The sequence below is a fragment of the Hyphomonas sp. genome (assembly GCF_965284475.1).
In the GTDB taxonomy this organism is placed as follows: Bacteria; Pseudomonadota; Alphaproteobacteria; order Caulobacterales; family Hyphomonadaceae; genus Hyphomonas.
Window position 1 is genome coordinate 1 of the sequence record NZ_OZ260087.1, and the last position, 57,671, is coordinate 57,671.

The 57,671-nt window shown below is 60.4% G+C and carries 54 protein-coding genes; 9 read left to right on the top strand and 45 right to left on the bottom strand.

Features of this window, described 5'->3' with window-relative positions; translation table 11 throughout:
* Positions 1 to 486, bottom strand: a 486-nt coding sequence (locus ACQ66M_RS00005) for a triose-phosphate isomerase family protein (protein ID WP_430401217.1), incomplete at its 3' end; no start/stop codon positions are given.
* A gap of 86 nt (positions 487 to 572) precedes the next feature.
* On the opposite strand from ACQ66M_RS00005, the gene ACQ66M_RS00010 reads away from it, so the two are divergent.
* The 9 genes from ACQ66M_RS00010 to gltA all read left to right on the top strand — a co-directional run bounded on the left by ACQ66M_RS00010 (position 573) and on the right by gltA (position 11,228).
* Positions 573 to 2,486: a SurA N-terminal domain-containing protein gene (locus ACQ66M_RS00010; protein WP_430401219.1), complete on the top strand. Its 1,914-nt coding sequence runs from the start codon at positions 573 to 575 to the stop codon at positions 2,484 to 2,486.
* Complete coding sequence (trpE, locus tag ACQ66M_RS00015; protein WP_430401221.1) at positions 2,483 to 3,910, top strand: anthranilate synthase component I; 1,428 nt, start codon at positions 2,483 to 2,485, stop codon at positions 3,908 to 3,910. Before ACQ66M_RS00010 ends, trpE begins: the two co-directional genes overlap by 4 nt.
* Positions 3,907 to 4,473 (top strand): anthranilate synthase component II, encoded by a 567-nt coding sequence (locus tag ACQ66M_RS00020; RefSeq protein ID WP_350172440.1) that lies wholly within the window; start codon positions 3,907 to 3,909, stop codon positions 4,471 to 4,473. Before trpE ends, ACQ66M_RS00020 begins: the two co-directional genes overlap by 4 nt.
* 17 nt (positions 4,474 to 4,490) lie before the next feature.
* Positions 4,491 to 5,249 (top strand): alpha/beta fold hydrolase, encoded by a 759-nt coding sequence (locus ACQ66M_RS00025; protein ID WP_350172442.1) that lies wholly within the window; start codon positions 4,491 to 4,493, stop codon positions 5,247 to 5,249.
* Between the two features lie 71 nt (positions 5,250 to 5,320).
* Positions 5,321 to 6,352: an anthranilate phosphoribosyltransferase gene (trpD, locus tag ACQ66M_RS00030; protein WP_350172444.1), complete on the top strand. Its 1,032-nt coding sequence runs from the start codon at positions 5,321 to 5,323 to the stop codon at positions 6,350 to 6,352.
* Positions 6,349 to 7,152, top strand: a complete 804-nt coding sequence (trpC, locus tag ACQ66M_RS00035; RefSeq protein WP_430401223.1) for an indole-3-glycerol phosphate synthase TrpC — start codon at positions 6,349 to 6,351, stop codon at positions 7,150 to 7,152. Before trpD ends, trpC begins: the two co-directional genes overlap by 4 nt.
* A 61-nt stretch (positions 7,153 to 7,213) precedes the next feature.
* Positions 7,214 to 7,897 carry a transcriptional repressor LexA gene (gene lexA, locus ACQ66M_RS00040; RefSeq protein ID WP_350172448.1) on the top strand — a complete coding sequence of 228 codons (684 nt, stop codon included), beginning with the start codon at positions 7,214 to 7,216 and terminating at the stop codon, positions 7,895 to 7,897.
* A gap of 517 nt (positions 7,898 to 8,414) precedes the next feature.
* On the top strand, positions 8,415 to 9,884 hold the full coding sequence (gltX, locus tag ACQ66M_RS00045) for a glutamate--tRNA ligase (protein ID WP_430401225.1): 1,470 nt from the start codon (positions 8,415 to 8,417) through the stop codon (positions 9,882 to 9,884).
* Positions 9,885 to 9,923: 39 nt separating this feature from the next.
* Positions 9,924 to 11,228: a citrate synthase gene (gene gltA / locus ACQ66M_RS00050; protein ID WP_350172452.1), complete on the top strand. Its 1,305-nt coding sequence runs from the start codon at positions 9,924 to 9,926 to the stop codon at positions 11,226 to 11,228.
* On the opposite strand, the gene ACQ66M_RS00055 is transcribed toward gltA, so the two are convergent.
* The 44 genes from ACQ66M_RS00055 to zwf form a co-directional block, all read right to left on the bottom strand.
* Positions 11,225 to 12,382 carry a lipid-A-disaccharide synthase gene (locus tag ACQ66M_RS00055; protein ID WP_350172454.1) on the bottom strand — a complete coding sequence of 386 codons (1,158 nt, stop codon included), beginning with the start codon at positions 12,380 to 12,382 and terminating at the stop codon, positions 11,225 to 11,227. The two genes, gltA and ACQ66M_RS00055, sit on opposite strands and share 4 nt — an antisense overlap.
* On the bottom strand, positions 12,379 to 13,224 hold the full coding sequence (locus ACQ66M_RS00060) for an LpxI family protein (protein WP_350172456.1): 846 nt from the start codon (positions 13,222 to 13,224) through the stop codon (positions 12,379 to 12,381). Before ACQ66M_RS00060 ends, ACQ66M_RS00055 begins: the two co-directional genes overlap by 4 nt.
* 7 nt (positions 13,225 to 13,231) lie before the next feature.
* Positions 13,232 to 14,023 (bottom strand): acyl-ACP--UDP-N-acetylglucosamine O-acyltransferase, encoded by a 792-nt coding sequence (gene lpxA / locus ACQ66M_RS00065; RefSeq protein ID WP_430401227.1) that lies wholly within the window; start codon positions 14,021 to 14,023, stop codon positions 13,232 to 13,234.
* Positions 14,024 to 14,074: 51 nt separating this feature from the next.
* Complete coding sequence (gene lpxD, locus ACQ66M_RS00070; RefSeq protein WP_350172460.1) at positions 14,075 to 15,091, bottom strand: UDP-3-O-(3-hydroxymyristoyl)glucosamine N-acyltransferase; 1,017 nt, start codon at positions 15,089 to 15,091, stop codon at positions 14,075 to 14,077.
* A gap of 12 nt (positions 15,092 to 15,103) precedes the next feature.
* Positions 15,104 to 15,694: an OmpH family outer membrane protein gene (locus ACQ66M_RS00075; RefSeq protein ID WP_430401229.1), complete on the bottom strand. Its 591-nt coding sequence runs from the start codon at positions 15,692 to 15,694 to the stop codon at positions 15,104 to 15,106.
* Positions 15,695 to 15,722: 28 nt separating this feature from the next.
* Entirely contained in the window at positions 15,723 to 18,257 is a 2,535-nt protein-coding gene (gene bamA, locus ACQ66M_RS00080) for an outer membrane protein assembly factor BamA (RefSeq protein WP_430401231.1), read from the bottom strand.
* Between the two features lie 65 nt (positions 18,258 to 18,322).
* Positions 18,323 to 19,441, bottom strand: coding sequence for a M50 family metallopeptidase (locus ACQ66M_RS00085; protein ID WP_430401233.1), 1,119 nt, complete (start codon positions 19,439 to 19,441; stop codon positions 18,323 to 18,325).
* Positions 19,442 to 19,497: 56 nt separating this feature from the next.
* Positions 19,498 to 20,694 (bottom strand): 1-deoxy-D-xylulose-5-phosphate reductoisomerase, encoded by a 1,197-nt coding sequence (gene dxr, locus ACQ66M_RS00090; protein WP_350172468.1) that lies wholly within the window; start codon positions 20,692 to 20,694, stop codon positions 19,498 to 19,500.
* Positions 20,695 to 20,697: 3 nt separating this feature from the next.
* Entirely contained in the window at positions 20,698 to 21,516 is an 819-nt protein-coding gene (locus tag ACQ66M_RS00095; protein ID WP_350172470.1) for a phosphatidate cytidylyltransferase, read from the bottom strand.
* Positions 21,516 to 22,277 carry an isoprenyl transferase gene (locus ACQ66M_RS00100; RefSeq protein ID WP_350172472.1) on the bottom strand — a complete coding sequence of 254 codons (762 nt, stop codon included), beginning with the start codon at positions 22,275 to 22,277 and terminating at the stop codon, positions 21,516 to 21,518. Before ACQ66M_RS00100 ends, ACQ66M_RS00095 begins: the two co-directional genes overlap by 1 nt.
* The gene (frr, locus tag ACQ66M_RS00105; RefSeq protein WP_350172474.1) at positions 22,277 to 22,831 is read right to left on the bottom strand and encodes a ribosome recycling factor; all 555 of its coding nucleotides are present in this window, start codon (positions 22,829 to 22,831) and stop codon (positions 22,277 to 22,279) included. The genes ACQ66M_RS00100 and frr overlap by 1 nt, the downstream gene beginning before the upstream one ends.
* A complete protein-coding gene (gene pyrH / locus ACQ66M_RS00110; RefSeq protein WP_350172476.1) occupies positions 22,828 to 23,583 on the bottom strand; it encodes a UMP kinase in 756 nt (251 codons plus the stop codon). Before pyrH ends, frr begins: the two co-directional genes overlap by 4 nt.
* 111 nt (positions 23,584 to 23,694) lie before the next feature.
* Positions 23,695 to 24,597: a translation elongation factor Ts gene (gene tsf, locus ACQ66M_RS00115; protein WP_350172478.1), complete on the bottom strand. Its 903-nt coding sequence runs from the start codon at positions 24,595 to 24,597 to the stop codon at positions 23,695 to 23,697.
* 40 nt (positions 24,598 to 24,637) lie between these two features.
* Positions 24,638 to 25,438, bottom strand: coding sequence for a 30S ribosomal protein S2 (gene rpsB / locus ACQ66M_RS00120; protein ID WP_350172480.1), 801 nt, complete (start codon positions 25,436 to 25,438; stop codon positions 24,638 to 24,640).
* A gap of 144 nt (positions 25,439 to 25,582) precedes the next feature.
* A complete protein-coding gene (dnaE, locus tag ACQ66M_RS00125) occupies positions 25,583 to 29,005 on the bottom strand; it encodes a DNA polymerase III subunit alpha (RefSeq protein WP_430401235.1) in 3,423 nt (1,140 codons plus the stop codon).
* 78 nt (positions 29,006 to 29,083) lie between these two features.
* Positions 29,084 to 29,773 (bottom strand): ABC transporter ATP-binding protein, encoded by a 690-nt coding sequence (locus tag ACQ66M_RS00130; protein ID WP_350172484.1) that lies wholly within the window; start codon positions 29,771 to 29,773, stop codon positions 29,084 to 29,086.
* On the bottom strand, positions 29,773 to 31,065 hold the full coding sequence (locus ACQ66M_RS00135; RefSeq protein WP_350172486.1) for an ABC transporter permease: 1,293 nt from the start codon (positions 31,063 to 31,065) through the stop codon (positions 29,773 to 29,775). Before ACQ66M_RS00135 ends, ACQ66M_RS00130 begins: the two co-directional genes overlap by 1 nt.
* Positions 31,062 to 32,381 carry a proline--tRNA ligase gene (gene proS, locus ACQ66M_RS00140; RefSeq protein ID WP_350172488.1) on the bottom strand — a complete coding sequence of 440 codons (1,320 nt, stop codon included), beginning with the start codon at positions 32,379 to 32,381 and terminating at the stop codon, positions 31,062 to 31,064. Before proS ends, ACQ66M_RS00135 begins: the two co-directional genes overlap by 4 nt.
* A 49-nt stretch (positions 32,382 to 32,430) precedes the next feature.
* Positions 32,431 to 32,664 carry a DUF1467 family protein gene (locus ACQ66M_RS00145; RefSeq protein WP_350172490.1) on the bottom strand — a complete coding sequence of 78 codons (234 nt, stop codon included), beginning with the start codon at positions 32,662 to 32,664 and terminating at the stop codon, positions 32,431 to 32,433.
* Positions 32,664 to 33,092 (bottom strand): methylmalonyl-CoA epimerase, encoded by a 429-nt coding sequence (mce, locus tag ACQ66M_RS00150; protein WP_350172492.1) that lies wholly within the window; start codon positions 33,090 to 33,092, stop codon positions 32,664 to 32,666. Before mce ends, ACQ66M_RS00145 begins: the two co-directional genes overlap by 1 nt.
* A 6-nt stretch (positions 33,093 to 33,098) precedes the next feature.
* Positions 33,099 to 34,784, bottom strand: coding sequence for a ribonuclease J (locus tag ACQ66M_RS00155; protein ID WP_350172494.1), 1,686 nt, complete (start codon positions 34,782 to 34,784; stop codon positions 33,099 to 33,101).
* 6 nt (positions 34,785 to 34,790) lie between these two features.
* The gene (locus ACQ66M_RS00160; protein WP_350172496.1) at positions 34,791 to 35,558 is read right to left on the bottom strand and encodes a type III pantothenate kinase; all 768 of its coding nucleotides are present in this window, start codon (positions 35,556 to 35,558) and stop codon (positions 34,791 to 34,793) included.
* Positions 35,559 to 35,563: 5 nt separating this feature from the next.
* The gene (locus ACQ66M_RS00165; RefSeq protein ID WP_430401237.1) at positions 35,564 to 36,301 is read right to left on the bottom strand and encodes a biotin--[acetyl-CoA-carboxylase] ligase; all 738 of its coding nucleotides are present in this window, start codon (positions 36,299 to 36,301) and stop codon (positions 35,564 to 35,566) included.
* Positions 36,298 to 37,725, bottom strand: coding sequence for an NADH-quinone oxidoreductase subunit NuoN (gene nuoN, locus ACQ66M_RS00170; protein ID WP_350172500.1), 1,428 nt, complete (start codon positions 37,723 to 37,725; stop codon positions 36,298 to 36,300). The genes ACQ66M_RS00165 and nuoN overlap by 4 nt, the downstream gene beginning before the upstream one ends.
* Before the next feature lie 6 nt (positions 37,726 to 37,731).
* Positions 37,732 to 39,231 (bottom strand): NADH-quinone oxidoreductase subunit M, encoded by a 1,500-nt coding sequence (locus tag ACQ66M_RS00175; protein ID WP_430401239.1) that lies wholly within the window; start codon positions 39,229 to 39,231, stop codon positions 37,732 to 37,734.
* Positions 39,231 to 41,363: an NADH-quinone oxidoreductase subunit L gene (gene nuoL, locus ACQ66M_RS00180; protein ID WP_430401241.1), complete on the bottom strand. Its 2,133-nt coding sequence runs from the start codon at positions 41,361 to 41,363 to the stop codon at positions 39,231 to 39,233. The genes ACQ66M_RS00175 and nuoL overlap by 1 nt, the downstream gene beginning before the upstream one ends.
* A gap of 6 nt (positions 41,364 to 41,369) precedes the next feature.
* Positions 41,370 to 41,678, bottom strand: a complete 309-nt coding sequence (gene nuoK, locus ACQ66M_RS00185; RefSeq protein WP_350172506.1) for an NADH-quinone oxidoreductase subunit NuoK — start codon at positions 41,676 to 41,678, stop codon at positions 41,370 to 41,372.
* A 4-nt stretch (positions 41,679 to 41,682) separates the two neighbouring features.
* Positions 41,683 to 42,222 carry an NADH-quinone oxidoreductase subunit J gene (locus ACQ66M_RS00190; protein WP_430405102.1) on the bottom strand — a complete coding sequence of 180 codons (540 nt, stop codon included), beginning with the start codon at positions 42,220 to 42,222 and terminating at the stop codon, positions 41,683 to 41,685.
* 134 nt (positions 42,223 to 42,356) lie between these two features.
* Positions 42,357 to 42,842, bottom strand: coding sequence for an NADH-quinone oxidoreductase subunit NuoI (gene nuoI, locus ACQ66M_RS00195; protein ID WP_045695645.1), 486 nt, complete (start codon positions 42,840 to 42,842; stop codon positions 42,357 to 42,359).
* Positions 42,839 to 43,930, bottom strand: coding sequence for an NADH-quinone oxidoreductase subunit NuoH (gene nuoH, locus ACQ66M_RS00200; RefSeq protein WP_350172510.1), 1,092 nt, complete (start codon positions 43,928 to 43,930; stop codon positions 42,839 to 42,841). The genes nuoI and nuoH overlap by 4 nt, the downstream gene beginning before the upstream one ends.
* A gap of 9 nt (positions 43,931 to 43,939) precedes the next feature.
* Positions 43,940 to 46,039, bottom strand: a complete 2,100-nt coding sequence (nuoG, locus tag ACQ66M_RS00205; protein WP_430401243.1) for an NADH-quinone oxidoreductase subunit NuoG — start codon at positions 46,037 to 46,039, stop codon at positions 43,940 to 43,942.
* Between the two features lie 6 nt (positions 46,040 to 46,045).
* Positions 46,046 to 47,350, bottom strand: coding sequence for an NADH-quinone oxidoreductase subunit NuoF (nuoF, locus tag ACQ66M_RS00210; RefSeq protein ID WP_430401245.1), 1,305 nt, complete (start codon positions 47,348 to 47,350; stop codon positions 46,046 to 46,048).
* Between the two features lie 3 nt (positions 47,351 to 47,353).
* Entirely contained in the window at positions 47,354 to 48,160 is an 807-nt protein-coding gene (gene nuoE / locus ACQ66M_RS00215) for an NADH-quinone oxidoreductase subunit NuoE (protein WP_350172516.1), read from the bottom strand.
* Complete coding sequence (locus ACQ66M_RS00220; RefSeq protein ID WP_350172519.1) at positions 48,161 to 48,610, bottom strand: VOC family protein; 450 nt, start codon at positions 48,608 to 48,610, stop codon at positions 48,161 to 48,163.
* A 3-nt stretch (positions 48,611 to 48,613) separates the two neighbouring features.
* On the bottom strand, positions 48,614 to 48,955 hold the full coding sequence (locus tag ACQ66M_RS00225) for an SgcJ/EcaC family oxidoreductase (protein ID WP_350172521.1): 342 nt from the start codon (positions 48,953 to 48,955) through the stop codon (positions 48,614 to 48,616).
* Positions 48,952 to 50,157, bottom strand: a complete 1,206-nt coding sequence (locus ACQ66M_RS00230) for an NADH-quinone oxidoreductase subunit D (protein WP_430401246.1) — start codon at positions 50,155 to 50,157, stop codon at positions 48,952 to 48,954. The genes ACQ66M_RS00225 and ACQ66M_RS00230 overlap by 4 nt, the downstream gene beginning before the upstream one ends.
* Positions 50,157 to 50,777, bottom strand: coding sequence for an NADH-quinone oxidoreductase subunit C (locus ACQ66M_RS00235; RefSeq protein WP_350172525.1), 621 nt, complete (start codon positions 50,775 to 50,777; stop codon positions 50,157 to 50,159). Before ACQ66M_RS00235 ends, ACQ66M_RS00230 begins: the two co-directional genes overlap by 1 nt.
* 10 nt (positions 50,778 to 50,787) lie before the next feature.
* Entirely contained in the window at positions 50,788 to 51,390 is a 603-nt protein-coding gene (locus ACQ66M_RS00240; RefSeq protein WP_430401247.1) for a NuoB/complex I 20 kDa subunit family protein, read from the bottom strand.
* A complete protein-coding gene (locus ACQ66M_RS00245) occupies positions 51,360 to 51,734 on the bottom strand; it encodes an NADH-quinone oxidoreductase subunit A (protein WP_350172529.1) in 375 nt (124 codons plus the stop codon). The genes ACQ66M_RS00240 and ACQ66M_RS00245 overlap by 31 nt, the downstream gene beginning before the upstream one ends.
* A gap of 245 nt (positions 51,735 to 51,979) precedes the next feature.
* The gene (locus ACQ66M_RS00250; protein WP_350172531.1) at positions 51,980 to 52,615 is read right to left on the bottom strand and encodes a bifunctional 4-hydroxy-2-oxoglutarate aldolase/2-dehydro-3-deoxy-phosphogluconate aldolase; all 636 of its coding nucleotides are present in this window, start codon (positions 52,613 to 52,615) and stop codon (positions 51,980 to 51,982) included.
* Complete coding sequence (locus tag ACQ66M_RS00255; RefSeq protein ID WP_350172533.1) at positions 52,612 to 53,580, bottom strand: glucokinase; 969 nt, start codon at positions 53,578 to 53,580, stop codon at positions 52,612 to 52,614. Before ACQ66M_RS00255 ends, ACQ66M_RS00250 begins: the two co-directional genes overlap by 4 nt.
* Positions 53,581 to 55,413 (bottom strand): phosphogluconate dehydratase, encoded by a 1,833-nt coding sequence (gene edd / locus ACQ66M_RS00260; RefSeq protein WP_350172599.1) that lies wholly within the window; start codon positions 55,411 to 55,413, stop codon positions 53,581 to 53,583.
* Positions 55,413 to 56,123: a 6-phosphogluconolactonase gene (gene pgl / locus ACQ66M_RS00265; RefSeq protein ID WP_430401248.1), complete on the bottom strand. Its 711-nt coding sequence runs from the start codon at positions 56,121 to 56,123 to the stop codon at positions 55,413 to 55,415. Before pgl ends, edd begins: the two co-directional genes overlap by 1 nt.
* Positions 56,120 to 57,598, bottom strand: coding sequence for a glucose-6-phosphate dehydrogenase (gene zwf / locus ACQ66M_RS00270; protein WP_350172537.1), 1,479 nt, complete (start codon positions 57,596 to 57,598; stop codon positions 56,120 to 56,122). Before zwf ends, pgl begins: the two co-directional genes overlap by 4 nt.
* Between the last annotated feature and the right edge of the window lie 73 nt (positions 57,599 to 57,671).

The following is a 57,671-nucleotide window of genomic DNA, read 5'->3' on the forward strand; positions in this document are numbered from 1 at the left end:
GATCACGAAATCAGCGGCGCCGGCGCTCTCGGGCACCGATCCGGCCAGCTGGCTTTCAATCCGCTCCAGCGTCCGCCCGGCCTCGCGCTCTGCCAGGCTCTCGCCGACACAGATGATCGGAACCAGAGATGCCGCGAGGGCAGCCGTGGCCTGCGCCGAAACCACGGCATCGCTCTCGCCATGATCGGCTCGGCGCTCCGAATGACCGACAATAACGTGGCTTGCACCGGCATCGGCCAGCATTTCGGCCGAAATATCGCCCGTATGGGCGCCTTTGGCATTGTGATGACAGGTTTCGCCGCCGATTCGCAGTGAAGATCCCTCCGCGCTTTCGCTACCCAGCGCGACCAGTGTCGCAGGCAGGCAAAGCAGCGCAGTCACATCATCGTTTCCGCTGCCAATCGCAGTAGCCACGGCCTCAACCTGCGAAAGACCTGCTTTCAGCCCGTTCATTTTCCAGTTTCCGGCGATCAGTGTGCGTGACATGCAGCCATCCCTATCTTGCAAGACTTGACCGTGTCGCCTAGCAAGCACTGAGCCATCCCGCAATTCGCCAGAAAGATCGCATTACAATGCTAGCCTTGATGAAAAGCCTGATGAATTCGATCTTCGGCAAGATCATCGTCATGATTATCATTGCCGGAATGGCGTTCTGGGGCGCGGATTCGGCCTGGACCACCATGAGTACGGGCCTGGGCAGCAATCTGGCTGCTGCGGGCCCGCGCGGCATCGACCTGACGACGCTCGATCGCCGCGTCGAAAACCTGCTGCGCAATCTCAATGCCAATTCGGAAAAGCCCATCACCAAGGCCGAAGCGGCCGATCAGGGCATTGTCGATCAGGTTTTCGAGCTCGAAAAGGCGAAAATCGTCAATCTGGGCTATGCCGGAGCCATCGGCGTCAAGCCATCGACCAATGCTGTTGTCGAACAATTGAAGACGGTCGATGCCTTCAAGAATCCGCTCACAGGCGAACTTGATCTCAACACCTATCGTGAAGTCCTCTACCAGAACCGCTTCACCAAGGAAGAATACGAGCAGCAGGTCTCCGATGACCTCACCTTGAAGACGCTTGGCGAAGCCGCCTCTGCCGCGATCTACCCACCCCAGATCCTGGCCAGCATCCAGGCGCTTTATATTGGCGAAACGCGGGATGTGTCCTGGTTCATCCTCGATGCATCTGAAGCGCCGGAACCGGATGCCCCCACGGACGAGGAAATTCGCGCCTTTTACGACGAGAACCTGACCGCTCTGGAACAGCCAGAGCGCCGCGCCATCGACATGCTGCGCGTCTCTGCCGACGATTTCCTGGCCGACGTGACGGTGACCGAGCAGGAAATTGCGACCATCTATGAAGCGACGAAATCCGAGCGTTTCTCCGAGCCGGACCAGCGCACATATATCGAACTCTATTTTGCCGACCGTGATACGGCCCGCGCCGCATTCGGCCTGCTCGCAGGTGGTGCCGACCCGGCCGGCCTGCCCGGCGTCCTGTCAAGCGAGACAAAAACCGGCTATCGGGAAAGCGTGTCCGACACGGCGCTCGCTGACGCCATGTTCGGCCCCGGCAAGCAAAGCGGTGCCCTGTTCGGTCCCCGCGAAGTGGATGACAGGTGGCTGGTCGCCCGGCTCGTCTCGGTCCAGCGCGGCGCCGTGTTCCCGATCGAGACTGTCTCCGAGGAGATCCGCGATGAACTCGCCCGCGAGCGCGCGCAGGTCCTGTTCTTCGAAAAGCTCGATACGCTCGACCGCTCGATCGGAGCAGGCTACCCGCTTGCCCAGATTGCGTCCGAACTGCCTGTTCCGGTGATGAGCTTTGCGCCTGTCGACCAGACCGGCATGACCGAAGACGGCGTCACGATCACGGGCCTCACGCAAGCGCGGGATGCGTTCAGCGATGCCTTCCGAATTAATGCCGGTGACGTTTCTGCTCGCTTTGATGGCGAGGAGGCCGTTTACCTCACGTCTCCGCGCGCCATCATCGCGCCCAGCACGCCTGAGTTCGACACGATCAAAAACGACATTCGGCAGACGCTGGTTGCCCAGCGCGAAGCCAATGCCATGCAGTCCTATGCCGACAGCGTGGTCGAAAAGCTGAAATCCGGTGAAACCACACTGACCGCTGCGGCAACCGCCGCTGACACGGTCGTTGAATCGCCGAGCGTGCCTGTCACGCGCATCACGGCAGAGGAAAGCGGCCTGCCTTCGCCTGCCATCAACGCGATTTTTTCTGGCAGCGAAGGTGACGTGTACAGCTATCCAAACCGGTCAGGCGACATGTTCATGATCGTCCAGCTCAACACGATAGCGCCACCATCGGATGCCGCGCTCGAAGTGCTCGGCACGCAGGCCACCGCGTCGCTGAACCAGTCCCTGCGCGATGACATCCGGTTTGCGACCGACGCCGAGATCCGCAATGCGATCAAGCTGAACGTCAATGACAATGCCATCGTGGCCTACAAGAAATCGATTGCCACCGAGCAATGAAACCAGCCCGTCTGATCGTTCGCAGGCGCATCGGGGATATTGAAACGCCCGTCGGTGCGATGCTGAAACTCGGCGCGGACGCGCCCGGCAGCTTCCTGTTCGAATCCATTGCAGGCGGCGAGCGCCTCGGCCGCTATTCCTTTATCGGCCTTGAGCCCGACCACTGGTTTCGCATCCAGGACGGCGTCGCCGCCGTGTCGAGAACGGGCGATTTTTCGGCCCCGCTCAGCACCTCGGATGATCCCGTCAAGGCGCTGCGCCACTTTGTCAGCTTCGCCCAGGCCGAAACCGAAACCACCCTGCCGCCCATGGCATCCGGCGCGTTCGGCTATGTTGGCTATGACATGATCCAGCATATCGAACCGGTGACTATCACCGCCGAGGACACGCTGCACGTGCCCGAGGCGCTGCTCGTCATTCCCCGGGTCGTGATCGTGTTCGATCATATCTATCAGGAAATCCTGCTCATCGGCCGCGTCGAGGACGGCAATGACGCGGCCATCAATGCCCTGCTCGATACGGTCGAGGCGCGGCTCGAGCGCCTGCCCGAAACGCCGCCAAAGGACCAGCCGCCCGTTAACGTGACGCTGACGTCCAACACCACCAAGGATCGCTATTTCGAGATCGTCGACCAGTGCCGCGACTATATCCGCGCCGGCGACATCTTCCAGGTCGTGCCCAGCCAGCGCCTGTCGACGCCGTTCAGCCGCAAGTCGATCAGCTTCTACCGCGCGCTGCGCCGCCTCAACCCGTCCGCCTTCATGTTCCACATGAACCTCGGTGACGTGCGCCTGGTCGGCTCCAGCCCGGAAATCCTCGTCCGCCTGCGCGATAACCGTGTCGCCATCCGCCCGATTGCCGGCACGCGGCCGGTCTCCGGTGATGCGCTGGAAGATGCCCGCCGCGCCGAAGGCCTGCTCGCCGATCCGAAAGAGATGGCCGAACACCTGATGCTGCTGGATCTCGGCCGCAATGATGTCGGCCGCGTTGCCGCCTATGGCAGCGTCGAAGTCACCGAACAATTCATCGTCGAACGCTACAGCCACGTCATGCACATTGTCTCTCATGTCGAAGGCAACCTCCGCGAAGGGCTCGATGCGGTGGACGTCCTGTTCGCCGGCTTCCCGGCGGGCACCGTGTCCGGCGCGCCCAAGATCCGCGCCATGCAGATCATCGACGAAATGGAAACCGCCCGCCGCGGCATATATGGCGGCGCCGTCGGCTATTTCGGCTGGAATGGCGACCTCGACACCTGCATCGCCCTGCGCACCGCAATCATCAAGGATGGCCAGCTGCACATACAGGCCGGAGGCGGAGTCGTCCTCGATTCCGATCCGCAATACGAGTATGACGAGACCCTGCACAAGGCAGGCGCCCTGCGCCGCGCAGTCGAGCTCTCAGCCACATACGAGTTCGACCAATGATCCTCGTCATCGACAATTATGACAGCTTCACCTGGAACCTCGTCCACTATCTGGAAGAGCTTGGTGCCCGCACCCGGGTCGTCCGCAATGACGAGCTGACCGTTGCCGAGGCCCTCGCGCTCAAGCCGGACGGCATCCTCCTCTCGCCTGGTCCCTGCAGCCCGAACGAGGCCGGCATCTGTGTCGACCTGATCAGGGCCGCGCCCGACGACATGCCCATTCTCGGCGTCTGCCTCGGCCACCAGGCCATCGGCCAGGCGTTTGGCGGGGCCGTCGTCACGGCGAAGGAAATCCGCCACGGCAAGCTGTCAGACATCCACCAGAAAGGCGGCGACCTGTTCGAGGGCCTGCCGGAGACCTATTCCGTTGTCCGCTACCATTCCCTCTCCGTGCGCGACGCTGACCTGCCCGATTGCCTCGTCGCCGACGCCTTCACCGATGACGGCGAGATCATGGCCCTTCACCACAAGACCCGCCCCATCTATGGCGTCCAGTTCCACCCGGAATCGATCAAGACCGAGCACGGTCACGCCCTGCTGAAGAACTTCCTGAAAAGGGTCTGACAAAGAGGCACTGCCCAATGAGCGAACTGGACACCAAGGCCGAGGCCCTGATTGGCGACATGAAGCCGACCAGCCCGAGCGCTGCGCCTGGCCAGAATTTCCTGCCACCCGAGACCCGCCGCGACATTCCGGGGCAATACGGCTCCACGCCCGTCTGGCGCGCAGGGGATGGCCCGGCCACGCTGTTCGTGCACGGCTGGGATGACACACACCGCATCTGGCGCCGCTTTGCGCAGGACTTCCTCCAGAACACACGCCCCGTCCTGATGTTGGACCTTCCCGCCCATGGCGCGTCGAAGCAAGACATCTGCACGCCCGAAACCGCAGGCGTATCCGTCGCTGAGGTCTGCACCGCCGAAGGCCCGGTCGATACGATCATCGCGCACTCCTTCGGTTGCGACGCAGCCGTGCGCGCCATCGCGGCCGGAGCACACGCCGACTACCTCGTCCTGATCGCACCAGCCTTGCTGGAATGGGCGGACTATCAGCGCCTGAAGGGCCATGACGACGCGACCATCACGCGCGCTGGCGAGCTGCTGGCCGAACGCGGAGGCGTCATCGCGCGCACTGATTACCGTGCGGCCCTCACCGGCTACAAAGGCGCGATCCTGGTCATCGGATCAGAGGCCGACGAGAGCAGCCCGCTTGAACTCATCCGCCGGCTGGTCGCCGACCTGCCAGCGGCAAAGCTGCTCGAGGATGATGCGCTCAGCCATCGCGACCTCGCTCTCGATCCGCGCATTCTCGCTGAAGTCACCGCCTTCCTCGGCTATTGAGTCAGACTTCGCGCATTGAACCGCGGCCACGGGGCCGCTATCGGTGGCGCTTGCATTCCGGAAATTGCCTGATGACTGACACTGCCCTGACCACCGCCATCAAGGCGATTGCCCGCCGCGAGACGCTGGACGCCGACACGCTGGAGACGGCGTTCGAACTCCTGCTCACCGGCGAGGCTGCGCCGGAGGAAATCGGCGCATTCCTCACCGGCCTTGCCGTTCGGGGTGAAACGGCTGCCGAACTGACAGCAGGTGCCCGCATCATGCGCCAGCATGCCCGCCGCGTGCACGTAGACGGCCCCGTTCTCGACACATGCGGTACAGGCGGGCTCCCTTGGAAAAGCCTGAACACATCTACCGCCAGCGCCCTTGTCATCGCCGCTGCAGGCGGCCGTGTCGCCAAGCACGGCAATCGGTCCGTCCCGCCCAAGTCTGGCTCGGCCGACGTGCTGGAAGCGCTCGGCGTCAATCTCGAAACAGACAAGAACGAGTTCCAGGCCTGCCTTGATGGCGCCGGTGTCGCCTTCATGTTCGCCCGGGCCCATCATAGCGCCATGCGGCATGTCGCGCCCGTCCGGGCGAAACTCGGCATCCGCACGATCTTCAACCTGCTTGGCCCGCTCTCCAATCCAGCTGGCGCCCAGTTCCAGGTTCTCGGCGTGTTCGCCCCCGAATGGACACGGCCCATGGCCGAGACGCTCGCCCAGCTCGGCACGACAAAGGCCTGGGTCGTGCATGGCCGCGATGGCATCGACGAGCTCTCCATCGCTGGTGCGTCCCAAGTCTGCGAAGTCGAGAACGGCGCGATCCGCGAGTTCGAGATTCATCCCTCGGATGCCGGTCTCGACACCAGTCCGTTGTCCCGCCTCGAAGGCAGCAGCGTTGCCGACAATGCCATGGCGATCACCGACCTGCTCGACAGCCAGGAAGGCCCTTTCCGCGATGCCGTGCTGCTGAACGCCGCAGCCGGGCTTCATGTCTTCGGCAAGGCGGGCGACCTGAAAGAAGGCGCCGCCATGGCCACAGACGCCATCGACAGCGGCAAGGCGAAGGATACACTGCGCAAGCTTGCGGCGCTGTCCAACGGGCAGGATCCGGCATGAGCACCGCCCTCGACCACATCATCGACTACAAGCGCGATGAAGTCGCCGCGCTCAAACAGGCCGCGAGCTTCGAAAGCCTTGCACGCGCCGCCAGCGAAGCCGGCCCGGTCCGGGGCTTTGGCGCCGCAATGAACCGGATCGCCGCGACCGACGAGAACGCCCTCATCTGCGAGCTGAAGCGCAAGAGCCCCTCGGCCGGAGACATCCTTCCCGGCGCCGATCCTGTCTCCATCGCGGCGGAATACGAGACCGGCGGCGCCGCCTGCCTCTCGGTCCTGACTGACGGCCCGAGCTTTGGCGGCAGCCTTGCCGATTTCGCCGCGATCCGCCGCGCCGTCAGCCTGCCCATGCTGCGCAAGGATTTCCTGATCGACCCGATCCAGGTCGCCGAATCCCGGGCACACGGCGCTGATTGCATCCTGATCATCCTGTCGGCAGTCGATGACGCTCTTGCCGCCGAACTCCACGCTGCTGCGGATGATTTTGCGATGGATGTTCTCATCGAAACCCATGACGAGGCCGAGATGGAACGGGCACTGAAGCTCGCCTCGCCGCTCATCGGCATCAACAATCGCGATCTGAAACGTATGGTGACTGACCTGTCGACGACCGAGCGCCTCGCCCCGATGGTCCCGGCCGACCGTGACATCGTCGCGGAAAGCGGAATATCGACAACAGATCACATCTCTCGGCTCCGCCAGACGGGCACCCGACGCTTCCTGATAGGCGAAAGCCTCATGAAAATGAACCAGATGCGCGAATCTGCCGTGACAGGGTTAAGAAAAGCCCGTTCCAATTGACCCGAACCATGAACACATGTAGAACATAAGAGAACATAGATTCGGACGGAAGGAATCACCCGTGCTGACCAGTAAACAGAAAGAGCTGCTGCTCTTCATCAATGAGCGGATCAAGGAGACGGGCGTCTCCCCCTCGTTCGATGAAATGAAGGAAGCGCTCAATCTCGCCTCCAAGTCCGGCATTCACCGCCTGATCTCGGCACTTGAGGAGCGTGGTTTCATCCGCCGCCTCGCGCACCGCGCCCGCGCGCTGGAAGTGCTGAAAATGCCGGAATCCGCCATTCCCACGCCGAACATGCGTGGCCGGAAGGACTTCAAGCCCGCGCTCGTGGCCACAGGCCTGCCGTCCGAGGCCCGTGCACCCCGCGCCATCCCCATTCTTGGCCGGATCGCGGCAGGCGTGCCGATTTCCGCCATCCAGCAGGACAATGGACATATCACGGCCCCGGACGACCTTGCCGAGGGCGAGGAACATTTCGCACTCGAAGTCAAAGGCGACTCGATGATCGAAGCGGGCATTCTCGAAGGCGATCTCGTCATCCTGCGCCGCACCGAAGCAGCAAATACGGGCGACATCGTCGTCGCCCTCATTGACGGCGAGGAAGCCACGCTCAAGCGCCTGCGCCGCAAAGGCGCTTCCGTTGCGCTCGAGGCCGCCAACCCGGCCTATGAAACCCGCATTTTCGGTCCCGACCGCGTTCAGGTTCAGGGCCGTCTTGTCGCCCTTGTGCGCCGCTACGACTGACAGGACTTCCAGGCTCGTTTGCGGCACGCTGCGCCGACCCGGATTCCACAACCGCTGCGCCGTGATGGTCGGACAAACCGTCCTCTTCGGCGAAATGACACTTTCCCGCTGAAGCAGCACGACCGCCGCCATGATGAAGGCGCGCGGCGCCGGACAGGTCAAGGAAGGCAAGGCTCGCGCCTTATGCGTGAGGAAGGAGACCAGCCCTCCAGCATCACAGGCCGCATCGCCTCGTGACCACGGGGCGGGAACGTAAAGCCGCGACCAGAGAGCCCGTCACGCAACCGAATGCCACGATCAAGAGAATTCACAGAAAGCCGAAACGCACCATGCGCCGCGCCATAGAGGCCGCCCCGCCAGATGCCAGCCATGCCGCAAAACACGCGAGGCGAGCGACCACATCCCCGCCCACGCGCTTCGCAGGTCGCGGCGCGCCCCCTTGCCTTCAGGCGCAACCTTGTGTTTGTGCACCGCAGAAGCGCTTTCGACCCGCATTTACGAGGAGCCTGCCCCCCTGATGACCGTTGTCACGCGATTTGCCCCCTCTCCCACCGGCATGTTGCACATTGGAGGGGCAAGGACCGCACTTTTCAACTACTTGTTTGCCCGTCGCCATGGCGGCCGCTTCCTCCTGCGCATCGAGGATACCGACAAGGCCCGCTCCACCGACGCCGCAACGGCCGCCATTCTTGAAGGCATGGCATGGCTCGGACTGGAGACCGACGAGCCGCCGCTGATGCAATCGAGCCGTGACGCACGCCACGCCGAAGTGGCAAACGAGATGCTGTCGCGCGGCAAGGCGTTCAAATGCTACGCAACCCCTGAGGAACTCCAGGCGCGGCGCGATCTCGGCGAGGAGAAGCGTCAGGCCGCCAAGGCCGATAATCTGTCTGAAGCGGAACGCGCGGCGCTGCTGAATGAGGCCAATGCGCTCCTCGCCCCCTTCCGGTCTCCCTGGCGTGACGGGGGCCCAGCGCCGTCGCCTGACGCGCCCTTCACGGTGCGCCTACGGGCACCGGATGATGGCGAACGGATCGTTGAGGACGCTGTTCAGGGGGCTGTGAAGATCCAGGCCGATGAAATCGACGACCTGATCATGCTGCGCGCCGACGGCTCGCCCACTTACATGCTCGCGGTGGTAGTCGACGACCATGACATGAACATCACCCACGTCATCCGCGGCGACGATCATCTGCGCAACACGTTCCGTCAGGTGCCGATCTATGAAGCCATGGACTGGCCCGTCCCGCAATTCGCACACGTCTCGATGATCCATGGCAATGATGGGGCCAAGCTCTCGAAGCGCCATGGTGCGTTGTCGACGCTTGCCTATCGCGACATGGGCTACCTGCCGGAAGCACTGACGGCCTACCTGCTGCGGCTCGGCTGGAGCCATGGTGACCAGGAGATTTTCACGCGGGAAGAAGCGATTGCCGCTTTCGATCTGGAAGGCATCGGCAAGGCGCCGGCCCGGCTTGATCTGGAAAAACTCGGTCAGATCAACTCGCACTTCATGCGTCTGGCCGACGATGACCGCATTCTCGGGCTTTTGCGCCCCATTCTGGAGGCAGATTCTCCCCTTGAGGACGTGGAGCTGGCGCGCGTCGAACGGGCTTTGCCGCACCTCAAGGACCGGGGCAGCACCCTGGATGAACTGGCAGCCGCCTTTGCCTTCCTGGTTGTCAAAAGACCGCTCGATCTCAACAAGAACGCCAGAAAGGCGCTTTCTGCAGAAGGGCTTGACCGGCTGGCCGGACTGAGCGACGAACTGCGGCGTATATCGCAATGGACGACGGATCGAATTTCGGAGACGATCTCTTCGTATTGCACCACAAAAGACCTATCTATGGGGCAGGTAGGACAACCACTCCGTGCCGCGCTGACTGGCGGCCTTTCCGCACCTGATATTGCACCGGTGCTCGAATGGCTTGGACAGGACGAAGCGCTTGCGCGGATTGACGATCAACTGGCCGGGGCTGGCCGCTGAGCCAGCTGCGCCGAACATGAACAAGAAGGGCAAAAGCTGATGGAAAACAAGACGAAGAAAGCCGGTACCGCCAAGCTGGAACTGGACGGCAATACATATGAGCTGCCCGTACTTTCAGGCACCCACGGTCCCAATGTCATTGACGTGCGCAAGGTCTACGCAGAGTCGGGCCGTTTCACCTTCGACCCGGGCTTTACATCCACGGCGAGTTGCGAAAGCCAGATCACCTTCATCGACGGTGACGAAGGCGTCCTCCTGCACCGTGGCTACCCGATCGGCCAGCTTGCCGAGAAATCGACATTTCCCGAAGTCTGCCATCTCATCCTGAAGGGCGAACTTCCGAGCACGAGCGAGCTTGCCGAGTTTAACAGCGAAATCAAGCAGCACACCCTCCTCCACACACAGATGGACCGCTTCTTTGACGGGTTCCGCCGCGACAGCCATCCGATGGCCATGTTGACCGGTGCGGTCGGTGCGATGGCATCCTTCTATCCGGGTGCCATGGACAGCGAAGATCCCGACGAACGCCACCTCAGCTCGATCCGTCTGGTCGCGAAAATGCCGACGCTTTGCGCCCGGATCCTGAAATACAATATGGGCCAGAAATTCGTCGATCCACGCAACGAATTCTCCTATGCTGAAAACTTCCTCAACATGTGCTTCTCGGTGTCGGCCGAGGATTACAAGGTCGACCCGAAAATCGCCAAGGCGATGGACCGGTTCTTCATACTTCACGCCGATCACGAACAGAATGCCTCGACATCGACAGTTCGTCTCGCCGGTTCGTCGGGCGCCCACCCGTTCGCCGCCGTCGCTGCAGGCGTCGCATGTCTCTGGGGCCCAAGCCATGGCGGCGCCAACGAAGCCTGCCTCAACATGCTGCACGAGATCGGCACCGTGGATCGCATTCCCGAATTTATCGAGAAGGCCAAGGACAAGGACGATCCATTCCGCCTGATGGGTTTTGGCCACCGCGTATACAAGAACTATGATCCGCGCGCGACCGTCATGCGCGAGTCCGCGCACGAAGTGCTCGACCTGCTTGGCCTCAAGGACCAGCCGATCCTGAAAGTGGCAATGGAACTGGAGCGTATCGCACTCGAAGACGAGTATTTCGTCGAGAAGAAGCTCTATCCGAACGTCGATTTCTACTCGGGCATCATCCTCGATGCTATGGGCTTCCCGAAGCAGATGTTCACCGTCCTCTTCGCCCTCGCCCGCACGGTTGGCTGGGTCGCCCAGCTCAACGAGATGATCGAGGATCCGACGCAGCGCATCGGCCGTCCACGCCAGATCTATACCGGCGCCGCCCAGCGCGACTACGTGCCAATCGCCAATCGCTAGGCAACTGCTTCCGAGAGGATCACGTCGGCTGCGATTTCAGCCGCGTCCCGATCGCCCTCTTTCATTCGGGAGAGGGCGATTTGCTGTGCGGCCCTCTGTTCCGCAAGAACGTCAGGATTTGTCAGCCAATACAGTGCCCGCGCGGCGATCAGGTCCGGCGTCTGTTGTGTCTGGACGAATTCGGGAACGATTTCCTGGTCATCGCTGATGATGTTGAGCAGGGTAATATGCCGCTTTTGATACAGGAACCCGCGGGCCAGCGCCCAGGTCAGCCATCCTGTCTTGTAGGCGACGATCATGGGCGTGCCCTGCATTGCCAGTTCTGTGGTCACAGTGCCGGAACAGGCAAGCGCGAGGTCGGCCGCGACCATCGCATCGTAGCGCTCTGAGGCATCATGCGAAACCGTTGCCCAGTCTGTGGCATCGGGAAAGGCATCCGCAAATTCCGCTGCAACGCTTGCGGCCGGTGCCATGATGATTTCACGGTCCGGGTCGGACTCCTTGAGGATACGCGCCGCCTCAACAAGGGCTGGCGCCACCCGCTTGATTTCGCTCCGGCGGCTGCCGGGCAGGACAAGGATGGCCTGCGCATCAGCCGGAATTCCGTGCCTGCTGCGAAACTCGCCCGGCCTGCCCCATTCATGACGCGACAGCGCCGGATTGCCAATGACCGTCGTTTTCAGGCCATAGGGTTCGTAGAACGGCGCTTCGATCTCATGCATGCACAAGAGGTGATCCACGGTGGCCGACAGCGGTTTGGCACGACCAGGCCGCGTTGCCCAGACCTGCGGTCCAATCAGTTTGACCAACCTTATGTGCGGTGCCCGCGTGCGCACCCGCTGGGCCACGCGCAGCATGAAGCCCCAGGAGTCCACCAGAACGACAACATCCGGCGCATCGGCGATGATGGCATCGGCGGCGATGTCGGCGAGTTTCACAACCGTCGCATAGACCTTCACGCCTTCGAACAGTCCCAGGATCGACAGGGGCGAAATATCAATCGGCGACTCAATGCCAATTGACGCCATTTCAGCGCCGCCGATGCCTGAGACATGAACCTCAGGCTTTTTGACCCTGATCCTGTCGATCACTTCCCGCGCCAGAAGATCGCCCGAGGATTCGGCCGCGACGAAATAGAGACGCGGCGCGGTCATGTGCCTTGTCCGGGATCAAATCCGAAAATGAAAACACCCAGCCTGTCGGCCGCCGCCTGCATTTCAGCCCGGCCGAGCATCAGGGCGCCGCCCGCTTCGACCGCGAGGCCCTCAAGACCGGCCGCCGCAACCTTCTCCACGGTGGAGACACCCACGGTCGGCAGGTCGATCCGACGCTCCTGTGCAGGTTTGGGCCGTTTTACCAGAACGCCGCGTCTGGCCTCTGGCGTCCCGCGAATGGCTTCCGGCAGGATCGCGCACCGTTCCAGCATGGCATCAGTGCCCTCCTGCGCCTCGACGGCCAGCACGAGGCCATCGCATACCACGCAGCCTTGCCCGATATCGAGATCGCCGAGAGAGGCCACCACGTGCGCGCCACGCGCAATATCGTTCATGGCCTCGTCAGATGGCGCCGGACCAGCCACATGGCCTGACGGTGCCCGCAAGGCAGCATGAGCGGCATCCGAGCCAATCACATTGAACCCCTGCTTCTCGATTTCGGCGACGAGCAGGCGAAGCAGCGCATCATCGCCTTTGCCGGCCTCAGCCAGCACTTTCGGAAGCAGGGCGGCGCCGCGCATATCCAGCTTGAGATCCCTGAAGTTCGGGCGCTTCACGATTCCCGCAAACAACACATCCCTGCAGCCTGCAGCCTTCAGGCTGGCGTAGAGCTTACCGACCTCGCCGAGACCGATCACCGTGCCAGGATAGTTCGCGAGGCGCGGCTCCTCAAAACCCTTGAGGCGCAGGACATGGACGCCCTGCCCCGTCGCGACGGCATTCTCCGCAATGACAACAGGCAGGTCACCTAGTCCGGCAATGAGTCCCAAGGGGGCGATCATGCGACACTCATCCCGGTTTGCAGATCGGACGGTCGCCGCCGGCACGGATGAAGTCGATCATTTCCATCGCGAGTGGCTTGTCCCTGAACGTCACGGCCGCCGCTGCCAGTCGGTCCCTGAACAATCCCTCGCCTGTGAACACGGCCTTGTACGCGCTGCGCACTTCCTGAAGCTGGGACTTGTCAAAGCCGCGCCGCTTGAGGCCGACCATGTTGAGCCCGGAAAGTTTTGCATGATTGCCGATGACCGAGCCGAACGGGATGACGTCTTCAACGAGGATTGCGCCGCCGCCAATGAAAGCGTTGCGCCCAATGCGCGTGAACTGGTGAACGGCAGCCTGGCCGCCGAACCACACATTGTCACCCACCGTGATATGTCCGGCCAGCGCGACATTGTTCGCCATCACGACGCTGTCGCCGATATGATTGTCATGCGCGATGTGCGCACCGACCATGATGAAACAATCGTTGCCAATCCGCGTCAGGCCGCCCGATTTCGGAACGCCCGTGTGGATGGTTGCGAATTCACGAAATGTGCAATTATTGCCGACCTCCAGCCGCGATTCAGGCGTTTCCTGAAATCCGATCACCTGGGGCGGTCCGCCAATCACGGCGTGCGGATGCAGGAGGCAATTCTCGCCAATCCTTGTGTGGCCCGTCACGACCGCATGCGAGCGCAGCTCAGTCCCCTTGCCCAGCACGGCATGCGGGCCAACATGACAGAATGGCCCGATACGAACGCCTTCGCCAAGTTCAGCCCCGGTCTCTACAAGGGCAGCAGGATGAATTTCAACGGGCATAGACAGGTCCAGGCGCGGCAAGTGAGACATGATAGCCTAATCGGCAGCTGATCAGGACGTTTTCTTCGGATTTGCCTGCTTCTGCAACCATGCGACTTCGCGCAAGTACTGGCGGTGGGGTTTGGCAGGCGTGCCGCCCCATATCCCGCCATCATCAATATCCCGGAAAACGCCCGATGCTGCTGCAAGGCTGACGCCATCGCCGATCCTGACATGATCCGCAATACCGACACGGCCACCCATGCGGGTACCGTCGCCGATCGTCACCGAGCCTGAAATACCGCCAAAGGCGGCCATCACGACGCCGCGTCCGAACACGACATTGTGGGCCACCTGGCAGAGATTATCGAATTTGGTGCGCTCTCCGATGATCGTATCGTCGAAGACACCGCGATCAATGCAGGTGTTTGCCCCGATCGTCACATGATCCTGCAGGATGACCCGGCCGAAATGCGGCGCGTCTTCCATGCCCGATGGACCGCCCATGACGCCAAAGCCGGCCTCACCAATCCGGGCACCCGACAGGAGCGTGACGTTGTCTCCGACAAGCGCGCAGAAGACGGACGCATTCGCCCCGATCCGGCATTTGCGACCGATCTGAACTCCCGGTCCGATCACCGAATTGGGCCCGATCACACTGCCCTCGCCAACGGTCGCGCCCGGTCCGATCACTGCGCCCGGTGACAGGGTGGCGTCCGGATGCACTTTTGCATCGGGCGAAATCCGCGCATCACCATTCCAGACCAGATGCCTCGGCTGAAACAGGGAAAACGCCACGACACCATGGTCGTGACGCGGCAGGTTTGTCAGCAAATAAGGGACACCTTCAGGAACGTGCCGCACATTGGCGGCATTGACGATCAGGGCGGAGACATCAGGACTGACCGATACCTCTCCCTTGCCATCCCCATCCAGAAAGGAAAGGTCTCCGGCCCGGCCTGTGGCCGAAGCGGAGACCCCCCTGATTTCGACAGACGCGTCTCCGTGGAGCGCAGCGCCGGTCAGTTCCGCAATCTTTCCAAGCGTCGTGGCCCCAAGTGGCGCGTAGAAACGTGGATCGATCGTCACGGCACGGTGTTCCTACTGGGCAGGTTGGGCCGGCACGCGCTGGCGTGACACGGCAATCGTCGGTGTTTTGGCGTCAAGCTTGCTGATTACAAGCGCCGTCACATCGACCGTATCAGCACTGTAGATCACCTGTCCCTTGGACATGACAACCTGCGCCTTCTTCTCGTTCACGACTTCCATCAGCACAGGCTCGATTGCGCGGTTGAAATCGACCAGCGCCTTGCGTTCTGTCAGCTGGAATTCCTGGCTGACAACTTGACGCTTCTGAGCGAACTCATTGGCGCGCTGCTGGTAGGCCGTCAGTTGGGCAACCAGCGCCGTATCGGCTGCGACCGCTTCCCGGGTCTTGCCTTCGATTTTGGTCTGGAGCGACTTGCCGTCGGTTTCGAGCGTTGCACGTATGGGCTCCAGCTCGTTCTTCATCTGGGTTTCAAGGCTGCTCAGCTTTGTCTGGATGTCCTTGCCGGCCTTGGATTCTGTCAGCAGGCGACCTTCATCGATCATGACGACTGTCGTGCCCTGTGCAAGGGCTGCAGGCGCAGCGACAGCCGCTCCTGTAACCATGAGCGAAAGGGCGACTAGCATGTTTTTGAGTGGGGACATTGTCCGTCTCCTGTTTGGCGATTCTGGATCAGAAACGTGTAGAGGTTGAGAACCGGAAAGTTTCGGTTCGGTCATAATCTTCCCTGCGCAGGATCTGCGAGAAGTCGAAGCGAATGGGCCCGAAAGGCGAGTCCCAGAAGACGCTCAGACCCGCAGACGCGCGCATGGCGGTTGCATCCTTGGTGATACGCACTGCCGGCAGGCCGGTTTGCGGATCAGTGAAGTAAACCGTCGGGCTGATATCCGGACCACGAAGGGTTCCGAGGCCGCCGACATCAGCAAACAGGGCGCTCTTGATGCCATATTCTTCCGGGAAGACGTTTGGCAAGCTGAGCTCGAATGTGCCCTGGTAGTAGGTGTTGCCCCCTTGCGAGTTCAGGCGTCGTGTCGCCACGATTTCACCTGTTGCCGGGTCGACAACCCGCACGACTTCGCGCGGGCCGAGGCCTGCCACATCAAAGCCGCGGAACGTGTTGCCACCTCGGAAAAAGCGGTTGTTGATCCGGATACCCTGTCCGTTCTCGAGCGGGAAAACGTATCCTGCAGAGAAACGTGCACTCGCGATGACTTCCTTCCAGATGCCGCGATACAGGGATGTGCTGGTTTCGGTCCGGAGGTATTTCACGTCACCGCCAAGGCCGGCAGCTTCCTGACTCCACCTGAAGTCAAATCCGCGCGTCGGGCGGATCGGATCATTGGTACGGTCCCAGAAGAAGCTGTAACCGACAATGCTCGAAATCTCGCTGCGCTCAGACCGGCAGTTTGAATCGCGTAGCAGGTAGAGCGGATCACACTGGTCAACGATGACCTCGCCCGCGACGGCACCATCGGACGCCCGGGCAGGCCGGAACAGATCGTCAGTTGCATCATTCGGTGTGTCAGCCCCTGCAACCTGAATGGTGCGGGTCGATGTAAACCGTGTGGTCGTATCAAGGAGGACATCAAAGTCCGGAATCTGCACGTCATCTGACTGAAGCTTGTAACTCAGGCCAAGCTGCATGCGCTCGGTCAGCGGAAAGCCGACGCGCAAGCCGGCACCAACCGTTTCAGCGGTATAGCTGCCGAAATCCTTGAAATCCTGTTTGGTGGCGTACAGGTCGACACCTGCTGACAGGTTACGGTCGAGGAAGCGCGGCTCGGTGAAGCGCAGGTCGACAACCTGCTGGCGGCTGGACGTCGACACGCGCGCCACAACGGACTGACCGCGTCCTCGCAGGTTACGCTGCGAAGCGCTGAGGTCGAACAGGTAGGAGTCGACTGACGAGAAGCCTGCCGCGAACGACAGCTCACCCGTTGGCTGCTCGGTTACCTTGACGTCCACGATGCTTTTGTCGGCGCCATCGCCCGGCGTTTCGACGATTTCCACATCCTTGAAATAACCGAGGGACCGTACGCGGTTCTTGGACCGGTCGAGCAGGATGCGGTTAAACGCATCGCCTTCCGAAATACGCAGCTCACGGCGGATAACGCGGTCAAGCGTTTGGGTGTTTCCGACAATATTGATGCGCTCGATATAGACCCGCGGACCTTCATCCACGGCAAAGGTGACATCGATCCGGCCGGTGTCCGGGTTCACGTCCAGCTGGGGACGAATATCCACAAAGGCATAACCAGCGATACCGGCCGCATAGGTCAATGTATCGATCGTGTCCTCGATCAGGTTCCCCTTGAACAGGTCGCCTTCCTGGATCGGCACGGCGCGGCGCAAGGCGGTCGCATCCAGTTTTTCCAGAGCCGTCTCGACCTTGACCTCACCAAAGTCATACTGACGACCTTCGTCGATCGTCATCGTGATATAGAAATCCTTCTGGTCCGGTGTCAGTTCGGCAACGGCCGATGTCACCCGGAAATCGTAATAGCCGTTATTCTGATAGAACTCGCGCAGCTTCTCGCGGTCATATTCAAGGCGGCCGGGATCATAGTTGTCGTTCGAGCTGAAAAAGCGCCACAGGCGCGACTGGCGCGTGACGATCTCGCTGCGAAGGCGCGAGTCGGAATATTCCTTGTTGCCGATGAAATTGATCGACCGGACGCCCGTGACCGGCCCCTCGGTGATCTCGAATACCAGATCGACGCGGTTTTGTTCAAGCGGCTTGTATTGCGGCTCGACTTTCGCGGCGAAACGGCCTGACTGGCGATACAGTTCGAGGATGCGCTGCACATCGGCTTGAACACGCGCGGCGGTGAAAATCCCGCGCGGCGCAGCCTGGATTTCGTCCTTAAACTTGTCGTCCTTGAGTGCCCGGTTGCCCTCGAAAATAACGCGGTTGATGATCGGGTTCTCGACCACACGCACCAGCAGGTCATCGCCATTCCGGTCAATCGACACGTCGGCAAACAGGTTGGTGGCAAACAGCGTTTTCAGCGACAGGTCTATGCGTTCCGCATCGAACGCATCGCCCGGCTCCACAAGCAGGTAGGACTGAACGGTCCGGGCCTCGATCCGCTGGTTCCCCTCCACGAGGATTGACCGGATCGTACCGCCATAGCGGTTGTCTTCCTGCGCCTCTGCGGAATTGGTCAGGCCCGGCAGCGACACCGATGCAAAAACGCTGGTCGCCATAAGGGTTGCTGCAAGGAACTTACGCATCGTGGAATGATCTCTCTGATTAGCCTCGGGTCAGCCGGTTAGCCGCCCACTCCCCCGAACAAGCCGGTCTCGATGATGTCACCCCACGTGATCACCACCACCATCCCCAATAACAGGATCAGGCCGAATGTCAGGCTCATCTCCTGCACTTTTTCGGGCAGTTCCTTGCCCATCACCGCCTCATAAGCATGAAAGACAAGGTGTCCGCCATCCAGCACAGGCAGTGGCAACAGGTTGAAAAAGCCCACACCGACCGAAATAGCCGCGCAGATGCTGAGAAGCATCCAGAACAATTGTTCCACACGCTGGGCCCTTGTCAGCTCCGGCTGGCTCCACACCTTGTTGACGACACGGCGGGAAATATCGCCAATGCCGACCGGGCCCGTCATGGCATTGAACGACATCTTGCCGGTCACGATTCGCGACAGCATGGTTACGGTCCGGTCCAGTGTCGCGCCCGTTTCAACAACGCCCGCGCCCAGTGCCTCAAGCGGATTATATTTCGTCCGTTCGCCCATCGCGATGCCGGCCAGCATGATCCCTGCCGTGCTCTGGGGCACCATCTGGCCAAACTCGTTTTCCCGCACTACTTCGTTCGGCGTCACCTTGACGCTCAGCGCCTCGCCGTCACGCAACACGTCAAACGTCATTTCCTTGTTGGGATTGAGCAGGATCGGTATCGTCACGGTCTGTGCGTCGGTCACCGGCTTGCCGTTCACGGCAACGAAAACATCGCCTGCAGTCAGGCCGCCCCGCTCTGCAGGAGACCCTTCAACGACGCCCGCAACACCCACGGAATAATTCGCCTTGCCGTGTACACCCAGGATCAGCGCAAAAATCAGGCTGGCCAGGACAAAATTCGCAACCGGCCCGGCAACGCTGACAAGCGACCGCTGCCAGACGGCGAGATCCTTGTAGGCCTTGCCCTGCGGGCCCTGTTCGATCTTGCCGACATCACCGGCAAGCTGGCTCTCGCCGACAAATTTCACGAAACCGCCGAGGGGAATCCAGTTGATGCGCCAGCGCGTTCCGACGCGGTCCTTGCGCTCGTACAGGGGTTTGCCGAAACCGACCGAGAATGATTCCACGGCTGCGCCATAGAAGCGGCCCACAAGGTAGTGACCCAATTCATGCACGATCACGACAATGCCCATCATGAAGATGAGGCATGCAATGAATAGCGGACCTTGGCTCAGAACCTGACCCAAACGACTTACCCTCCTGCCCGGCGCGGGGCCTTCTTCAGCAACTCGGCCGCCATTTCGCGTCCGAACCGGTCCAGATAAGCTATTTCCTCCAGCGTGTCACAGGCCATTGCGGCCATGTCACCAGATGAAAAGCGACTCAATACTTCGTCTACGGCCCAGCTTATGTCCAGAAAACCGCATTGGCCCGCAATAAATGCAGATACTGCAGCTTCATTAGCGCAATTTAATACGGTTGTGCCAGCCGAACCCAGCGCGATCGCGCGACGCGCGAGTTCGATCGCCGGAAAGCGCGTCGCGTCGACGTCCGCAAAGTCCAGCCGCCCAAGGGCGGCGAGATCCAGCCGGGCCACATTCGTCGCCACCCGGTCAGGCCAGCCCAGCGCATAGGCAATCGGGGCGCGCATATCCGGCGCGCTCAATTGCGCGATCACCGACCCGTCATTGAAGTGGGCCATGCCGTGAATGATCGACTGCGGATGCACCAGCACATCGATCCGCTCAGCCGGGACATCGAACAGATAGGCCGCCTCGATGAACTCAAGCGCCTTGTTCATCAGGGTCGCGCTATCGATGGAATTCTTGATGCCCATGTCCCAATTGGGATGCGCGGCCGCTTCTGCCGGCGTCGCCCCCGCCATCTGCGCCAGCGTTGCCGTCCTGAAGGGGCCACCGGAGGCCGTAATTGTCAGTTTTTCAAGCGATCTGCCGTCACCCAGGGCCTGAAATATCCCGCTATGCTCGGAATCGACCGGCAGGACGCGCGCCCCGGTCCTCGCCGCTTCTGACAGGATCAGCTTGCCGCCACAGACGATGCTTTCCTTGTTGGCAATGGCCACGTCCGTTCCTTGACGAACGGCTGCCAGCGTTGATGACAGCCCCGCAGCGCCCACAATGGCCGCCAGGACGCGGTCACAGGGCCGGGTGGCCGCCTCGGTCACCGCTTCGGGCCCGCCTGCCGTCTCGATCCCGGTGCCCTCAAGTCGCTGCCTCAGGTCAGCCAGCCGGGATTCATCGGCGATGACGGCAATCTGCGGCCTGAAAGCAATGGCTTGTCGGGCGAGGGCTTCAGAATCGCTGCCGGCGGCGAGCGCGACGATTTCAAATGGCGTGTCCCCCGCCGCATTGGCCTGCGCGACGACATCGAGTGCAGACGTGCCAATGGAACCGGTGGAGCCCATGATCGAGATACGACGAACGGTCATGACTCAGAACCCGAGCGCGCCTGAAAGGCCCGGAATGAAGAACAGGGCCAGCGAGCCGAAAATGCCGACGGCCCCAAGCCCGTCCACGCGGTCCAGAACGCCGCCATGGCCCGGCAACAGGTTGCCGGCATCCTTGACCTTAAAGCGCCGTTTCAGGCCGCTCTCAAACAGGTCACCGCACTGCGCAACAACGGAAATCGCAATGCCCGTTGCGATCCAGACCGGAAACGACGCCATTTCGATGTCCGCCCCGGCAAGTCCGCACAGGGCGCACGCGGTCACGGCGCCCAGTGCGCCGCTCCATGTCTTGTTTGGGCTTTCGCTTGGCAGCAGGCGGGGACCACCGATCCCGCGCCCCGTGAAATAGGCTGCCGCGTCGGAGACCCAGACAAATGACATGAAAAACAGGGCTGCGGCCCGGCCATCCCATGGGCCTTCACGCAGGAAAAACAGGCTGGAGGCCATCGCCGTGACGTAGAACAGGCCAAATGCCGCGGTCCAGCGCACACGCAGGCCACCAACTGCCGTCATCGCACAGAAGGCCAGGCCAGCAACAATGATGAGCGTGCTGAGCCAGAGCATCCCGAGCGGCAGCGTGACGCAGAATGCGGCAGTGGCCAGCGCCATGGCCCGGCCATGCGGATAGGCGCTGATCTGGCTCCATTCCAGGGCCATCGCGCCTGCAAACACGGCGCAACCGATTGCCAGCCACCAGCTGCCGGCCCAGACCATTCCAACGGCAACCGGGATCAGGACAATAGCCGATATCAGCCGAAGTCCGAGTTCCGAGAAGCGCTGGTCGCGCGGCGTCCAGTCTCCCATTACACGGCCCCTGGCAGAACGGCGCCGAACCGGCGCTCGCGCTCTCTGTATTTGGCCAAGGCGTCTTCCAGGCACGCCTGGTCAAAGTCCGGCCAGAGGACGTCCAGGAAGATCAGTTCCGAATAGGCGCACTGCCAGAGAAGGAAATTGCTGAGCCGGTATTCACCGCTTGTGCGGATCAGAAGGTCGGGGTCGGGCATGCCATCAGTATCCAAGAAGGCGCCAAACGCCGCCTCGGTCACCTCCTCCGCCTTCATCCGGCCCTCGGCCACCGCCTCGGCCACGCCGCGCGCCGCCCGGGCAATCTCTTCACGGCCGCCGTAATTGAACGCAATCGTCAGGAAGAACGTATCATTGGCAGCAGTCTCCCGCTCGGCCTTGTCGACCAGCGCGGCGACGTCTGCGGGCAGGCCGTCCCGCAGGCCGATGATCCGGACCCGAACACCTTCCTCTTTCAGGCGCGACAGGTCGCGCTGCACATAGGCCTTCAACAGGCTGAACAGCGCATTCACTTCAGCCGCCGGGCGCCGCCAGTTCTCCGTCGAGAATGAAAATACGGTGAGATAGCGGATGCCCAGATTGCCTGCAGCCTCTACCGTGCGCCTCAGCGCCTCGACGCCCCGCTCATGCCCGGCAGCGCGCGGCAAGCCCCGCGCCTTGGCCCAGCGGCCATTGCCATCCATGATGATCGCGACATGCGAAAGTCCCGGCTGCTGCCCCGACACAACATTTGTGACATCAGAGGCGGAAGCAGCAGACATCAGACTTGCATGATCTCCGCTTCTTTGGCTTTCAGGGCCTCGTCGATGCGGCCAACGAACGCATCAGTCAGTTTCTGAACTTCGTCGGACAGGCCATGCAGCTTGTCTTCGCTGATTTCGCCGTCTTTTTCCATCTTCTTCAGGCTGTCCATGCCATCACGGCGGATGTTGCGTACGGCCACCTTGGCAGCTTCGGCATATTTGCCGGCGATCTTTGTCAGCTCCACGCGGCGCTCTTCATTCAGCGGCGGGATCGGGATGCGCAGGGTCTGCCCGTCCATGATCGGATTCAGGCCAAGACCGGATTCGCGTATCGCCCGGTCGGTCGCGCCGACGACGGTCTTGTCCCAGACATTGACCGACAGCATACGCATGTCCGTCACCGAAACGGAAGCAACCTGCGACAGGGGAACGGTCGATCCGTAGGCCGGAACCTGAATCGCATCGAGCAAGTTCACAGACGCGCGGCCGGTACGCAGGCCGCTGAATTCCGTGGAAAGCGACGCCAGCGCGCCCTCCATCCGGCGCTCAAGATCTTTCTTGCTATAGGTCATTTCGCGACCCCTCCCTTGTTGGAAATTGTGGTTGAGGTGCCCCGTCCGTGCAACACGTTCAGCAGCGACCCTTCCTCCTTCAGGGAGAAGACCACAATCGGAATATTGTTGTCACGCATCAGGCTGACCGCCGACGAGTCCATGACGCGGAGGTCCTTTACCAGCAGCTCCTGATAGGCAATCTCGTCATAGCGCATGGCGGTCTTGTCGAGCTTTGGATCGGCCGTGTAAACGCCGTCGACCTGGGTGCCCTTGAGCAGAGCGTCGCAATTCATCTCGATGGCGCGCAGCGCAGCGCCGGTATCGGTCGTGAAAAATGGATTGCCGATGCCGGCAGCGAAGATCACCACGCGCCCTTTTTCCATGTGGCGCTGCGCCCGGCGACGAATATAGGGTTCGCAAATCTGGTCCATCGCGATGGCAGACTGGACCCGGGTCGGCACACCCTGGCTTTCCAGGACACTCTGCATCGCCAGCGCATTCATCACGGTCGCAAGCATGCCCATACTGTCGGCCTGCGCGCGTTCCATGCCCTTGGCGGCGCCCGCCATGCCCCGGAAGATGTTCCCGCCACCGATCACAAGGCATATTTCCGCGCCGGCAGCGCGCGCATTCGCAATCGCGCGGGCAAACTGTTCAACGGTGGGTATGTCGATGCCGAACTGACCGGGGCCCATCAGGGCCTCGCCTGACAGTTTCAGGAGCACGCGCTGGTATTTCAGCGGGCTCGTCTCCGGATTCTCGCCTGGCATAGCTTTCTCCGTCAGTTGAAGCCCTGAAGAGAGCTCCTAAAAGATTCCCGGCTGCCTGTCATGGGCAGCCGGGATGTTTAAGGCCTCAGGACGGGCCAATGGCAAGCCTGTTCAGCTGCCTTTTGTCAGGGAAGCCACTTCATCCGCGAAGTTATCCGCAGCTTTTTCGATGCCTTCACCCAGCTTGAAGTGAACGAAACCGTTCAGCGTCGCGCCCTCGCCCTTTAGATATTCCGCAACCGTCTGGTCAGGGTTCATCACGAATGGCTGCTCCAGCAGGACAACCTCCTTGAAGAACTTCTGCATGCGACCCTTGATCATGCCTTCAATGATATTGTCAGGCTTGCCGCTTTCGCGGGCCTGTTCAGTCAGGACGCGCTTTTCGGTCTCGACCAGGTTCGGATCAAGCTCGGCCGTGGTGGCGGCAGCTGGCGAGGTCGCAGCGATGTGCATGGCGACCTTGCGGCCGATGTCTTCCAGATCACCGGAACCCGACAGCGCGACCAGCACGCCAACCTTGCCCATGCCAGCCGTTTCGGCGTTATGGATATAGGAAGCCACCTTGTCAGCCGACACTTTCGCCGAACGGCGCAGCGTCATGTTCTCGCCGATCGTGGCGATCATGCGCTTGATCATGTCGTCAACCGTGCCGTTGCCGTCTGGCGCAGGCGCAGCTGCAACAGCTTCAACCGATCCATCAGTACCAAGCGCCGCTTCCGTGATGCCGGCGAGGGCCTTCTGGAAGCCTTCGTTACGCGCCACGAAATCCGTTTCAGCGTTCAGCTCGACAATCGCTCCCGACTTTCCGTCAGCCGACACCTGAACAGCCACGAGGCCGTCAGCAGCGGTACGTCCGGATTTCTTGGCGGCTTTGGACAGGCCTTTGGCGCGGAGCCACTCGATGGCGGCGTCTTCGTCACCATCGTTCTCGACGAGTGCCTTTTTCGCATCCATCATGCCTGCACCGGTCTTCTCGCGCAGTTGCTTGACGAGCGCAGCAGTAATCTGGGCCATTGCGGTTATCCTTCAGTGTAAAAGTTCAATACCGGGGCGATCAGGCGCCCGTTGCATCTTCCTTGGTTGCGCCATCGGCTGCAGCGACATCCGCCTCAACCATGCCTTCGAGATCTTCGAGCTCACCGAGATCCACGCCAAGCCCCGCAGTCGATTCTGCAAGGCCATCGAGGACCGCATCAGCGAACAGGTTGCAGTAGAGCGAAATCGCGCGCGCCGCATCATCGTTACCGGCAAAACCGTAATCGGCGTCGGCCGGATCACAATTCGTATCAAGCACCGCAATGACGGGAATGCCCAGCTTCCGGGCTTCCATGACAGCGATGGCTTCCTTGTTCGTGTCGATGACGATCATTGCAGCCGGCAGGCCGCCCATGTCAGCGATACCGCCCAGTGCGCGCTGCAGCTTGTCGCGGCGGCGCTGCAGGTCGAGCAGTTCTTTCTTGGTGAGGCCTTCGCCGCCACCCGATTCAAACATCGCGTTCAGCTCTTTCAGCTGCTTGATCGACTTGGACACCGTCGTCCAGTTGGTCAGCGTGCCGCCGAGCCAGCGGTGGTTCATGTAATATTGTGCGCAGCGCTGTGCAGCTTCTGCAACAGGATCAGACGCCTGGCGCTTGGTGCCGACGAACAGGACGCGGCCACCCTTGGCAACCGAGTCGCGCACGAAAACGAGCGCCTGGTGCAGGGCCGGGACGGTCTGGGACAGGTCCATGATGTGGATGCCGGAACGCTCGCCGTAGATGTACGGCTTCATGCGGGGATTCCAGCGGTGGGTCTGGTGACCGAAGTGTACGCCAGCCTCAAGCAGCTCACGCATTGTGAAGTCAGGTAGTGCCATCTTTTTTCTCCATCCGGTTAGCCTTCGCAGGTGGAACGTTGGGCCAAAAGGCTTTCCGCACCGGATGCACCCGCGAAATGGTTTCAGGAAAGGCGGCTTATACAGAATTCCGCCGGGTCGGCAAGCTGCCGGGATCGCCTTTTGTCAGGCGGCTTTCATCGGTTCAACCCGCTCCACGCCGGGCGCATCCTTCAGCGCCCTCTGGGCCTTCAGCCCGATCGTGTAATTGTCGGCCAGACGCAGGATCACGGTTCGGCCATCCTCGAGTGGCATTTCGATCAGGATCGCGCCGCGCTCATGGTCCTGCAGGCGCCCCAGATGGCTGACAATGCCTGCGATATCATCTGTGTTGGCCCCGACCGCCAGGCGCACCTTGAGCGCCCCCATTGATTTGGAAAGGCGGGCCGATTCCAGCTGCACGATCCGCTCCGCGTTCAGCTTGATCTCGTCGCCCGTGCGCTTGACCCCGACAGTAATGGCCACGGCATTGCCCACCTGCAGCAGGTCATAGCTCTGCTGCAGTGTTTCCGGGAACACCATCATCTCGACCTCGCCAGTCGGGTCTGACAGCGTGAGGAAGGCGAACTTGCCGCCATTGCGCGCGGGTTTCTCGTTGCGCATCCGCACCACGCCGATCAGCTCCAGCGGCTTGCCGTCGCTGGCGCGTTCCTCGATCTCGATTGCGAGCGTCACCCGCTCCCGGTCAATGCCCTCCAGCACGTCGTCGAGCGGATGACCCGAGAAGTAGAAGCCAATCGACTTGAATTCCTCGTCCAGCTTCTGCTGCCCGTTCCAGACCTTGCACGTCGGCAACGCCGGCCGCAGCGCCGGCTCGGCCTCCCCGAACAGGCCGCCCTGCCCGCCCTGCCGGTCCTCAGCTGACTTGTTCGCCATCTGCGCGAGCATTGGCGCCGCTGCCAGCACTTTCGCGCGGTTGGCATCCAGGCCATCCAGCGCGCCTGACTTGGCCAGCGATTCGAAGGCCTTCTTGTTGATCTGGCGCGGATCGACGCGCTCGGCAAAATCGTAGAGGTCTGAAAACTGTCCGTCGCGCTCGCGCAGCGCCACGACATGGCGCATCGCCTCCAGCCCGACCCCCTTCAGCGCCCCCAGCGCATATACAACCGCGCCGTCACGCACATCGAAATCGGCTGTGGATATGTTCACATCAGGCGCCAGAACCGGAATCCTGAGCCGCCGCGCCTCCTGGAAGAAGGCGGCCAGCTTGTCAGTATTGCCGAGATCAAGGCTCATCGACGCGGCAAGGAACTCCACCGGGAAGTGGCATTTCAGGTAACCCGTCTGGTAACCGATCAGCGCGTAGGCAGCCGCGTGGGACTTGTTGAAACCATAGCCTGCGAACTTCTCCATCGTATCGAAGATCTCGTTGGCGAGCGGCTCGTCCATCTGCTTGGTCGCGGCCGCCCCTTCAACGAAACGCTTGCGCTGGGCGATCATCTCTTCAAGCTTTTTCTTACCCATCGCCCGGCGCAACAAGTCGGCCTCGCCCAGCGAATAGCCCGCGATCTCCTGCGCCATCCGCATGACCTGCTCCTGGTAGACAGGCACGCCATAGGTGGCCTCCAGGACGGGCTTCAGGTCAGGGTGCGCATATTGCACGCCGCCCGGATTCTCCTTGCCCTGCACGTAGACTGGAATGTTCTCCATCGGCCCCGGCCGGTAGAGCGAGATGATGGCGATCACGTCCTCGATATTGTTCGGACGAACCTTGCGCAGCGTGTCCCGCATGCCGGCGCCTTCCAGCTGGAACACGCCGAGCGTGTCGCCGCTTGCCATCAGGTCATAGGTCGCCTTGTCGTCCAGCCCTTCCCATTCGGGCCCGACGTCGCGTCCGCTGCGCCGAATAAGCTTCAGGGCGCGGTCGATGACCGTCAGGGTCTTGAGACCGAGGAAGTCAAACTTCACGAGGCCCGCCATCTCGGCGTATTTCATGTTGAACTGGGAGGCCGGCAGGTCGGCGCGCGGATCATTGTAGAGCGGCGCAATCTCGACCAGCGGGCGATCGCCAATCACCACGCCAGCAGCATGCGTGCCCGCATTCCGGTAGAGGCCTTCCAGCGCCAGCGCGATCTTGATCAGTTCGCCAACACGGGGGTCTGCCTCGATTTCCTCGTCGAACTTCGGTTCGTCGTCGATGGCTTCCTGCAATTTGGGCGGCTTGGCAGGGTTGAACGGGATCAATTTCGCCAGCCGGTCGACCTGGAAATACGGCATCTGCATGACACGGCCGACGTCGCGCACCACAGCCTTGGCCTGCAGCGTACCGAACGTGATGATCATGGCAACGCTGTCGGCGCCGTACTTGTCGCGGACATAGCGGATCACCTCGCCGCGGCGCTCCTGGCAGAAGTCGATATCGAAGTCTGGCATCGACACGCGTTCCGGGTTCAGGAAGCGTTCGAACAGAAGGTCAAAGCGCAGCGGGTCCAGGTCCGTAATCAGCAATGACCATGCCACAAGCGAGCCAGCGCCGGAGCCCCGCCCCGGGCCAACAGGAATATCCTGCTCTTTCGCCCACTTGATGAAGTCCGACACGATCAGGAAGTAGCCGGGAAACCCCATGCGCTCGATCACGCCGAGTTCATAGTCGAGCCGTTCAAAATAGGTCTCGCGCTCCGCATAAAGCTTGCTGGCAGCCGTGAGGCGGCCTGTCAGGCCTTCGGTGGCCTGCAGCCGCAACTCCTCGATCTCGGACCGCCCTTCACTACTGAAAGAGGGCAGGATCGGATCACGCGTCACCGACCGGACCGAACAGCGCCGGGCGATTTCCGACGTATTGGCAAGGGCTTCTGGCAGGTCTGCGAACAGTTCCGCCATTTCCGCCTGCGTTTTCAGGTATTGAGACGGACTGACCCGCCTGCGGTCTTCCTGGCCAAGGTATTCCCCGTTTGCGATACACATCAGCGCGTCATGCGCCGTTGCGTCGGAGGGCTTCATGAACCGGGCATCATGCGTCGCCACGAGCGGCAAATCGAGTTCGTAAGCCAGATCAATCAGACCAGCCTCAGTGGCGGTCTCGTCCGACGTTCCATGGCGCGTTATCTCCACATAGCATCGCCCCGGATAGGCGCTGGCCAGTGTCGACAATTCGGTGCGCGCATCAGCGACACGGCCTTTGAGCAGGTGGCGCGCGACCTCCCCTTCGGCGCCGCCAGTCAACAGGATCAGGCCATCGGTCTTGTCCAGAAGCAGGTCGCGATGCAGCTTGGGCACGCCGTCATCGGCGTCGAGATAGGCCCGCGACGACAACAGCATCAGCCGCTGGTAACCTGTTTCGTCCTGCGCGTAGAGTGTCAGGCGGGTCGGTTCGCTGCGATGGGCGCCATCGGTGACATCGAAGCAGCAGGCCATGATCGGCTGGATTCCCGCCTCGGCCATGGTGAGCGAGACTTCGAGCGCGCCGAACAAATTGTTCCGGTCCGTCACTGCCACGGCGGGCATGCCATGTTCCAGCAGCCAGCCCTTTAGGCCCTTGGGCGTGATCATGCTTTCCAGCAGCGAATAGCTCGACCGCACGGCCAGATGGATGAATGGCGACTCAGACAATGCTCGTTCTCCTGCGGGGAGAATACCCTGCCGCCCCGGCTGGTGCCAGACCACCCGTCAGTTGCGGCCTTCCACAGCTTATTCCGCTGTGTAATCGACCAGTTGGCCGTCTTTCAGGGTCAGGACACGGTCCATGTGCTGCGTCAGGGAGAAATTGTGGGTCGCCACAAGCACCGCCGCGCCTTCATTGCGCACCATCTTGATGAGCGTCGCAAAAACGCGTTCGGTGGTCACCGGGTCGAGGTTTCCGGTTGGCTCATCTGCGATGACCAGGCGTGGATCATTCGCCAGTGCCCGCGCGATCGCCACACGCTGCTGTTCGCCGCCCGACATCTGGCCCGGCTGGTGGTGTCCCCTGTCAGCCAGTCCCATAACGTCGAGCAGTTCGGTCGCTTTGGCCCGGGCTGCCTTCTTTTTCACGCCAGCTATCATCAGCGGCATGGCGATATTGTCCTCTGCGTTGAACTCCGGCAGCAAATGGTGGAACTGGTAGACAAAGCCGATCTTCGCGCGGCGGATGGCGGTGCGGCCCTTGTCGTCCAGCGACAGGCAATCAATGCCGTCAAGCATCACCTTGCCCGCCTCCGGCCGCTCCAGCAGGCCGGCCGTATGCAGCAGGGTTGACTTGCCGGACCCTGAAGGCCCCACAAGCCCCACCAGCTCACCGGCATTGAGACGCAGGTCCGTCCCCTTGAGCACGGGCAGTTCGCCGGCAGCGGTACGGTAGGTCCGGTTGATGCCAATCAGTTCGAGAACAGGGCCGCTCATTATTCAAACCTCAAGGCGCTGACCGGATCCTGGCGGGAGGCCCACCAGGCCGGAATGAGCGACACGCCCATCGACATGAACAGGGCATAAAGTCCGGTCTGGATCACTTCCTTCCAGTCGAGGATCGCCGGAAGGCCTTCAAGGCCATAGGTCTCGGCGTCGAACACTTCGCCCTGCACGAACAGGTTGATGAAAGCTTCGACCGTGTCGATGTTCATCACGACCAGCACGCCAACCAGCACGCCCAGCAAGGCTCCCAGCGTTCCAAGCACCGTCCCGACCAGCAGGAATACCCGGAGCACACCGTTTCGCCCCAGCCCGATCGTGCGCAGGATCGCAATATCCCGCGACTTGTTCTTCACCAGCATCACGACGCCGACAATGATGTTCAGGGTCGCAATCGCCATGATCACCATGACCAGCAGGCGCACCATGGTCCGCTCCACCTGCAACGCGTTGAGATAGCTTTGCCGCTGACTTTTCCAGTCGAATGTGTAGAGCGCATTGCCTGTAGCGGCAGCAATCGCGGTCATCGCTTCGTGCGTTTTCTCTGGGTCCTTCAGGCGGATGTCCAGCATGCTGTAATGCCCCTTGGACTGGAACAGGATCTGTGCCTGCTCCATCGGCATGAAGACGTACAGACTGTCCAGCTCGACACTGCCCGTCTTGAAAATATCCCCGACAGTGTAGGACTTGCTTCGCGGCGTCCCCCCCATCGGTCCCGCCGTCTGCTGCGAGGTGACGATCTCCACCTTGTCACCCGGTCGAACGCCCAGCCCCTCCCGGCCGGCCGCCAGGAAGGCGCCGAGCATGACGACATTGCCGCCATTCCTGCCTTCGCCAAACCCAGCCGCAATCGCCGACTGCCCGCCATCCTTCAGGAAGGGCAGCGTCGCAAGATCTTCCGTGCGGATGGCACGAACGGCAGCGCCGGTCTTACGGCCGTTCGCGGTGATCAGGACGTATTCCTCGATGTAGGGCGTCACGCTCGACACTCCGTTCACGGTGCGGATCGTATCGGCCAGCGCATTGGCTTCATCTTCTGTATAACTGCTGACGACACCGTAGACATGCGGTTGCCCGCCCAGCAGCGCGTCCAGCAAGGTCGCCCGGAACCCGCTCATCACTGACATGGTGATGATCAGGGCCGCCACGGCGAAGAAAATGCCGACAAAGGAAATGATCGAAATGAGCGATGCGCCGCCATGCTCGCGCTTGGCGCGCAGGTAGCGCCAGGCCAGCGTCCGCTCCAGCTTGCCGAACGGCGCGGCGACATGCCCGAGTTCCCTCATTTGGGTGTCACTTTCGTTAGCGCATCAGCGAATGGCATTTCGGTCTTTTCGCCCGTCTTGCGGTTCTTGACCTCGACAACGCCATTCTCGACCCCGCGCGGCCCGATCACGATTTGCCATGGCAGGCCGATCAGGTCCATGCGGGCAAACTTGCCGCCGGCGCGCTCATCAGTATCGTCGTACAGCACGTCGATTCCGGCCTCAGTCAGCGCCGCATAGGCATCAGCGCAGGCCGCGTCGCAGGCGTCATCGCCCACCCGCATATTGATCAGCCCGACATGCCACGGCGCCACGGATTCCGGCCAGACGATGCCGCTCTCGTCATGACAGGCCTCAATGATGCCACCGACAAGACGGGACACGCCAATGCCATAGCTGCCCATCTGGACAGGCACCATCTGGCCATCAGCTGACTGGACCACCGCATTCATCGGCACCGAATACTTGGTTCCGAAGTTGAAAATATGGCCAACTTCAATACCGCGTGCCGAGACTTGCCGCTCGGCCGGAATGGCGGCGAATGCGGCCTCGTCATGCATTTCTTCAGTCGCCGCATAGTATTGCGTGCGTTTTTCGACCTCGGCGTTCAGGTCAGCCTCGAAATCGATATCCAGTCCTGGCGCAGGCAGGTCCAGCAGCATCCTGTCGCAGAAGACTGCGCTTTCGCCCGTATCGGCGAGGATGATGAATTCGTGGCTCATGTCACCGCCAATCGGGCCGGTGTCGGCCTGCATGGGAATGGCGGTCAGACCCATCCGGTCGAACGCATTGAGGTAGGCACAGAACATCTTGCGATAGGAAACGCGCGCATCCTCGTCCGTAAGGTCGAAGGAATAGGCATCCTTCATCAGGAATTCGCGGCCGCGCATCACGCCGAAACGCGGACGCACTTCATCGCGGAACTTCCACTGCTGGTGATACAGGTTCAGCGGCAGCTGCTTGTAACTTTTGACATAGGTGCGGAACACATCGGTGATCAGCTCCTCATTGGTTGGGCCGTACAGCATGTCACGATCATGCCGGTCCGTGATGCGCAGCATTTCCTTGCCATAGTCATCATACCGGCCGGACTCGCGCCATAAGTCGGCCTGCTGCAGGGTTGGCATCAGCATCTCGATCGCGCCGGCGCGGTTCATTTCCTCGCGCACGATCTGCTCGATCTTCTTCAGCACGATAAAGCCCATCGGCAGCCAGGAATAAATGCCCGCACCATTCTGGCGGATCATGCCGGTGCGCAGCATCAGCTTGTGCGAAGCAATGGCCGCATCTGCCGGTGCGTCCTTGGTTACCGGCAGAAAAAATCTGGAAAGACGCATGGATTCCCCGCTATCGCTGATACTGGCGCCCAACTAGCCGCAGCCGCCCCTAGTTCGCAAGGAGTAGCGGCACAACCCATGCGGCAATTGCGGTCAGTATGACGGCACCAATCGTCGCCCAAACCGCTTTCTTGAGCAGCATCGGATGGGAGGGGGCGCCTTCTTCCGTGCCGGGTGTCGGCTCGCCGTCCTCGAACTGGCCGCGCACACCGATTGGCAGCACCGCAAAGAAGCTGACCCACCAGACCATGACGAATACGACAATTGTGCCGCCGATTGTCATCAGTGGGCGCCCTTGGGTGTTTCCATGAGTTCGATCAGGACACCATTGGAATTCTTGGGGTGGACGAAAATGATCATCGTGCCATGCGCCCCGATGCGTGGCTTGCCCAGGACCGTCGCTCCGCGCCTGCCCATCTCGTCGACAGCCTGATCGATGTCATCAACCTCGAAACAGACGTGATGCTGGCCACCTTTCGGGTTCTTCGCGATGAAATTGGCAATTGGCGATTCGGCGTTCAGCGGCTCGATCAGTTCGATCTGCGCATTTGGCAGGTTCACGAAGCAGACCTTCACGCCCTGCTCGGGCATGTCGAACGGGGTCGTGATATCCGTGGCATTGTAAAGGTTGCGATAGGTGTCGCACGCCTCTTCAATATCCGGAACGGCGATGCCGACATGGTTCAGCGGGCCAAGTTTGAATTCGCTCATCTCAGGTCAACTCCTCAATACCGTCACGTCTATCATGGGGCGGCGCCCAAATGTCGCCTCACAGGCCTTGCGCAAGGCGCGGCCGACTTCGCGTTCAACCATTTCATCATCCAGGCGGTTCTTGCGCTTCATCTTTGTCACAGCTGCGTCTGCCGCTTCGTCCAGCTCATCAAGGCTTTCATCAGCCAGCCTGCCGTCGGCTTCCGAAAAGCCGCGCACCACCACGACCGGGCCATCAATCACATCGCCCGCCTCGTCGATGACGACACTGGCGAGCACGACACCATTCTCCGACAGCTTGCGTCGTTCGTTCAGGCCCTGCGCGCCTTCCGGAACCAGAAATTTGCCATCGAGCAGAAGCCGGCCTGCCGGGACGAGGTCAATGATCTCGGCATCGCCCGGCGCCAGGCGCACAAGGCTGCCATTGCGCGGGGCAATCGTTTGCGGCACCTGCAATGTCTTGGCGTAGGCGGCGTGCTCCATGATGTGTCGGCGCTCGCCGTGCACGGGCACGGCAATCTTCGGGCGCACCCATTGGTACATGCGCTGCAATTCGCCTCGGCAAGGGTGACCTGAAACGTGTATCGGGGCCTTGATCATGCGCGGCGTAATCACCCGGACACCCTGGTCGGCTAACGCGTTCTGCATGGCGAAGATTTCGCGCTCATTGCCGGGAATGATCCGCGACGAGAAAATCACGCAGTCGCCTTCTCCCAGCGAGACGTTGCGATGGTCGTGCCGGGCAATCCGCGCCAGGGCCGCACGGGACTCACCCTGACTGCCGGTGCAAAGATACAGGATGTTTTCGGCCGGCAGGTCCTTGGCGTCAGATTCGTCCACGAATTCGATATTGCGCGACAGGATGCCCACCGACTTCGCCGCATCCGTGATGCGATGCATGCTGCGCCCGACAAGGCAAACGCTGCGCCCTGCATGCTCGGCGGCCTCAATGATCGACTTAACGCGCGCGACATTGGATGCGAAGGTTGTGACTGCGACGGCCTGCTTCTGCTCGCCGATCAGGTCGATCAGGCCCTGTTTGACGCTCTCTTCCGATCCCGCCTCACCTTCTTCGAAGACGTTCGTGGAGTCGCACACCATGGCGAGCACGCCCCGGTCGCCCAGCGCGGTGAGACCCTTGATGTCTGTCGGCCCGCCAATTTGCGGCTCAGGGTCGATCTTCCAGTCACCCGTATGAAGAATGATGCCGGCTGGCGTCTCGATGGCGAGGGCGTTGGGCTCGGGAATGGAATGGGTCAGCGTGACATAGGTCACCGAGAACGGTCCCGCCTGAACCTTGCCGCCCAGTGCGACCGGCTTCAGCCAACGTGGGTCGACACCCCGTTCAAGCATTTTCGAGCGCACCAGTTCAGTCGTAAAGGGCGTCGCATAGATCGGGGCCTTGGTCTTGAGACGCGGATAGAGCAGTCCGACGGCGCCGATATGGTCTTCGTGGGCATGGGTCAGGAAGATCGCGTCAATGTGCTCGCCCACGAGATATTCGGGATCGGCACAAATCAGGTCGATCCCCGGCGTATCGAGCCCGCCGAAAGTCACGCCGACATCAACCAGAATCCATCTGCGCGCATGGGGCGGCCCATACCCGTAGGCATTCAGGTTCATGCCGATTTCCTCGCAACCCCCGAGTGGCAGGAAAACGAGTTCGTCGGTAAGGTGTGCTGAATCGGCCATAAGGTCCTATTTGTTACGTTTGTAGATTTCGAGAAGGCCCGCGATGAGAATATCCGGGTCATAGTGGTCAATGGTTTCGCTGGCACCCTCGAACAGGGAGGCAACACCGCCGGTGGCGACCACTTTCATGGGCTTTCCATACTCGGCCTTGATCCTGCGCACCAGCCCGTCAATCAGGTCAATATAGCCCCAGAACACACCCGACTGCATGGCGCTGATCGTGTCCTGGCCAATAACCTGGCTCGGCCGCTGGATCGCGATACGCGGCAACTGGGCCGCCGCATCATGCAGCGCGCTGACCGAAAGGTTGATTCCGGGCGAGATGATACCGCCCTCAAAGCCGCCATCCGCCGCTACGATGTCGAATGTCGTGGCTGTGCCGCTATCAATGACGATCAGGTTGCCGGGATAGGAAACATGCGCGCCCAGCGCGCTGACAATACGGTCCGCGCCGACCTGTTCAGGCCGGTGAATGCGAATTTCAACGCCCGTCTTCAGCTTCGCGTCACCAATGAACATTGGCTCGACATTGAGATAACGCCGCGCGAGGTTGCGAAAGTTGAACACGGCCTGCGGCACCACGGTGGAAATCACGCAGCCGTTAATCTGGCCGAGGTCCATACCGTGCATATCGGCCAGCCGCCACAACCAGGCTGCGTGGTCATCAGCCGTCTTGCGCGCTTCCGTGGCGCTGCGCCACTGCACCACCCAGTCTGTACCGTCATGAACAGCAAACAGGGTATTTGTGTTACCGACGTCTATCGCAAGCAGCATGGCCCTCAAGCTCTCCCTATCAGATCAACATCTCCGGCCCTTATGGTCTGCCGTGAGCCATCGGGCAATCTGAGGACAAGGCCGCCAGACATGTCCATATCCTCGAATACACCCTCAACCGGTGCGCCGGACGTGGTGACGCGAACAGTCCCGCCCAGGCCCTCAGCGCGGTCCAGCCAGTCTTTTCGCAATCCGTCAAAGCCTTGTCGGGCCTGAAGCAGCCGCTCGGCAAACGCCTTGCGCAAGGCTTCCAGCGCCATATCTGCCGTGACAGCCGAATCCTTTCGCAGCGTTGCAATGCTTGTCGCAGGCTGACCCGCACCATCCGGCACATGCAAGACGTTGATGCCGATACCAGCCGCGACCCAGGTGTCTGCCCCCGATCCACCGGTCTCGATAAGGATGCCCGAGAGTTTGGCGCGATTGATGCGCACATCGTTCGGCCATTTCAAGCGCACATCGGCCTCTGGCGCGAACAGCAATGCCACGTCGTTGACGGCAAGCGCCGATGCAAACGGCATCCGGGACGCGACCACCAATCCGCCGGGCTCCCGGAACAGGGCTGTCGAAAACAGGTTTCCAGCCGGAGATATCCAGTTCTTCTGCAATCGGCCCCGCCCGGCCGACTGTGACTCGGCGACCAGCCAGCTATCGGCGAACCGGCCTGCCGAGACGCGCCGCTTGGCTTCACTGTTCGTGCTGTCCGTCGCTCCGAGTTGGTAGACGGGCCAGGCCAGACTCAAGAGGCCAGCCCCAACGCAGCTCCATTGGCCCAGTCAGCCAGCTGGCTGATGAAGACGAGGAACAGGATGCCAGCAACAAAGGCGGAAATCAGCACCGTGAGCGTGACCGATCCATCTATCGGTTCGAAACGCTCTTTCGGCTCATCAAACCACATGATCTTCACGATCCGCAGATAATAGCCAAGCGACACGACCGACGCGATGACAAGGATGATCGCCAGAGGCAGCAGGCCCGCATTGATGCCCGCATTGAACACTTCCCATTTGCCGAAAAACCCGCCAAAGGGCGGCAAGCCAGCGATTGAGAAGATCAGGATCGACAAGGCGATCGCGAGCCATGGGCGGGTGCTCATCAGTCCGCCAAGTTCATCAATGCTTTCAACCATCCCGCCGCGACGGCGCATCGCCAGAACGCCGGCAAAGAGCCCGAGTGATGAAATCACGTAAAGCGTCATGAAGATCAGCAAGGCCCCTGCCCCGCTCGCCTCTCCGGCCGCGACAGCAACGAGTGCATAGCCGACATTGGCGATGGATGAGTATCCGAGCAGGCGCTTGATGTTGGTCTGCGTCAGAGCGCCGAACGATCCGATCAGCATCGATAGGCCGGCAATGATCGCGATGATCAATTGCCAATCGTCCATGACGCTTCCGAACGCCGTAAACATCACGTTCGCAAACACGACCATGGATGCCATTTTAGGCGCCGAGGCGAAGAAAGCACCCACAGGGGTCGGAGCGCCTTCATAGACGTCCGGCGTCCAGACGTGCATCGGAGCCGCTGACACCTTGAACGCCAGTCCCACAATCATCAGGACCATGCCGAACATCAGGCCAATCGAAGGGGCCGCGCTGGAAATGCCCGCATAATTGGTCGTGCCTGCAAAGCCGTAAACGAGCGATGCGCCGTACAGAAGCATGCCTGACGCCAGCGCGCCGAGGACAAAATATTTCAGCCCCGCTTCAGACGACCGCGCTGAGTCACGGTGAAACGCTGCCAGAACGTAAGACGACAGGCTGAGCGTCTCGATGCCCATATAGAGGGTCATCAGGTCCGCGGCGGACAGGATGATGCCCATGCCCAGGCTGGCAAAAATTGTCAGCAGAACATACTCATACCGGATCGTGTCATGCCGTCTCAGGAACCCTTCAGACATGACCAGGGCAAAACCACCCACAGTGAAGCTCACAAATTTGGCAAAGTTCACGAACGTGTTGGTTTGCACGAGACCGCCAAAGGCCTCACCCCCCTGATAGAAGAGCAGGGAAAGCGCCGCAGCCACGAACAACACGAGCGCGCCAAACTTGAACGAGAGACCATTGAACCGGTCTTTCAACAGCGCGCCGAGCAACACGCCGACAAGGCCAGCGGCTGCCAGCCAAAGCTCCGGACCGATCGCTAGGATCATGGCAGTATAGTCGAGCATGGGCCGTCAGCCTCCGACCATCAGGGACAGGACACGATTGGTCGCCCCTTCAGTAATGTGAAAAATCAGGTTCGGCGCGATACCAAACAGAATGGTGAGCAATGCCAGCGGCACGATGCAGACCAGTTCGATGAGATTCATGTCGCGGATGTCGTTGAGCTTGGGGTTCGTGACTTCACCAAAAACAGTCCGGCGGTACAGGGTCAGCATATAGACTGCCGAGAAAATCACGCCAAGTGCCGCGCCTGCAGCCGCCCAGGTCGAAGCCTGGAAACCGCCGACCATAGTCAGGATCTCGCCGACAAATCCGCTTGTGCCCGGTAAACCGACATTCGCCATGGTGAACAGCATGAACAGCGTCGCATAGACGGGCATACGGTTTACCAGCCCGCCATAGGCTGAGATTTCGCGCGTATGCATCCGGTCGTAGACGACCCCGACAATGAGGAATAGCGCGCCCGAGATCAGACCGTGGCTCAACATCTGGAAGATCGCGCCTTGCACGCCCGTTTCGTTGAACGAAAAGATGCCTAGCGTCACGAAGCCCATATGCGCAACAGACGAATACGCGATGAGCTTCTTCATGTCCGTCTGGCGCCATGCCACCAGGGACGTGTAGACGATGGCGATCACGGCGAGCACAAACATTGCTGGCTGGAACAGCTGGCTTGCGTCCGGAAACATGGGCAGCGAGAATCGCAGGAACCCATAGCCGCCCATTTTCAGCAATACGCCGGCAAGGATGACCGAGCCGGCTGTCGGTGCCTGAACGTGCGCGTCAGGTAACCAGGTGTGCACCGGCCACATGGGCAGTTTCACGGCAAAGGACGCCGCGAATGCCAGCCATAGCCATATCTGGATTTCAGGCGAGAAGGCATACTTCTCGAGGATTTCAATGTCCGAAGAACCCGCAGCCTGGAACATGTAGACGACCGCGACCAGCATCAGAAGCGAACCCAGAAGCGTATAGAGGAAGAATTTGAAAGCTGCGTAGATCTTTTCCTTGCCGCCCCAGATGCCGATAATGAGGAACATCGGGATCAGGCCTGCTTCGAAGAAGAGATAGAAAAGAACGATGTCGAGCGCAGCGAACACGCCGAGCATGAACGTTTCCAGCACGAGAAACGCAACGACGTACTCGGTCACCCGCGTGTGAATCGAGTTCCAGCTCGCCAGCAGACAGATCGGCGTGAGGAAGGTCGTCAGCAGGATGAGAGGCATCGACAGGCCGTCCACACCGAGCTTGTACGTGATCGCGCCGTACCAGGCATACTGCTCAACCAGCTGGTAACCCGTCGCCGTTGCATCAAACGTCAGGAACGCGGCGACGGATGCCACGAATGTCGCACAGGAAATGATCAGGCCTGCAAGCAAGGCCGCGCGGCTGTCCTTGCCGGCCTCTTCCTTGCTGAAGCTGCCCGCCGTGGCGGTCCGCACACCCATGATGATGAGCGCGCCGATCAGCGGCAGCAGGACAACTGCCGAAAGAATGGGAAACCCGCCCATCAGTTTACTCCTCCGGCCCGCAGCCACATGATGGCGCCGAAGACCAGCGCAGCACCAATGATCACGAACGCATAATGATACAGGTAGCCCGTGTGCATGGCAGACAGGCGCCGCGCACTCCAGCGGGTCACCGACGTGACGCCGTCAGGCCCCACGCCATCAATGATTTTCTTGTCGGCTTTCCAGAACATGTCTCCCAGCAATGCCGAGCCCTTGATGAGGGTCGCATTGTAGAGTTCGTCGAAATACCATTTGTTCGAGAACAGTGAGTGAAGTGGCCCGCCACTGTCGGCGATGCGCTTCCCGAACCCGCGATTGAAGAAATAGGTCATGGTTGCGATAAGGAAACCCGCCACCGTGACCGCGAGCGGCGCCCAGAGGACCCATTCGGGCACATTGTGACGATCATGCAGAACGTGGTTTTCCGCTGCGGAATAGATCGACCCGCCCCAGAACGCGCTTTCCTCATGTCCGATAAACCAGTCGTAAAAATAGAAACCGGCAAACATGGCGCCCAGGCTGAGCAGTCCGAGCGGAATCAGCATCGCCGCCGGGCTCTCATGCGGCTCATGCGCATGCGTGTCGTGATCATGCGCATGGTCGTCAGAGGCAGCGTGCCCGTGATCGTCGACATGATCCTGGGCTGAAGCCCTCGGGCCGTGGAAGGTCATATAGATCAGGCGCCAGGAATAGAAGCTGGTGAGCAGCGCGGCGACAATTCCGAACCAGAATGCAACCTGGCCGAACATCACGTGATGCTCACCTGCAGCAAACGCGCTTTCGAGAACGGCATCCTTGGAGAAGAATCCCGAGAAGCCGATGAGCGTGTGCGGAATGCCAAGACCGATAATGGCAATCGTGCCAATCATCATCGCGGCATAGGTCAGCGGCATGTATTTCGCGAGGCCTCCCATGCGTCGCATGTCCTGCTCGTGATGCATGCCGTGAATAACCGAGCCTGCACCGAGGAAGAGCAGCGCCTTGAAGAAGGCGTGCGTGAAGAGGTGGAACATGGCTGCTTCATATGCGCCGACGCCGGCAGCAAAGAACATGTAGCCTAGCTGCGAACAGGTCGAATAGGCGATTACGCGTTTGATGTCGTTCTGCGCCATGCCAACCGTGGCGGCATACAAGGCAGTGACTGCACCGATAATCGTGACCATGCCTGCCGCATAGAGCGTGTGCTCATAGAGAGGCGACATCAGGCAGACCAGGTAGACCCCTGCCGTCACCATAGTGGCCGCATGGATCAGGGCCGAAACGGGCGTCGGGCCCTCCATGGCATCCGGCAACCAGACGTGAAGGAAGAACTGCGCTGACTTGCCCATTGCACCGATGAAAAGGAGGATGCCGATGAGTTCCAGCGCATAGACGCGCTGGCCAAGGAATTCGATGATCGCTTCCTGTGCGGGCGCGGCTTCTCCAAAAGCCAGCGGCGTAACAATGGCATTCTCGCGTATGGCGGACAGAACCGGCTCGAACTCGACTGAGCCGAACACCAGGAACACGGCCATGATGCCAAGCGCCAGACCAAAATCACCGACGCGATTGGTCACGAACGCCTTGATCGAGGCATCGTTTGGCGCCTTCTTCGTGTACCAGAAGCCGATCAGCAGATACGATGCGAGGCCGACGCCTTCCCAGCCGAAGAACAGCTGGAGGAAATTGTCTGCCACAACGAGCGACAGCATCGCGAATGTGAAAAACGAGAGATAGGCGAAGAAACGCGACCGGTGCGGATCCTCGCTCATGTACCCCCATGAATAGAGATGAACGAGACCCGAGACGCCGGTGATCACGGCCATCATGACAATGGAAAGCGTGTCGATCCGGATCGCCCAATTGGCCTGGAAGTCTCCGACATTGATCCACGGCATCAGCGTAATGACATGCGCGCCATTGGCCGCAACCGATTCAGCTGCGTGGCCTAGTTCTTCCCCATGTGTCTCAGCTCCGCCAATCCCCGCGGCGTAAGCAAACAACTGGAACAGCGAAAGCGCACCGGCCAGGAGAACGGTTCCTGTCGTCAGGACCATCACGGGTCCGTCGCCGATCTGCTTGTGCACCAGCCCCGTCAGGGCGACGATGCCGGGCGCAAGCACGATGAAGAGTATGAAAATGTCCGGCAACATCAGCCTCTAACCTTTCATCAGGTCGACATTCTCAACCGCAATATCACCGCGATTGCGGAAATAGACGACGAGAATGGCGAGGCCGACAGCGGCTTCTGCGGCCGCTACGGTCAAGACGAGCATGGCGAAGATCTGACCGACGATATCACCGTTGAAGACGGAAAACGCGATCAGGTTCAGGTTCACGGATAGCAAGATCAATTCAATCGCCATCAGGATGACGATGATGTTCTTCCGGTTCACGAAGATGCCCACGACTCCAATCGTGAACAGTGCCGCCGACACGGCGAGGTAATGGGAAAGTCCAAGGTCCATGATGTCAGATCCCCTGCCCGGAGCTCGGGTCCTTCAATTCGAATGCGTCGGAACGACGGCGCGCTGTCTGTTTGGCGATGCTCTGCCGTTTGGTTTCCGGCCTGTGGCGCAAGGTCAGGACAATGGCACCGATCATGGCGACGAGCAGGACGATACCGGCGAGTTGGAACAGCAGCATGTATTGGGTGTACATGACCTGTCCGATGGCCTCGGCATTGGTCTCGGCCCCCGGCGAAGCGTCAAACGCCCCGACATGGTTCTCAAGACCCGCAAAGGATGCCAGCACGATCTCGGCAAGGAAAACGGCGCCCACCAGCAGTCCGAACGGCAAATAACTCAGAAAGCCCTGTTTCAATTCCACAAAGTCGACGTCCAGCATCATGACGACAAACAGGAACAGCACGGCCACGGCTCCGACATAGACCACGACAAGAAGCATGGCCAGGAACTCTGCCCCGATCAGGACAAGCAAGCCTGCCGACGTGAAAAAGGCAAGGATCAGGAACAGGACTGAGTGGACGGGATTGCGCGCTGCAATCACCATGATGGCAGACAGGACCACGATCGCGGCCAGTATCCAGAATGCGTAAACTGCCAAAGCCCTCTAAGCCCCTATCCGATGGAACGATTGAGGCCCCTGACCTCTGCGTTCCGGTTTAATCTCTTTACGGGCGCGCCCTATCGATAAGGCGCATCCAGCTCCAGGTTCTTCGCGATAAGGCGTTCCCAGCGGTCGCCATTCGCCAGCAAGCGGTCCTTGTCATAGAACAGCTCTTCCCGCGTCTCTGTCGCGAACTCGAAGTTCGGCCCTTCGACGATCGCATCTACCGGACACGCTTCCTGGCAAAAGCCGCAATAGATGCATTTCACCATGTCAATGTCATAACGCGTCGTGCGCCTTGCACCATCCGCGCGCGGCTCGGCCTCGATCGTGATCGCCTGCGCCGGGCAAACTGCTTCACACAGCTTGCAGGCAATGCAACGCTCTTCACCACTGGCATACCGCCGCAGCGCGTGCTCGCCCCGAAACCGCGGGCTCAGCGGGTTCTTCTCGAAGGGATAGTTCACAGTGGCCTTGCGGCGGAACATTTCCCGCAGGGCCGACCAGAAAGCGCCAATGAAATCGGTCAGCAGCGCGCCGCGAATGGTCTGCGCAATGCTCATGACTGTACTCCGGTATAGGCAACATAACCCGCGACAATCAAAACGGCTGCGAGTGACGTGGGCAGAAAGATTTTCCAGCCGAGGCGCATCAGCTGGTCATAGCGATAGCGGGGCACGATGGCCTTCACCATCGCAAACATGAAGAAGAAGAACAGGATCTTCAGCATGAACCAGAACAGCCCCGACAGGCTCAAAAGCAATGGCGGCCAGTCCTGGACCGCATCACCCAGTGCAAATGGCCCATGCCAACCGCCCAGGAAAAGGATGGTCATCATGGCGCACATCAGAACAATGTTCAGGTACTCGCCCAGCATGAAAAGCAGGTAGGGCGTTGAGCCGTATTCGACCTGATAGCCTGCAACGAGTTCGGATTCCGCTTCCGGCAAGTCGAAGGGTGGGCGATTGGTTTCCGCCAGCGCCGAGATGAAAAACATGACGAACATGGGGAACATGACAAAAATCATCGGGAAATACTGGAGGCTGAATGCGTGCCAGTTCCAGAAACCGCCTGACTGATTCTCCACAATCACGCTGAGATTCATTGATCCCGTCAGCAGGATGACCGTGACGATGATGAAGCCGATCGACACCTCATAAGACACCATCTGCGCGGCAGAGCGCAACGCGCCGAGAAACGGGTATTTGGAATTCGATGCCCAGCCGCCCATGATGATGCCGTAGACACCGAGCGAACTGATGGCGAACAGGTAAAGCACGCCGACATTGAGGTTCGACACGACCCAGCTTGTACCCGATACGGTTCCAGGCGCGACCGGAATGGCGGCCCAGGCTACGAAGGCCAAAGTACAGGTCAGGATTGGGGCAATCAGGAACACTGTCTTGTTGGCCCCGGCCGGAATGACAATTTCCTTGAGCAGGAACTTCCCGAAATCTGCAAAGGACTGAAGCAGACCGAACGGACCAACCACGTTCGGGCCCTTGCGCATCATCACGCCAGCCCAGATCTTGCGATCCAGAAGCAGCAGGAATGCGATGGACAGCAACAGAACGAGGGTGAACAGGCCAATCTGGCCAAGCACCATCCAGAAGCCGGTGAAATCGCCGAATGACTCGATGAGATTGCTCATGCCGCCGCCCTACTCCGCCGCTACCGGAGTGTCTAGGGCCGTGCTGAGCGCTGAACACTCCGCCATGGTCCTGGATGCGCGGGCGATGGGATTTGTCAGGTAGAAATCCTCAAGAATGGCCTTGAATGCGTCCGCCTTGATCGCCCCTCCGGTTTCGGAGCTGACGGTCTGAAGCGCAGAGACACCGCGAAGCCCGGGCGCAAATCCCAGGCCGGAAAACACAGTACTCTCGCCATCAGCACCACGCAGGCTCGCCCGCAAGGCGTCGGCCGTGTCATAAGGCAGCGCCTGCCCCACAATTGCGGACAGGGCGCGGAAAATCGCCCACCCTTCGCGGGCTTCGCCCTTAGGCTGTACCGCGCGGGAGGTCATCTGGACCCGACCTTCCGTGTTCACATAGGTCGCGTCCATCTCGGTATAGGTGGCGCAAGGCAATATGATGTCTGCGCGCGCAGCGCCTGCATCGCCATGTGACCCGACATAGATGACTGTCGCGCCGCCAAGCCCGGACAAATCGGCCTCGTCTGCCCCGAGCAGGACAATTGTATCCAGTCCGCCGCCAAGGATTTGCGATGTTGGTTTGCCGTTCTCACCGGGCACGAAACCCACATCCAGCGCGCCGACACGCCCAGCAGCATTGTGCAGAACGCCAAATCCAGCCCAGCCGTCTGCCACAGCGCCTACATCGAGAGCGAGTCTCTGCGCCGCAGCCAGGATCGCCTGGCCATCTTCGCGGCACAATGCACCTTCCCCGACCACGATCATCGGACGCTTGGCGTCTTTCAGAACCTTGTAGAAATCGCTGTCGGCAACATTGGCCAGCGCATCGCCGCCGGCGCCGAGATGATCATAATCATAAGTCAGATCAGCCGCCTGGCCGACCATGCCAACCTTGAGATCGCCCCAGAGCCAGGATTTGCGAATGCGCGCGTTCCAGACAGAGGCTTCAACACGCGGGTTCGTGCCGATCAGCAACAGGGCATCTGCGTCTTCCACACCCATCAGCGTCGGGTTGAGGATGTAGCGTTCACGCACGCCGTCAGTACCGTATGCGGCGCCTTCAGGACGGCAGTCGGTATTCTGGACGCCCAAAGCGCGGAACAGGTCGAGAGCGGCCTTCGCCTGCTCGACTTCGATCAGGTCTCCGGCGACAACGCCGATCTTTTCAGCTGGCACTGAAAGCGCGGTCTTGGCAGCGGCGAACGCATCACCCCATGTTGCCGGAGCGAGCTTGCCGTTCACACGAACGTAAGGCCGGTCGAGGCGCTGGCGGGCCAGACCGTCCCATACGAACCGGGTTTTGTCGGAAATCCATTCCTCGTTCACTTCCTCGTTGGTCTCCGGCAGGATGCGCATCACGCCATCGCCCTTGGCATCGACGCGGATCGCGGCGCCCATGGCATCCATTACGTCGATGGACGATGTCTTGCGCAGCTCCCATGGGCGCGCATTGAATGCGTACGGCTTGGAGGTCAGGGCCCCCACCGGGCAGAGGTCGATCACGTTGCCGGACAGTTCAGACGTCAGTGATTTTTCGAGATAGGTCGTGATCTCTGCATTCTCGCCGCGGGAGATCATGCCGATCTCTTCCACACCAGCCACCTCCGCCACGAAGCGGACGCAGCGCGTGCACTGGATACAGCGTGTCATGATCGTCTTGACCAACGGACCCATATACTTGTCGTCAACGGCGCGCTTGTTTTCTTCGTAGCGGCTGCCGCCCCGGCCATAGGCCATAGCCTGGTCCTGCAGGTCGCACTCGCCGCCCTGGTCGCAGATCGGGCAATCGAGCGGGTGATTGATCAGCAGAAATTCCATCACGCCATTTCGGGCCTTCTGGACATAGTCACCCTTGGTGCGCACGTTTGGCGCTGAGCCATCCCGGTTCGGGCGCATGTCGCCCACTGTCTGCGCGCATGAGGCAATCGGCTTGGGCGCGCCTTCCCACTCGACAAGGCACATGCGGCAATTGCCGGCCACCGACAGGCGCTCGTGATAGCAGAAGCGCGGAATCTCGGCACCCGCCTCCTCACAGGCCTGCATCAGCGTATAATGCTTCGGGACCTCGATGTCCTTGCCGTCGATATTGAGTTTGAACGTGTCGGACATGTCTTCCTACTCCGCCGCAATCACAGCGCCCTGCACCATGGCGCGGGGCAAGCGATACTGGTTAATGCGGTCTTCAATTTCGGGCCGGAAATGGCGGATCAGCCCCTGGATCGGCCAGGCCGCGGCGTCGCCGAGCGCGCAGATCGTGTGGCCTTCGACCTGTTTGGTCACGTCGAGCAGTGTGTCAATTTCGTCATGCTCGGCTTCACCTTTGACCATGCGTTCCATCACACGCCACATCCAGCCGGTACCTTCGCGGCACGGCGTGCACTGGCCGCAGGATTCGTGCTTGTAGAAGTAGGCAAGCCGCGCGATCGCCTTGATCAGGTCGGTGTCCTTGTCCATGACGATGACGGCCGCCGTGCCGAGTCCCGACTTCAGGTCGCGCAGCGTGTCAAAGTCCATATAGGCGTCCATGATCTGTTCGGCCGGCACCATCGGCACCGACGACCCACCGGGGATGACGGCCTTCAGATTGTCCCAGCCGCCGCGAATGCCGCCGCAATGTGTGTCGATCAGATCGCGGAAGGTGATCGACATTTCTTCTTCCACATTACACGGCTTGTTCACGTGGCCGGAAATGCAGAACAGTTTCGTGCCCGCATTGTTGGGGCGGCCGAAACCGGCAAACCATTCGGCGCCGCGGCGCAGGATTGTCGGCGCGACCGCGATGGATTCCACATTGTTCACGGTCGTAGGGCAGCCATACAGGCCAGCATTGGCCGGGAATGGCGGCTTCATGCGCGGCTGGCCCTTCTTGCCCTCAAGGCTTTCGAGCAAGGCCGTTTCTTCCCCGCAGATATAGGCGCCGGCACCGTGGTGGACGTAGATATCGAAATCCCATCCGTTGACATTGTTATCGCCAATCAGCTTGGCCTCATAGGCTTCCTTGATCGCCGCTTCCATGGCGTGGCGCTCAGCAATGTATTCGCCGCGCAGGTAGACATAACATTTGTGGGCACGCATCGCGCGGCTCGCCACCATGCAGCCTTCGATGAGGAGGTGCGGATCATGCCGCATGATCTCGCGGTCCTTGCAGGTGCCGGGTTCTGATTCATCGGCGTTCACGACGAGGTAATGCGGGCGTTCACGGATTTCCTTGGGCATGAAGGTCCACTTCAGGCCCGTTGGAAATCCGGCGCCACCCCGCCCGCGCAGGCCGCTCGCCTTGATCTGATCGCAAATCCAGTCAGGCCCGAGCGCAAGCATTTCGCGCGTCAGGTGCCACGCACCCCGCTGCCTGGCTGCGTCCAGCCCCGGTGAGTGAAGTCCGTACAGATTTGTGAAGATCCGGTCCTTGTCCTGCAACATGTCCTAGTCCTCATCGCCATTTTTGGCAGTCGTTTCATCGCGCTTGGGCAGCAGGGTGGTCTTGCCACCCTTTCCGGCCTCGGGCGATTCGCGTTTGGTGTTCGTCGGTGGGTCTTCGTCGGGCATGCCCTTGGCTTCGGCGTTTGCATCTTCAGCTGGCACCGGCAGGTTTGGCAGGGCCGAGATAGTGTTCCGGCTTCCATCAAAAAGGTGCGGTTCTGTCAGGAGGGTTGTTCCGCCTTCAGGACCGCTATTGACCCGGTCAATCTGCGGACCAGGCTGCGCTTCTGCACCATTCTTGAGTTTCGAGATGATCTTGCTGAAGCTGTCCGGTGACAGGTCCTCATAATAGTCATCATTGATCTGCGCCATCGGCGCGTTCACACATGCACCAAGGCACTCAACTTCTTCCCAGGAAAGGCGCTTGTCGTCGGTGACATACATCGCCGGGCCGATTTCCTTCTTGCAGACGTCCCTCAGGGCTTCAGCGCCGCGCAGCATGCAGGGCGTCGTGCCGCACAGCTGGATGTGAAACTTTCCAACCGGCTGCATACGGAACATCGTGTAAAACGTCGCCACTTCGTAGACGCGGATGTAGGGCATCTCGAGACGATCAGCGACTTCACGCATTGCCGGCTCGGACAGCCAGCCATGATTGTCCTTCTGCGCCAGCCACAGCATCGGGATCACAGCCGAGCGCTGGCGATCCGCCGGATATTTGGCGCGCCAGAAGGCGATCTTGTCTTCTGTCTCAGGCTTGAAAGCGAACGTATCGCCTCCCGCCTCGATATCGAACCGGCGCAATGCCATCTAAACGTCCTCCGTGGACGGCAGCACCACGCGGCCTGCCTCGTCCAGTGTCCAAAACGGGTTGTACGCAACTTCCCAGGCATTGCCTTCAGGGTCAGTGAAATACCCCGAATAGCCACCCCAGAACGCCTTGTGTGGCGGCGCTGTAATCGTCACGCCTGCGCTGGCAAGATCAGCGAATATGCCATCGACCTCATCGATGGAACGTGCGTTGTATGCGAGTGCAAGGGCCTTGAAATCACCCGTCCGGTTGTTGGGCAATCCGGCATCGTCCGCCAGCCTGTCCTCTTCCCACAGGCCGAGAATGAACCCGCCCATGTCAAACATGCTCATGCCCTCGGGGCCGACATTTTTGAAGCCCAGCACGGTTTCATAGAAGCCGGTCAAGGCCGCACGATCCCGCACGCCGATTGTGATGATTGAAAGCCTGCGCTCCGGAAAAGCTGCCATGGCTCAGACGCCCCGCGCGAAATCAACGCGGGCAATCCTGCCGTCGCTAATCGTGTAGATCGCGGCCACTTCAAAGCGCTCGCCACCCGGCGCACGCTCGACCCGCTCATGGTCTATGACAGTTGTTCCAAGGTCAATCCGGTTGGCCAGTTCCGCACGGTTCTGCGGGTGCTGAGCGAACAGGTCCAGATGGCGCGCCCGGATGGCGTCATGCCCCGTCTGCGTGACAGCGCCATTGAGCCCCGCCAGCTGAGCGTCTTCAGCATAGCATGCCATGAATGCCTCAATGTCGTGCGCATTATAAGCATCGAGTTGGCGCTGGATTAGGTCAGCAGACGCACTCACCGGTCCACCTCCCCGAACACGATATCCAGCGACCCAAGGATCGCTGAAACGTCGGCCAGCTGGTGACCCTTGGACAAGTGATCCATTGCCTGAAGATGAGGAAACCCCGGCGCACGGACCTTGGCGCGATAGGGCTTGTTGGTACCGTCAGACACGAGGTACACGCCAAATTCGCCTTTAGGCGCCTCAATGGCGGCGTAACATTCGCCCTCCGGCACGTGGAAGCCTTCGGTGTAAAGCTTGAAGTGATGGATCAGGGCTTCCATCGAATTCTTCATCTCGGCACGGCGCGGTGGTGCCAACTTGGAATCGCGCGGCAGAACCGGCCCTGGACCTTCCTTTGCGAGCAATTCGATGCATTGCTGGATGATCTTGGTCGACTCCTTCATTTCCTCCATGCGGCAGACATAGCGGTCGTAATTATCGCCGTTCCGGCCAACCGGAATTTTGAAGTCGAGCTCCTCATAGCATTCATAAGGCTGTGCCCGGCGCAGGTCCCATGTGAGGCCCGAGCCACGCACCATCACGCCGGTAAACCCCCAGTCCATGATCGTCTTCACGTCAACAACGCCGATATCTGCATTGCGCTGCTTGAAGATGCGATTCTCGGTGATCAACGACTCGAGACGGTTCATGGCCACCGGAAAATGGAGGCACCATTCGGCGATATCATCAATCAAGGCCTGCGGAAGGTCCTGATGAACCCCGCCCGGCCGGAAATAGGCTGCGTGCATGCGGCTGCCTGACGCGCGCTCATAGAAGACGCAGAGTTTCTCGCGTTCTTCAAAGCCCCAGGTAATGGGAGTGAGCGCGCCCACATCCATCGCCTGCGTGGTGACGTTCAGGATGTGCGACATGATCCGGCCGATCTCGGAGAACATGACCCGGATCAGGCTGGCGCGGCGCGGCACCTCGATGCCCATCAGCTTTTCGATCGCAAGACACCAGGCATGCTCCTGGTTCATCGGCGAGCAATAATCGAGGCGGTCAAAGTATGGCAGCCCCTGCAGGAATGTCTTGTATTCCAGCAGTTTTTCAGTGCCGCGATGCAACAGGCCTATATGGCTGTCGATGCGCGTAACGACTTCGCCATCCAGATCCATGATCATGCGAAGCACGCCATGCGCCGCCGGATGCTGTGGACCAAAATTCAGCGTGAACTTGCGTTCATCCTCGATGGACGTGTGGATCGTATCGGCCATTACTCGGGAGCCTCCTCGGAGACGGCTTTTTCATCACCGGGCATCTCGCTGGTCATGCCTTCCCAGGGCGAGAGGAAATCGAAGTTCCTGTATTCCTGCGTCAACTGGACCGGCTCGTAGACAACCCGCTTTTCAAGATCGTCATAGCGGACCTCGTAATTTCCGGTCAGCGGAAAATCCTTGCGCAGCGGATAGCCCTCAAAACCATAGTCCGTGAGAATCCGGCGCAGGTCAGGGTGATCAGCAAACTGGATCCCGTACATATCGAACGCCTCACGCTCGAACCAGTTCGCCGCAGGCCAGATAGCCGTTGCGCTCGGCACGGGCGCTTCTTCATCGGTGCGGATGCGCACACGAATGCGATGATTCATGCGCATCGACAGCAGGTGATACACGACTTCAAACCGGTCAGAGCGCTCTGGATAATCCACGCCGCAAATGTCGATCAGTGTTTCGAAATTGCACTGCTGATCGTCACGCAGGAAACGCAACAGACGCACGACATGATCGCGCTCGGCGAGCAGCGTAAGCTCGCCTACCACGACCTGCGACGCGCGCACGGCATCACCCTGCCTCGCTTCGATATGGGCTGCGAGATCTCTTAGGGCTTCGATACTCATTCTTATTCCCCTAGCGCTCGATCGAGCCTTCGCGCCGAATTTTCTTCTGCAATTGAAGGAAGCCGTAGACGAGCGCCTCAGCTGTCGGCGGACAACCCGGCACATAGATGTCGACCGGCACGATGCGGTCACAACCGCGCACAACGGAATAGCTGTAGTGATAGTAGCCCCCGCCATTAGCGCAGCTGCCCATGGAGATCACGTAGCGTGGCTCGGGCATCTGATCGTAGACCTTGCGCAGGGCTGGCGCCATCTTGTTGGTCAGCGTGCCGGCAACGATCATGACATCTGATTGACGTGGCGAACCGCGCGGCGCCATCCCGAATCGTTCCAGGTCATAACGCGGGTTGCCAGCGTGCATCATTTCGACGGCGCAACAGGCCAGGCCGAACGTCATCCACATCAGAGAACCGGTGCGAGCCCAGGTAATCAGGTCATCCGCAGCGGCGGTGAAGTAGCCCTTGTCGGCAAGCTCATCCGACAGGCCATTGTAGAACGGGTCATCGTCGCGGGGCACAAAGCCCCCTTCAACACCCGCGCGGGCACTTCCAAGCGCGTACTTTTTGAAGCCGTCGTCTGCCACTATTCCCACTCCAGCGCGCCACGGCGCCATTCGTAGATGAATCCTACGGTGAGCACTCCAAGGAAGACCACCATTGACCAGAAGCCCACGAGCCCGATCGTGCCGAGCGAAATTGCCCACGGAAACAGGAATGCCACTTCAAGATCGAAGATGATGAACAGGATGGCGACGAGGTAGAATCTCACGTCAAATTTCATCCGGGCATCGTCGAATGCGTTGAATCCACACTCATAAGCCGAGTTTTTCTCAGGGTCAGGATTCGAGGGCGCCAGCAGGAATGTGCCGACTATGAATAGACCTGATATCACCGCGCCAATCACCAGGAATATGATCACTGGAAGGTAATCCAGTGCGAGCCGTTCAATCTCGGTCATGTTCATTGTCTCCTGACCTTGTCTGGCGCCGGATTAGGACGGTTTTGCCCGCCACGCAACAGACAGTCACATTATATCGCGGGTCTCACTTTATCGCTTCAGATAGCTTAATTCACGCCTAAGCGGCTGCGGCGGTGCGTCACGGACAGGTGCTTACCACCCGCATCTGCGCCGTATCGGGCTTTTCAAAAAAACAGGATGCCCGAACTTTAGCCGCGAATGCTTTAAATCCGCCTTCGGGGGCCTCAGATCGCGGCGAGGGCCTTGTGCGCTTTTGCGCTGATTCCTTTCCAGTCTTCTGCCGCAATGTCTGCCCCGGTCGCGATCCACGAACCGCCAGCAGCGAACACGTTGGGAAGCGCAAGATATTTTCCGACATCACTTTCCGTGATCCCGCCCGTCGGCATGAACCGAAGGTGGGGAAGCGGACCCCCAATCGCCTTCAAGGCACCGACCCCACCCACAATTGAGGCCGGAAACAATTTGAGAAGATCAAACCCTTCTTCATGCCGCGCCATCGCTTCACTTGCAGTTGCCACACCGGGGATCATCAAACGGCGGCGACCGCCGAGCCCGGCCAGCAATTGTGGCGACATGCCGGGAGACACCAGAAAGTCAGAGCCTGCCGACAGGGCGTTTTCTGCGTCTGTTTCAGTCAGCACCGTTCCCGCGCCCACTTTCAGGCCGGGTTCAGCGGTTTTCATCTCTTCAATCACACCCAATCCAGAGGGCGTGCGCAATGTGACCTCCGCGATGGTCAATCCGCCATCGACCAGCGCGCGAGCTAGCGGCGCTGCGACCTCGATTCGATCGACAACCAGCACTGGCACAATCGGCGCCTTGCTCGCAGCCTCCACAAGGGATTTCAGAGGGAATGTCATCGCTTGATCTCCTGTTCATGGAAGGCCGCTGCACCGATAAGCGGCGCTTCGGGGTCACGCATCAGCCAAACAGGACAATTGCGCAAGTATTTGCTAAGCGGGCCGCGCCGGACGAATCTCTCCTGCGCTTCGGGCGAAGTCAGGAAGTCGGTTATGCGTTCGCTGACGCCCCCGGCAAGTACAACGCCGCCAAGCGCCCCATTCGCCAGCACCAGATCGCCCGCAGCGCTCATCACGGCATTCGCCCGGATCTGGATTAAGGACCGGAACATTTCATCGCCGTCATCCGCCAGTCGACGCATCTCCTGAGGGCCTAATTTCGCGTAGGCCCGCCCATGGATTTCGCAGAGTGCCTCATGGACCGCGTTGAGTCCGCTTCCGGATGCGACCAGTTCGTTCGACACATATCCGTGTCGCTGGAGCAGAACTTTCGCTAATTCCAGTTCATCCTGATCACGCGGAGCGAACGCCATGTGCCCGCCCTCCCCGTTCAACACCTGCCAGCCGCTTTCATCGGAGCCAAACAGGGTCGCGACGCCAAAACCGGTGCCAGGGCCAGCGACAAGAATGGGGGCGCCTGCGACCGGATACCCATTGATGATCGTGTCGAACCTCGCCCGGTCGAGTTCCGGCACCGCCCGGGCCATGCCCGCAAAGTCATTGATAAGATGAACATGCGCAATATTGAACCGGCGTGAAATCTCGTGCGCCGACACATGCCAGGGCCGGTTGGTAAGCTGGACTTCACCATTTTCAACAGGACCTGCCAGAGCGAAGCAGGCATGTTCCGGCTCGAGTCCCTTGTCGTTCAGATACCGCGCCAACACATCATGGAACGAATCAAAATCGTCGCCTTCGAACCTTTGATACTGGTCTATGAGGAAGCGGCCATTTTCACGCCGCGCGATCCCAAAGCGAACATTGGTGCCCCCAACGTCTCCCACCAGCATCGCGCTCAACGCCACTCAGCTACCCTCGCCGAGAAATGCAAACTGGCTGGCACCCGTGTCAGCCGTCCCTGCCATCTGGCGGAAGTACGAGAACATTTCCCTGCCCAACCCCATCGCGGATGCGTTCGGACGGAATTGCGCTGGTTCGCGAGCGAGGAACGTGGCGTCGTCGACTTTGACGTCCAGAGTGCCTTTCTCCGAATCGAATGCGATCATGTCGCCATCCCTTACACGCGCCAGCGGCCCGCCGCGGGCCGCTTCGGGGCTCATATGAATTGCCGAGGGGATTTTCCCGCTGGCACCGGACATTCGTCCGTCGGTAACCAGTGCAACCTTGTGGCCTCTATCCTGCAAAATACCGAGCACGGGCGTCAGTCCATGCAGTTCGGGCATGCCATTGGCTGCCGGCCCTTGGAATCTCACGACCGCCACGAAGTCCCGATCCAGGTGTCCAGCCTCGAATGCGGCCTTCAGCGCCCCTTGCGTATCAAACACGATCGCTGGCGCTTCCAAGACACGATTGGCCGGCTTGACAGCTGACACCTTGCTCACCCCGCGTCCGAGCCGTCCGTCCATCAGGCGAAGACCGCCATCCCTGGAGAACGGATCAGACGCCGGGCGCAGAATATCGAGGTCTGCGCTGTGGGACGGTGCGCTTCGCCACACGAGCGTGCCATCCTCGAAGACAGGTTCACGATCATAGCCAGAGATCGGCCCGGCGACGCCTTCAGCATCGCCATGCATGAGGCCCGCGCCGAGAAGTTCCCTGACGAGGAAACTCATCCCGCCCGCAGCATGGAAATGGTTCACGTCTGAAGGCCCGTTTGGATAGATGCGGGCCAATAGCGGCGTGACGGCGCTGATGTCGGCAAAGTCTTCCAGTGACACCTGAATACCTGCGGCGGCTGCCATCGCCGGAATGTGAAGCGCGTGGTTGGTTGAGCCGCCCGTCGCCATGAGGCCGACAATCCCGTTGACGATGGACCGCTCGTCTATCAGTTCCCCAGCCGGCCTGTAGTCTTCACCCTGGGCTGTGATCTCAGCCGCCCGTGCGGTCGCGGCGCGTGTAAGCGCCTCGCGCAAGGGTGTCCCCGGATTGGTGAACGCCGCGCCGGGCAGATGGAACCCCATCACTTCCATCAACATCTGGTTCGAATTGGCCGTGCCGTAGAACGTGCAGGTTCCCTGCGTGTGATAACTCTCGGCCTCGGCACGCAGCAATTCTTCGCGTCCGACTTTACCTTCAGCGAAGAGCTGCCGAATGCGAACCTTTTCGGGGTTCGGTAGACCTGAGGGCATCGGGCCTGCGGGCACGAAGACTGAAGGAATCCAGCCGAAACGTAGCGCCGCGATAACCAGCCCCGGCACGATCTTGTCGCACACGCCAAGGTGCAAGGCCGCATCGAACACGTCATGGCTCAGCCCGATGGCGGATGACATCGCGATCACGTCTCGCGAAAAGAGCGAAAGCTCCATGCCTTCCTGGCCTTGAGTGACCCCGTCGCACATTGCGGGCACACCTCCGGCCACCTGCGCGATAGCGCCGACCTCTCTTGCCGCCCGCCGGATGATATCCGGATAGCCCTCAAAGGGCGCATGAGCCGACAGCATGTCATTATAGGACGTGATGATCCCGATGTTCGGCCAGCCACCGCCAAGCAGTTCGGACTTCTCCATGACCGCGCACCCAGCCGATGCGTGGGCCAGATTGCCCTCGGTCATTTTCATTCGCGCAAAACCGTCAGGGCGACGCGACCTTATCAGTTCAAGATAGGCTGCCCTTGTTTCCCTGGAGCGGTGGCGAATACGGTCCGTTACGTCGGCTATTGTGGGGTGCAGTATTGTCATCATGGTGCCCATATGACCGTGAGGCGGGGGCCAAGTCCATCGACAGCGAAGCGTATCGGCTTTTCAGCTGGATCTGATTTCAGCGCAGCCTCAAAGACTTCGCGCTTCTCGACGCCGAACAGCAGCAGGATTGCTGCATCTGAATCGATGATGGCCGACCCGGTTAATGTCAGGCGGTGCGGCATGCTGCCTGCAACCGGGCAACCCGTCGCGTCGATGGCTGCGACGACCCTATCCTCCTCCGCCTGCATGGCATCCCTGAGGCCCTTTGAGCCCGGAAACCAGCTGGCAGTGTGCCCGTCATTGCCCATGCCCAGAACGATCAGGTCGATGGGATCGCAATGAGGCTTGTATGCCATCCCCCTGTCAGCCACGGCGTCGCTTGCGGTTGGCGCGTCTGTTTTCATCGGCACGAAGCCTGCAGCGCCGGCCCGTCCCGTGAGCAGGTGGTGGCGCACAAGGCGTTCGTTCGACCCGGCATCAACAGGACTGACCCATCGCTCATCGACCAGCCCGACCGTCACCCGGCCCCAAGCCAGCTCTTTGTTCGCCAAGCGGTCAAACAGCGGGACAGGCGTTGACCCACCCGACACAAGAAAGCTTGCCCGGCCGGAATCCGCTATCGCGGCCTCAAGCACGCCTGCGGCCATTCTGGCCGCAAAATCTACGGCTTCTTCGCGGGTCGCGTGGCTGAGGAACTCATGCTTCATCCGGTCTGCGTCCCTTCGAACCATTCACGCCCGTCCCGGTCCATCATCATGGCAGCAGCCAGCGGACCGTTGCTTCCAGCAGCGTAGAGTTCTGGCGCGTCTCCGGACTGTTCCCATGCATCGATCAGTCCATCGACCCAGGCCCATGCGGCTTCCACTTCATCGCGGCGCATGAACAGGGAAAGGTTGCCCCTTACGACATCCATCAGCAGGCGCTCGTAAGCGTCTGGGTACCTGACCGTGAAACTCTCCGCATAGGACAAGTTGAGCGGCAGGGATTTTACCCGCAATCCGCCGGGGCCAGGCTCCTTGATCTGCACATAAAGCCTCACGCCTTCATCCGGCTGGAGGCGAATGACGAGCCGATTGACCGCGTCATTGCCTTCACCGAACAGCGAGTGCGGCGCTGGCTTGAACTGGATCACGATGTCTGAATGTCGTTTTGGCAGTCGCTTGCCTGTGCGCAGATAAAAGGGAACGCCAGCCCAGCGCCAATTATCGACCGACGCCTTGATCGCCACGAAGGTTTCAGTCGTGCTTTTGGCGCCTCCGCTGAGTTCGTCGATATAACCTTTGACAGGCTCGTCCCCACGCACGCCGGCCTTGTACTGGCCGCGGACCGTCAATCGACGCGTCGCGTCACCGGAAATGGGCGTCAACGCATTGAGTACTTTGATCTTTTCAGTCCGGATGTCATCGTCATCAAGATGATTTGGCGGCTCCATTGCCGTTAAGCAGAGCAATTGCAGCATGTGGTTCTGCACCATGTCACGCAAGGCGCCGGATCTGTCATAATAATCAGCGCGGCCCTCAAGACCGAGATCTTCGGCCACTGTAATCTGGACGTGATCGACGTAATTGCGCGACCAGAGGGGCTCAAACAACATGTTGGCAAACCGAAGCACGAGCAGATTCTGAACGGTCTCTTTCCCAAGATAGTGGTCAATGCGGAAAACCTGACGCTCTGCAAACACAGCCCCTACGCCATCATTGATCTCGCGGGCAGACTCCAGGTCCGTCCCGATGGGCTTTTCAAGAACGACACGCGCCCGCTCGGTTGCAAGCCCTGCCCTTCCAAGCGCTTCGGAAATGCCCACATAGAGACGTGGCGAGGTCGCAAGATAGAACACGCATGGCCGCTTGGAATCGCCTGACAGTTTGGACTTCAGGGTCGGCCAGTCGGCTTTTGCGTCAGTCGCGTCGATGGAGACATATTCAATAATCTTTTCGAACGACTCCCAGGCCTCTGCATCCCAGTTCTCTCCTGAGGCAGTTTCGCACGCTTCCCGCGCCATCGCGCGATACTCCCCGGTAGACATTTCCGATCGCGCTGTTCCGACAATACGGCTCGTCGCGGGAATCTGCTCATCGACCCACCGGTGATAAAGGGCGGGCAGGAGCTTGCGACGGGACAGGTCTCCGGTGCCTCCGAAAATAACGATGTCAAAGGGCTCAACCGGAACGAATTTCGCCATACTGGATACTCCGAGCGCTATCGGATTCACGCGTTCCACGGGAATCTGGCTCTGACTATCGTATTTCGCCTGA

Excerpts from the sequence above, each read along its gene's own strand:
- ACQ66M_RS00010 (WP_430401219.1), top strand. The coding sequence starts at position 573 with ATGCTAGCCTTGATGAAAAGCCTGATGAATTCGATCTTCGGCAAGATC.
- trpE (WP_430401221.1), top strand. The coding sequence starts at position 2,483 with ATGAAACCAGCCCGTCTGATCGTTCGCAGGCGCATCGGGGATATTGAA.
- ACQ66M_RS00020 (WP_350172440.1), top strand. The coding sequence starts at position 3,907 with ATGATCCTCGTCATCGACAATTATGACAGCTTCACCTGGAACCTCGTC.
- ACQ66M_RS00025 (WP_350172442.1), top strand. The coding sequence starts at position 4,491 with ATGAGCGAACTGGACACCAAGGCCGAGGCCCTGATTGGCGACATGAAG.
- trpD (WP_350172444.1), top strand. The coding sequence starts at position 5,321 with ATGACTGACACTGCCCTGACCACCGCCATCAAGGCGATTGCCCGCCGC.
- trpC (WP_430401223.1), top strand. The coding sequence starts at position 6,349 with ATGAGCACCGCCCTCGACCACATCATCGACTACAAGCGCGATGAAGTC.
- gltX (WP_430401225.1), top strand. The coding sequence starts at position 8,415 with ATGACCGTTGTCACGCGATTTGCCCCCTCTCCCACCGGCATGTTGCAC.
- gltA (WP_350172452.1), top strand. The coding sequence starts at position 9,924 with ATGGAAAACAAGACGAAGAAAGCCGGTACCGCCAAGCTGGAACTGGAC.
- ACQ66M_RS00055 (WP_350172454.1), bottom strand. The coding sequence starts at position 12,382 with ATGACCGCGCCGCGTCTCTATTTCGTCGCGGCCGAATCCTCGGGCGAT.
- ACQ66M_RS00060 (WP_350172456.1), bottom strand. The coding sequence starts at position 13,224 with ATGATCGCCCCCTTGGGACTCATTGCCGGACTAGGTGACCTGCCTGTT.
- lpxA (WP_430401227.1), bottom strand. The coding sequence starts at position 14,023 with ATGCCCGTTGAAATTCATCCTGCTGCCCTTGTAGAGACCGGGGCTGAA.
- ACQ66M_RS00075 (WP_430401229.1), bottom strand. The coding sequence starts at position 15,694 with ATGTCCCCACTCAAAAACATGCTAGTCGCCCTTTCGCTCATGGTTACA.
- bamA (WP_430401231.1), bottom strand. The coding sequence starts at position 18,257 with ATGGCGACCAGCGTTTTTGCATCGGTGTCGCTGCCGGGCCTGACCAAT.
- ACQ66M_RS00085 (WP_430401233.1), bottom strand. The coding sequence starts at position 19,441 with ATGATGGGCATTGTCGTGATCGTGCATGAATTGGGTCACTACCTTGTG.
- dxr (WP_350172468.1), bottom strand. The coding sequence starts at position 20,694 with ATGACCGTTCGTCGTATCTCGATCATGGGCTCCACCGGTTCCATTGGC.
- ACQ66M_RS00095 (WP_350172470.1), bottom strand. The coding sequence starts at position 21,516 with ATGGGAGACTGGACGCCGCGCGACCAGCGCTTCTCGGAACTCGGACTT.
- ACQ66M_RS00100 (WP_350172472.1), bottom strand. The coding sequence starts at position 22,277 with ATGTCTGCTGCTTCCGCCTCTGATGTCACAAATGTTGTGTCGGGGCAG.
- frr (WP_350172474.1), bottom strand. The coding sequence starts at position 22,831 with ATGACCTATAGCAAGAAAGATCTTGAGCGCCGGATGGAGGGCGCGCTG.
- pyrH (WP_350172476.1), bottom strand. The coding sequence starts at position 23,583 with ATGCCAGGCGAGAATCCGGAGACGAGCCCGCTGAAATACCAGCGCGTG.
- tsf (WP_350172478.1), bottom strand. The coding sequence starts at position 24,597 with ATGGCCCAGATTACTGCTGCGCTCGTCAAGCAACTGCGCGAGAAGACC.
- rpsB (WP_350172480.1), bottom strand. The coding sequence starts at position 25,438 with ATGGCACTACCTGACTTCACAATGCGTGAGCTGCTTGAGGCTGGCGTA.
- ACQ66M_RS00130 (WP_350172484.1), bottom strand. The coding sequence starts at position 29,773 with ATGAGCGGCCCTGTTCTCGAACTGATTGGCATCAACCGGACCTACCGT.
- ACQ66M_RS00135 (WP_350172486.1), bottom strand. The coding sequence starts at position 31,065 with ATGAGGGAACTCGGGCATGTCGCCGCGCCGTTCGGCAAGCTGGAGCGG.
- proS (WP_350172488.1), bottom strand. The coding sequence starts at position 32,381 with ATGCGTCTTTCCAGATTTTTTCTGCCGGTAACCAAGGACGCACCGGCA.
- ACQ66M_RS00145 (WP_350172490.1), bottom strand. The coding sequence starts at position 32,664 with ATGACAATCGGCGGCACAATTGTCGTATTCGTCATGGTCTGGTGGGTC.
- mce (WP_350172492.1), bottom strand. The coding sequence starts at position 33,092 with ATGAGCGAATTCAAACTTGGCCCGCTGAACCATGTCGGCATCGCCGTT.
- ACQ66M_RS00155 (WP_350172494.1), bottom strand. The coding sequence starts at position 34,784 with ATGGCCGATTCAGCACACCTTACCGACGAACTCGTTTTCCTGCCACTC.
- ACQ66M_RS00160 (WP_350172496.1), bottom strand. The coding sequence starts at position 35,558 with ATGCTGCTTGCGATAGACGTCGGTAACACAAATACCCTGTTTGCTGTT.
- nuoN (WP_350172500.1), bottom strand. The coding sequence starts at position 37,725 with ATGCTCGACTATACTGCCATGATCCTAGCGATCGGTCCGGAGCTTTGG.
- ACQ66M_RS00175 (WP_430401239.1), bottom strand. The coding sequence starts at position 39,231 with ATGGGCGGGTTTCCCATTCTTTCGGCAGTTGTCCTGCTGCCGCTGATC.
- nuoL (WP_430401241.1), bottom strand. The coding sequence starts at position 41,363 with ATGTTGCCGGACATTTTCATACTCTTCATCGTGCTTGCGCCCGGCATC.
- nuoK (WP_350172506.1), bottom strand. The coding sequence starts at position 41,678 with ATGGACCTTGGACTTTCCCATTACCTCGCCGTGTCGGCGGCACTGTTC.
- ACQ66M_RS00190 (WP_430405102.1), bottom strand. The coding sequence starts at position 42,222 with ATGGTGATTGCAGCGCGCAATCCCGTCCACTCAGTCCTGTTCCTGATC.
- nuoI (WP_045695645.1), bottom strand. The coding sequence starts at position 42,842 with ATGAGCATTGCGCAGACCATTCGCGGCGCGCTGCTGACCGATTTCATT.
- nuoH (WP_350172510.1), bottom strand. The coding sequence starts at position 43,930 with ATGAGCAATCTCATCGAGTCATTCGGCGATTTCACCGGCTTCTGGATG.
- nuoG (WP_430401243.1), bottom strand. The coding sequence starts at position 46,039 with ATGTCCGACACGTTCAAACTCAATATCGACGGCAAGGACATCGAGGTC.
- nuoF (WP_430401245.1), bottom strand. The coding sequence starts at position 47,350 with ATGTTGCAGGACAAGGACCGGATCTTCACAAATCTGTACGGACTTCAC.
- nuoE (WP_350172516.1), bottom strand. The coding sequence starts at position 48,160 with ATGGCATTGCGCCGGTTCGATATCGAGGCGGGAGGCGATACGTTCGCT.
- ACQ66M_RS00220 (WP_350172519.1), bottom strand. The coding sequence starts at position 48,610 with ATGGCAGCTTTTCCGGAGCGCAGGCTTTCAATCATCACAATCGGCGTG.
- ACQ66M_RS00230 (WP_430401246.1), bottom strand. The coding sequence starts at position 50,157 with ATGGCCGATACGATCCACACGTCCATCGAGGATGAACGCAAGTTCACG.
- ACQ66M_RS00235 (WP_350172525.1), bottom strand. The coding sequence starts at position 50,777 with ATGAGTATCGAAGCCCTAAGAGATCTCGCAGCCCATATCGAAGCGAGG.
- ACQ66M_RS00240 (WP_430401247.1), bottom strand. The coding sequence starts at position 51,390 with ATGGCGCCGTGGCGCGCTGGAGTGGGAATAGTGGCAGACGACGGCTTC.
- ACQ66M_RS00245 (WP_350172529.1), bottom strand. The coding sequence starts at position 51,734 with ATGACCGAGATTGAACGGCTCGCACTGGATTACCTTCCAGTGATCATA.
- ACQ66M_RS00250 (WP_350172531.1), bottom strand. The coding sequence starts at position 52,615 with ATGACATTCCCTCTGAAATCCCTTGTGGAGGCTGCGAGCAAGGCGCCG.
- edd (WP_350172599.1), bottom strand. The coding sequence starts at position 55,413 with ATGACAATACTGCACCCCACAATAGCCGACGTAACGGACCGTATTCGC.
- pgl (WP_430401248.1), bottom strand. The coding sequence starts at position 56,123 with ATGAAGCATGAGTTCCTCAGCCACGCGACCCGCGAAGAAGCCGTAGAT.
- zwf (WP_350172537.1), bottom strand. The coding sequence starts at position 57,598 with ATGGCGAAATTCGTTCCGGTTGAGCCCTTTGACATCGTTATTTTCGGA.